Source organism: Bacillus cereus group sp. TH152-1LC (genome assembly GCF_027710505.1).
GTDB classification, from domain to species: Bacteria; Bacillota; Bacilli; order Bacillales; family Bacillaceae_G; genus Bacillus_A; species Bacillus_A mobilis.
This window is the reverse complement of record NZ_JAQFNK010000028.1, coordinates 1-52,965: the sequence shown is the minus strand read 5'-3', so window position 1 is coordinate 52,965 and position 52,965 is coordinate 1. Positions and strand designations below refer to the sequence as shown.

The following is a 52,965-nucleotide window of genomic DNA, read 5'->3' as shown; positions in this document are numbered from 1 at the left end:
TAAAGTTAGTTTGTCTAGCATCTAAAAATAAAAATTGACGTTTCACGTTGTTTGTTTCGTTCAGTTTTCAAAGAACTTGTCTGCCGCTTCAGAAGCGACTTCATCATATTAACATCTTCATTTTTCGATGTCAACTACGTTTTAAAATTTCTTTTTTGTCGTTTTCTGCGTTTCTGCATCAGCGACGTTTATTAATATACCATCATGATTTTTAAATAACAAGTGTTTTTTATAAAAAAACAAAAAAAATTATCCAACCTACTTTCTTCTATATAAGAACACCTCATCCCCTCTACAGAAAACAACCATTTAAAATTGTATACCAATAAACTCTAATTGACCAAACCGCATTTTATAAACCTATTCTCTTCTATATTAAAGCCCCCTACAATTCACCTCTCTATAGGCCAACAATATAACAGAACAAATCAATCCACACTACAAGAATAGATTCATCGCTCCCCTCTCTAATCAGCATGTTCACTTCCTAATAAAGAGAATGTGCTGATTCTTGGTTTTGTTCTTCCTGAAGATTATTAATGGATCAGGTTTCTGCAGGTACCCCTAATCGAATTGTGAAGCGAGTGTCTTATCTCCCAGCCAATAGCTGAATAAATAACGAAATCCCAACAAAAACATTAACTTAAGATTATTGTTAGAATTTTTTTACATTTAATTAATGAAAAATATCCATTTTTTGTTATATAGTAAGAAAGGACGTACTCAACTATAAATAAACCAATGGAGGAATTACTTTATGGATAGGTTAACAAAGTTTTCATTAAAAAACCGCGCTGCTGTTATCATCATGGTTTTTCTCATTTCCATACTCGGCGTTTATTCCAGCTCTAAATTACCTATGGAATTTTTACCAAGCATCGATAATCCCGCAGTCACTGTCACAACCTTATCTCAAGGACTTGATGCTGAAGCAATGACGAAAGAAGTAACTGATCCCCTCGAAAAACAATTTCGCAACTTAGAGCACATCGACAGCATCACCTCTTCTACGCACGAGGGATTATCACGCATCGATATCGCGTATACATCTAAAGCAAATATGAAAGATGCAGCACGCGAAGTCGAAAAGGCCATTAATACAATTAAATTACCTAAAGACGCAACGAAACCCATAGTTAGCCAATTAAACACTTCTATGATTCCACTTGCTCAAATTGCTATCCAGAAGCAAAACGGATTTTCAAAAGCAGATGAAAAACAAATCGAAAAAGAAATCGTACCACAACTCGAAAGCATTGATGGTGTTGCCAACGTTATGTTTTTCGGAAAATCAACCTCTGAATTAGCTATCATACTAGACCCAAACCAATTAAAAGATAAAAACGTAACAACCGAGCAAATATTAAAAGTTTTACAAGGAAAAGAAACGTCCACTCCAGCTGGAGCCGTTACCGTTAATAAAGAAGAATATAACCTTCGCGTCATTGGGGATATAAAAAATGTAGATGCTATTAAAAACATTACCGTTGCACCTCAAGTAAAATTGCAAGATGTTGCTCAAATTGAACTTAAACAACACTACGATACAATCTCACATATAAACGGAGAAGAAGGCACTGGATTAATCATCATGAAAGAGCCAAGCAAAAATGCGGTTGCAATCGGAAAAGAAATCGATAAGAAAATCAAAGATATAAGTAAACAATATAAAGATCAGTTTTCTATCAAACTTTTAGCCTCAACTCATGAGCAAGTTGAAAATGCTGTTACTAGCATGGGAAAAGAAGTAATTCTTGGAGCAATTGCTGCAACTCTAATTATCTTAATCTTTTTGCGTAACTTCCGAACAACACTCATCGCTGTTGTCAGTATTCCATTATCTATTTTATTAACACTCTTTTTACTACACCAATCTAACATCACACTTAACACTCTAACTCTTGGTGGTTTAGCGGTTGCAGTTGGACGTCTCGTTGATGATAGTATCGTTGTCATCGAGAACATTTTCCGTCGTTTACAAAAAGAATCTTTCTCTAAAGATATTATTCTCGATGCAACGAAAGAGGTCTCCGTTGCAATTACTTCTTCTACTTTAACAACGGTCGCTGTTTTCTTACCTATCGGCCTCGTATCAGGAGTAATCGGAAAATTAATGTTACCTATGGTATTAGCAGTTGTATATTCTATACTATCATCCTTAATCGTTGCACTAACAGTTGTTCCACTTATGGCTTTTTTACTACTCAAAAAAACAAAACACAAAAAGCCAAGTTCTTCACCACGATATGTCGCTACATTAAAGTGGGCTCTTTCGCATAAATTCATTATTCTACTTACCGCCTTTTTATTATTCGCAGGATCGATTGCAACCTATATATTACTACCGAAAGCGAACATAAAATCTGAAGACGACACAATGTTATCTATTAATATGACTTTCCCAGCTGATTACGCACCTGAAACACAAAAACAAAAAGCCTTCGATTTCGAAAAGAAATTACTTTCTAACTCGGATGTAACGGATGTTATTTTACGAATGGGATCTAGTGCAGAAGATGCACAATGGGGGCAAACGACAAAAAATAATCTTGCGAGTATATTTGTAGTTTTCAAGAAAGGCTCTGATATTGATCAATATGTTAAAGAGTTAAAGAAAGAACATAAAGCTTTTGAGCCTGCTGAACTAGATTATATAAAAACGAGTTATTCAAGCTCTGGCGGCGGCAACAATTTGCAATTTAACGTAACAGCTACTAACGAAACGAATTTAAAAGAGGCTGCTACTATCGTCGAAACAAAACTAAAAGATATGACTGCTCTCTCTAAAGTAAAAACAAATTTAGAAGACTCTAAGAAAGAATGGCAAATCCACGTTGATCAAACAAAGGCCGAACAACTAGGATTAACACCAGAATTGGCGGCACAACAAGTAGCATTCCTTATGAAAAAATCACCTATTGGTGAAGTTTCAATCAATAATGAAAAAACAACTATTATGATAGAACACAAAAAAGAAAGCATTACTAAACAAGAAGACATTTTAAACACAAACATACTATCACCTATTAATGGACCAATTCCTTTAAAAGACATTGCAACTATTTCAGAAAAGCAACTTCAAACAGAAGTCTTCCATAAAGATGGAAAAGAAACGATTCAAGTTACTGCCGAGGCCTCAAATGAAGATTTAAGTAAAGTAAGCACAGAAGTAAACGAAACGATAGCTAACCTAGACTTACCTAGCGGCGCAAAAGTAACGATTGCAGGTGCAACTGAATCTATGCAAGAGAACTTCACAGATTTATTTAAAATTATGGGAATTGCAATTGGAATTGTATATTTAATTATGGTTATCACCTTCGGACAAGCGCGTGCTCCTTTTGCAATTCTGTTCTCCTTGCCATTAGCTGCTGTTGGCGGTATTTTAGGATTAATCATTTCAGGAACACCTGTTGATGTAAATTCCTTGATTGGCGCATTAATGTTAATTGGGATTGTCGTTACAAACGCTATTGTATTAATAGAAAGAGTACAACAAAATCGGGAACATGGAATGGAAACAAGAGATGCCTTATTAGAAGCAGGATCCACCAGATTACGTCCAATTATTATGACAGCTATAACGACGATCGTCGCGATGCTTCCTCTCCTATTTGGTCAATCGCAAGCAGGAAGCATGGTATCAAAAAGTCTTGCCGTCGTTGTTATCGGTGGTTTAGCAGTCTCAACCGTTCTTACATTAGTAGTCGTTCCAGTTATGTATGAACTATTAGATAAAATCGGGAGAAAAAGACGCTCTCGTAGAAAAATAAACACTTCTACAGAAACACCTGATATTTAAAAGAAAAAGCGTTATCTTCATGAATGAAGATAACGCTTTTTCTTTACCTACTCATATAACCCATCATCTTTTGAGCATATCTCTCTAAAGGTTCACCAGAATCTACAATAAGATATTCGGCATTCGAAGGTCTTTTACTACCATCTAACCACTTTTTAAAAGCTAATTCCGAATCCACTCTACCAATCTGACTGACCATACGCTTACGTGCTTGTAGCCTATTATTAATCTCTTCCATATCATTAAGGTAACATTCGATATATTTATATTTTACACCATGTTTATTAGACAGTTTCATTCCTTTTTCAACCATCCCCTCATATAGACATGGACTATCCAATATCACACTATTGTTCTAAATAAGAATCAATCAATTACAAATTCAACAATCCTTACATCCATTCCTTCTATATTAAAATACAAAAGAACTCTCTACTTATAAGCAGAGAGTTCCTCTTTATCATTTATGCCGCTTTTACTTTCTTCGTCGTTTTACTTTTTCTTTTCGTTCCTGTAAAACGTTTGTGCAATACAGATGCTACCAAGCGCGAAATAACGTTGAATAGTAATACCATAATAATTAATACAGCTGCAGATTTTGTCGCGATCAACTTCGCATCCGGAATAACTCCTTCAGAATTTAACTTCCAAATGTGAACCGCTAACGTTTCAGCTGGTCTAAATGGATTTAAAGGATGCGCAGGACTTGAGAAGTCCGCTGCTGAATTTAAAATTGGAGATGTTAAACCCGCTGTGTAAATCAGTGCGGCCGCTTCCCCAAATATACGACCCGCCGCTAAAATAATACCTGTAATAATTTGCGGTAATGACGACGGAATAATAATACGAGCGATTGTTTGCCACTTCGTTGCACCTAATCCAAGACTTGCCTCTTTTACATTATGAGGCACTTCTGAAATTGCATTTTCACAAACACGTGTTAAACCTGGTAAGTTTAAAATAGTTAGAGCAAGAGCACCACCCATTACTGTGTACCCCCAGCCCGTCATTGTAACAAACACTAGTAAACCGAATAAACCAACAACAATAGAAGGTAAAGATGCCATTGTCTCAATACATAAACGAACAAAATTTAAAAAACGCCCTTGCTTTGCGTACTCCGCTAAATATATTCCAGCACCTAACCCAAGAGGAATAGATATAACAAGCGTTATAACAAGCATGTAGAAGGAATTGAATAACTGTGGACCAATCCCACCACCAGCTCTTGTATTACTTGGTTCTCCAAACAAGAAATTAGGATCCCAAAATCCCCATCCCTTTTGCAAAATTTCAAACACTAAGAATACTAGCAGAGCTACAACTAAAGCTGCAACTGCGTAAAAGATACCTGTCCAAATTTTATTTACCGTTCTTGCATTCATTATTATCGCTCACCTCTTTGCCCAATCGCTCGAATTACTAAAATAAACAGGAATGAAATAACAAGTAAAATCATCGCTAAAGTCCATAGCGCATTGTTCCAAGCAGTACCGTTCAATGTATTTGTCATGTCCATTGTCAAAATACCAGTTAACGTTGCTGTCGGACTATATATTCCTTCTGGTAATTTAATTGTGTTCCCGATTACCATTTGAACCGCTAATGCTTCACCAAAAGCACGCGCTAAACCTAAAACAATACCTGTTAAAATCCCTTTTTTCGCAGCAGGAACAATCACTCGGCTAACCGCTTGCCATTTTGTTGATCCTAGACCGTAAGAAGCTTCTAAATAATCAAATGGAACAGAGCGTATTGCATCAGAAGCGATACTAGCAATAGTAGGTAAAATCATAATACTTAATACAACAATACCTGCAATTAAACTAAAGCCCACTCCCCCGAATGAATCACGTAATAGCGGCACTAAAATCGTAACCCCTAATAATCCGTATACAACCGAAGGAATACCAACTAATAATTCTAAAACAGGCTTCAATACTTTATTTCCAAACTTCGGCGAAATTAAATTCATGAATATAGCAAGAGCTATAGCAATTGGTGCACTAATAATAACCGCACCTAACGAAACCACTGTTGAACCTACAATGAAAATCAAAGCTCCAAAGGTTCCTTCGTCAGCATTTGGATTCCACTTTGTCGATGTTAACATCTCAGTAAATGAGATACCGCTTTGTGTAAAAGATTGAATACCTTTACCGCAAATAAACGCAATAATAGCTAATGTAATTAAAACAATAAAAATCCCACAAAACGTAACAAGCGATCTTCCTATATACTCACTTTTTACGTAATTAATTTGTTTTTTCCCCTTCATCACAGGTCAGACCCCACTTCATAGATTGAAATGAACAGGACTGGCCTTGCAGCCAGCCCCATAAAATTTTATTACTTATTTAATTTAGACATTGGAATGTAACCCATATCTTCTACTTGCTTTTCAAAGTCTTTACCTTTTACATAGTCAATGTAAGCTTTCGTTGCTTCTTTCGCTTCACCTTTTGTTACCATGTACTCGTAAGACCAGAATGGATATTTACCAGAAGAAATGTTTTCAACTTTCGGTTCAGAACCATCAATTTTCACTGTTTGTAGTGCACCTTTTTTCTCGCCAACCATGTAAGACATTGCTAAATAACTTACTGATCCTGGAGTAGAGTTAATCGCTTGCTCTACTGCACCGTTAGAATCTTGTGTTGTACCAGTTCCATCATTAATTTTCGCGTCTTTCATAACTGTCTTTTCAAATGTAGCACGTGTACCAGATGAAGCCGGACGGTTAATTACGTTGATTTTTTCATCTTTCCCGCCTACCTCTTTCCAGTTTGTTACTTTTCCAGTGAAGATATCTTGTACTTGTTGTACTGTTAAGTTATCAACTTTTACATCTTTATTTACGACAAGTGCGAATGCAATACCCGCAACCTTGTTATCTACTAATTCTTTCGCTTTTTCAGCATCTTTTATTTTATCTCCCGATGGAACATCTGAATTACCAATTTGTACCGCACCCGATGCTACTTGGTTAATCCCAGTTCCACTACCGCCACCTTGAACTTGAATAGAAACTTTTGAATTTTTTTCCATGAATTTCTTTCCAGCTTCCTCCGCAAGAGGTAGAAGAGCTGTAGAACCAGCTGCTGCAATCGTACCTGATAATTCTTGTTTTGTATTATCGCTTCCTTTAGCAGTGTCTTTACTAGCTGTATCTTCTGCTTTCCCACATCCAACTAACGCTCCTGCCACCACTAAAGCTGCTAAAGAAAATTTAATACCTTTTTTCATAACCATGTCTTGTACCCCCATTTGGATTATCGCTTTTCGAATTCATTTTCTTTCGAACACAAATTCATTGTAGGACAACAATATTATGTGAGTGTTAAGCAATTTTTAATTTTAAGTAAATGACGATAATACTCTTTAAAAGCTAGGAATCCCAACATTTATAGTTAAAGAACCCAACAAAATCCACATTAATTAAGTAGTAATGTAAATTTAGTCTTAACAATGTAAATTCAATGTAAATGTTTTTCGCTCTTTTCCCCTCTTGGTTAAAAATATATTTACAAATCCATTATATTTTTTAACTTTTACACTCTTACTTCATTTACATTCAACAGAATTTCAGTAATATTTTTTAGTACAACTAAATAAATTGGAACAATTCTAAAAATAAATGAATATTTTTAAAGTACCAATTGACAGCATCATCCAATGTAGTCTACTATATTACTAACAAAAAGTTTACCTAAGGAAACTTTTTAAACTTAAACTAACAATATAGAGATGAGGTAACTTTTATGGTATCGGCTAATACAAAACCACTTTCCGCATTTAAGACAGGAGAGTTTGTACAGATTGAGAAGATACAATTAGAAGGAACTATGAAACGACGTTTATTAGATTTAGGATTTATCCCTGGGGCAACGATTAAAGTATTACAGCGCAGTCCACTTGGAGATCCGGTCGCTTATCAAGTAAGCAATACAACTATTGCATTACGTAAGGAAGAAAGTTCCCTTATTTTCGGGGTATCAATAGGAGATGATTTCAGATGAGCAAACATCGCATTGCTTTAGCTGGTAACCCGAACACCGGGAAAAGTACATTATTTAATACTTTAACAGGCTTAAAACAGCATACTGGAAACTGGACGGGAAAAACTGTTTTAAAAGCTGAAGGGGAATACGAACATAACGGAAGTAAATATACATTAATAGATTTACCTGGAACTTACTCACTATATTCAAATTCTGCGGATGAAGAAGTAGCAAGAGATTATATTATATTTGAAAAACCAGAAGTAACTGTCGTTGTTATAGATGCAACTGCAATGGAAAGAAATTTAAATTTAGCACTCCAAGTGATGGAAATGACGAACAACGTAGTCATTTGTATTAATTTAATTGATGAAGCGGAGAAAAAAGGCATCGTTATTGATGAAAAGAAATTAGCAAAATCGCTCGGTGTACCTGTAGTTAAGATTTCCGCTCGTAACCGAGTAGGTATTGGGCATTTGCTAAGTGTTATCGCTAAAGTAGCAAATAAAAAACTAATTCCAACACCAATTAAGGTTTCTTACAGTGAAAAAATTGAAAGTATGATTCAAGAATTAGAACCACAAATTTATAAAGTGTTCGGTGATACGTATCCAGCACGTTGGATTGCGTTACGTATATTAGATGGAGATAAAAATTTCTTAACTACACTCCAAAAACACCATAATGAACCACTTGTAAGGGAGGTCGTAATGAATGGAATCTCACTCAGCCAGTAAGGCTCTTCCATTAGACTATATTATTCAACATGCACAAGCACTCTCAAAAGAAGATATACGAGATGATATTGTCGGAGATATTTATCGAACATCCGCAAGCATATGTAAAGAGTCTGTTCAATATACAAATACCGATAAATTGTATCGTTCTGAAAAACTAGATAAAATTTTCACATCTCCCATCTGGGGATTCCCAATTATGCTCGGTATTTTATCTATTATTTTTTATCTTACAATTGCAGGCGCTAACGTACCGTCTGATATGATTGCTGAATTCTTCGGATGGGCCGAAGGATATTTAACATCTTGGTTCCAGGCAGCACATGCACCTGAATGGTTACATGGCATTTTAATCCTTGGTTTATTCCGTGGTATCGGTGCTGTTATTAGCGTTATGTTACCACCTATGGCAATCTTTTTCCCTATGTTCGCACTATTAGAAAACTATGGATACTTACCGCGTGTTGCATTTAATATGGACCGCTTATTCAAACGCTCCGGTGCACATGGTAAACAATCTTTAACAATGGCAATGGGCTTTGGTTGTAATGCAGCCGCTATTATGTCAACACGTATTATTGAATCGCCACGTGAACGCATGCTTGCAATCTTAACAAACAACTTCGTTCCTTGTAACGGTCGCTGGCCTATGTTAATTTTAATGGCTTCATTATTTATGGCTGCTGGTTATACAGGTAGTATGCAAACATTAGTTACTGCTGGCGTTGTAGTTGGGATGGTTGTAATTGGTGTTATTATGACATTAACTGTTTCTTGGGTACTATCAAAAACAGCTTTAAAAGGTGTGCCAACTCACTACACTCTTGAGTTACCACCGTACCGTAAGCCAAAAGTTTGGAATACAATTGTACGTGCAACACTCGATAAATCTATTTATGTTTTAAAACGAGCTGTCGTTGTAGCTGCCCCTGCGGCTGCATTAACTTGGTTACTCGCTAACATTTTCATCGGCGACACAAGCTTACTTATGTATTTTGTAAACTTCCTAGATCCATTTGCTAAAATGTTAGGACTTGACGGTTTTATTCTAGCTGCGTTCATTCTTGGATTACCAGCGAATGAAATTGTTATCCCAATTTTATTAATGTCTTATTTATCAACTGGAGCTTTAACTGAAATAGATGATTTTAATCAAATTAAAAATCTATTCTTAGAAAATGGTTGGACTTGGTTAACAGCGTTAAACACAATGTTGTTCTCACTTCTTCATTTCCCATGTGGAACAACACTGGTTAACATATATAAAGAAACAAAAAGTGCCAAATGGACATTCTTATCGTTTGCAATCCCTACCGTTATCGCCATTGTTGTAACATTCCTCTCTACACAATTGGTACATTGGTTAGGGCTTGTATAAGCAAAGCATACATAGAAGGTATCCCCCTTTACATTTGCTTTGCGCGAAAGAAACCTGAATTTATTTAGGTTTCTTTTTTTGTGCATCAGTATTCCAAGGCTGCGCCCCATACGTTGTAAGTTTCTTATGAATAAAGTATATGGTTCCCGGAAGAACCGCCATTAATATCGTGCAACTAATTCCCAATCCAGTAAACAACTTACATCACCTTATTTCACTCTTTTCGGTAAAGCTGAACCAGAATGTTCAATTGTTGGATGAACATGAACAGTAATTTCAGCATTACTAAAGTAATTTTCGCCTTGATCCCAATTATTACTTATCTTTTTCCATTCTTTATAATTATGTCGCTTATATACTTCCCCTAATTCTAATACATCTACCTTATATTTTTTTTGAACAAGCTTAATCGACTTTTGGATGCGTTTCTCCATTTCCTCCGAGATATCCTTCTCTAAACGCTTTTCATTCAAAACCTTTTTATGATCACTAAAGTGTAACTCAGCCAATGTACCTTCCAAAGATAAGTGAATATTAAACTTTGGTTTTGTGACATTCGTTGTAGATACTTTAATTTTCCGACGCAACTTATGAATTTCATATGTAATAAGTTGATTCTTTTTACGGATGGTAAAAAACCCACCAATTTTTTTACCTATTATATAATTCATCCCTAATGTTTCTTCCCCACTCAAACTGCCTACACACTTATTATCCTTTCCACGAAACAACGCTGCCCCGTTCATTTGTACCCCTTGTTTTGTTAGTTCAAGAATAGGTAATACGAAACTTCGATTGGAAATCATCTTTTCCTGGACTTCACCAATTCTTGCGGCCTCAATCATTTGGGCATTTTTCGGAGGATGTTCAGCTAACATATCAATATACTGCGCCGGTAAGTTTTCAGGCTTAGCACTCTGTTTCAATATAGCTTCTGCATCTTTTTCAGAAACGAACAAACGAATATTTCGTCGCATCTCATGATCACGAATATATACATCTAACGTATTTTGTAAAACATATGGATTCGCTAGTAAATCTTTAGAAAAAATGATCACTTGTATATGCGGAAAGAATAATGTGCGACTAATTTTTTTGGCGATAATTCGTATTTGCTCAAAGACACTATCTGCTTTTGCACTAACATTAATATAATTTTCACTATCCCCACTACTTTGTCCACCTTGCTGTGCTAACTTACTGGGAAGCACCATCTGATACGTCCCTTTCATAATGGGATTCGCTTTCTTTTTTTTCACAATATCATAAGCTGCACCTACTACAAATCCTCTTTCTTCTATTTCTTCTAGCTCAGAACACCCACTAATAGATCCAGCTAAAACCATAAGCATCATAATTTTAAGAAGGTGTTTCATTTCTACCATTCCTTCTTTTTATTTTATATACAATTAAAACGAGCAAAGGCGCTAAAACAACAAACCCCATATCTATCCAAGCTAAATAAGTCCCATAACTTGACAAAGCATTCAAACTACTCGGTATCATATTCAGCATAAAAATGATCGGGGCACTTCCAAAAATGAAAATATGTTTCTTCACTTTTGGAAACATAGCGCAAAATAATAGAGATGCGACGTCGTAATACATGGCTGTCGTGTTATAAATCGTAATAATCCAAGTCGTAAAAAAAATCGCATCAAACCTTTCTAAAAACCCTCCACCAATTTCAATTTCTTTCCCTAATTCAATTGTTGGATACGTCAATCCACGAGTTGTCATATACGTAAAAACACTAATACAAGTTACATAAATTAAAATATACGACAGCACATTTACCATTACCGCTTTCGCAACTGCCATTGGTGCTTTTTTTGCCGTCTTATCGTTTAACAACACAGCATAAAACAAAGCTACTTCAAATCCAATAAACGTAAAAATAGAATTCTTAACTCCAACAGCATATTGACTCACTTTCGTTTGAAAAGCTGGTAACAAATTATTTATTTCCATTAAATTTATATTCAATAAAGAAAGAAGCACTATCGCAATTAAAACAATAGGTAAAAATAGAACATTTAACCTTAATAAGGCCGCTCTTGATCCCGCTATTCCATAAATAACAACTAATAAGAAGAAGAAAGACAGTAGTTGTATCGGTGTATCGCTAAACAAATACGTTTGAGAAATAATTGAAATCATTCGCGATTCATATGCTGTCAAAGCAGAAAATGTTAATATTAAAATACTACTAATTGTATACGCAACAGGCTTTGTCAAATGCGCACTCGTATATTGAACAAAGTTTTGTTTCGGGAATAAAATAGCTACCTTCGTTACAAACCAACCTAAAACTGCACAAACTAATCCACCCAAAAGCAAAATAATCCAACCGTCCGAAAATAAAGTTTGGCCAGCAATATCTCTTGGCATAGACAATGCTCCTATACCAATAATTGTTGAAGATACCGCAAACCCAATTTCCCGAGATCCAATCTCTTCATCGCCATACTCAAATGGTTTCAATTACTCTCGCTCCTTTGGACGTAATATAGCATCTTTCGTTTGTAAATATTCCGGTCTCTCTTTCAACATCGATTTTGGCATGCGAATAATTTCTTCTTTCCAATCTTTATAAAATGCAGGAGCAATAGGCGTTGTATATGGGACACCAACACTCGTTAAATTCGTAATATGAACTGCGAGTGCGATAAGCGCTAAAATAATTCCATATAAACCAAAAGCAGTCGCTGCTAATACAAAGACGAAAAGTAAAATACGAAACGTAATCGTAATGCTATATACAGGGAGAGAAAAGGTAGCAATAGCTGTAACCGCAATAATGATAACTAAAAACGGATTTACAATTCCTGCGTTCACCGCTGCTTCTCCAATTACAAGACCACCTACAATCCCAATTGTTTGCCCCATCGGTTTTGGCAACCTAATTCCCGCTTCTCGTATTAACTCCATCGTTAATGCCATCATTAGCGTTTCTATATAGGCAGGAAATGGAACACCTTCCCTTGCCTCAGCAATTGAATACGCCAGTTTAGAAGGAATAAGCCCTTGATGATATGAGACGAGCGCTACATACATCGCCGGCATTAAAACTGCGACTATACCAGAACCCATCCGCAAAATTCTTAATAAAGTCCCAATTACCCAGCGCTCATAGTGATCTTCCACAGATTGAAAAATATCAACAAATACTAGCGGAGCTATAAGAGCAAACGGTGACCCATCCACCAAAATAGCTGCCTTTCCTTTCGCTAATGAGGCCACAATATTATCAGGCCTTTCTGTATTCAAAAACTGCGGAAACGGTGACAAATTATTATCTTGAATTAATTGCTCAATCGTACCCGTCTCAAAAACGACATCTGTCACTATCGATTGAAGACGTCGATCTAGCTCTTTTACAATGTAAGGATTAATAATGTCTTCTATATATACTAGGGTTACCTCTTTCTGCGATCGCTTCCCCATAATATAAGATTGAAATCTCAGCTTTGGATCGCGTAAACTACGGCGAATTAACATTTTATTCACGTTAATATCTTCATTTAATCCAACCCTCGGTCCACGTATTAAATCTTCTGTTACCGGCGGTTCTAAACTTCTTTTTTCCCAAGCTCTACTATTAACCACGATAGCGGTTTGAATATTATCAATTAATATAACCGTATCTCCTGCTAAAATCGCATTTATAATATCCGGAAACGTTGTCTTCTTACCGACTTCCGCAATAGAAATAAAACGATCCAATAATGTTTGAACAACAGCTTCTTCTTTATGTACTTCTTCATATTGAAGTGTACGAACTACATATTTATAAACATTATCCTTATCAGTTAACCCACATAAAAAAATAACAGCACAGCGTGTAAAACTACCAGCAAGAGCAACCTCCCTAATTGTTAAATCATTAGGCGAACCTAACTCATCCCTAATTTCTTTCATAACTTCAAATAAGTTACCTTTTAACTCTAACAATTCCCCCACCTAACTTCCTTTTCAACAAGTTTTTAGTTAGATTCCGCTAATAGAAGAAAATATATACAAAAAAGAGCTATCTCTTTTCAAAGATAGCTCTAACACACGGATTACTTTTCTACTATTATATTGTCTGTCTTTATAGATACATTTTTCGTGAATCCGCTAACGATAAACATCACAATCATATTCATTAACAATGCAACTATACCTACATTTAAATCTTTTATATATTGAGGGAAACCCGGAAACACCGTAGCTATAGTTGAGCCAGATAAAGTAATATATGCGACCACTAACAACCCAATCCCCATGCCTGCAATTGCCCCTTGTTTCGTAATAACTTGCCGCGGAAACAAACTACATACAAGTGCAGGGAAAAGTTGTGTCACTATGCTATATCCCATTAAAAGAAGTGCTCCTATTGTTTCTCCACCTTTAAAAGTGAACAAAACAGCTACAAGAGTTACTACAGGAACAAATAACTTCGCCACTTTAGCAACTTGTCTGTCTGAAGCTGACGGAACCATTGTTCGGTAAATATTTTTTGCTAATAATGTAGACGCGGCCATGACAAGCATAGAACCTGGAACTAATGCGGTTAAAACTCCCGCACTACCAATAATCCCAATAAACCAAGGATCAAAAGTTTGAAGAGCCAGTCGGAATAATGAAAGGTCTACATCCCCTCCCTTTAATCCAGGAACTTGCAAGATAGCTGCAAAACCTGCAAAGAATACGAAAAGTAAAACTAAAGAATACAGTGGCATAATTGCCGCATTTTTACGAAATACTTTTTCATTTTTCGCAGAGAAAGCAGAAGCGAATGTATGGGGCCACATATAGAAACCGAGAGCTGTTAATACAATAGTAGAAACAAACCAAGAAATGCTCATTCCTTCATCAGGTAAAGATAAAAACCCTGGCTTCGCTGCTTCTACAGCTTCAAACATCGGCTGAAACCCTCCGTAATAATGGTACGGTAAATATATACCTAAAAACATAACGATAAACAGGATCATAATATCCTTCAAAGCGGCCGTCCAAGCAGAGCCGTGTATACCTGAAACCATTACATATATCGTTATGACAATTGCACCAATCCACACTGCAACAACTGGTGATACCCTTCCGTAAGACGCTTCAGAAACGATAATACCTAATCCTTTTAACTGTAAAACAAGGTAAGGGATAATCGAAATAACCCCTATAATAGAAACGATTATGCCAAGTGTCTGACTCTTATATTTCTTCACAAAAAAATCTGGCTGTGAAACAAGATTATGCTCTTTCGCATACTTCCAAACCGGCGGCAATAAAAAGTAAGATAAAATATAAGCTAATGCACCATAACCTAAAATATAGAACGTAGGCGCTCCTTTACTATACGCCCATCCACTCCCGCCTAAAAATGTGAAAGTCGTATAAATTTCACCTGCCATTAGAAGAAAAACAAAAATAGTGCCAAATCCTCTTCCACCAACTGACCATTGCTCTAAATTCATGTCTTTTCCATGTTGTGCCCGAATCCCTAAAAATAGTGCGAGAAACAAAAATAATATAATGATAAGTAATGCGGTCATTTCACATCCCCCTTATTAGCAGGATCAAATACGTACACAAGTCCCATACAAAGAGACGTAATGAGCACTGATAATAATACCCAAAATAATAAAAATGGCATCCCTAATACGTAAGGAGTAACTGAATTAGCAAATATGGGTCCAACAACTAAACAAAAAACTGGAATAAGCGCTAATACGTGTATTTTCTTCATCTCATTCTCCTTTACTAATAAAATTCATAATGGATGATACAAAGACTTCCACTCCAACTGGTAATGCATCTTCATCAATCGTAAAACGAGGGTGATGGTGAGGATATATAATTCCTTTCTCTTTATTTCCCGCTCCGATAAAAAAGAATGTCCCTGGCGCCTTTTGTAAAAACGCTGAAAAATCTTCCCCAGCCATCGTCGGCTGTAAACGAGTAACTCGTTCCCTTCCATAAAGCTGTAATGCTGTTTGCTCAATAACCTCTGTAACTTCATAATCATTTACTACAGGTCGATATCCATATTCATAAGAAAACGTATATTTTGCCTCGTAAGCTTCCGTCACATGCTTCACAATCCGTTCAATCCTTTTCTCTGTTACTTCTCGCAACTCATGCCTTAAACTCCGCACTGTCCCTTCAATCTCCGCTTGTTCTGGAATTACATTATGGGTTGTCCCAGCATGAAATTGCGTAACAGATACTACAAGAGAATCTAACGGATCTGTAAGGCGAGATACAATTTGCTGAAGTTGCGCAACAACTTGTGTACCGATTGCAATACTATCCACTGTTTCATGAGGGATTCCAGCATGTCCACCTTTTCCTTCTATCGTAATTTTAAAAACATCTGGGGCAGCCATTGCAGGCCCATAAATTACACCTATTTTACCAACCTCTAACGCTGCCCAAAGATGAGCACCAATAATATAATCCACACCTTCCATTACACCCGCTGCAACCATTTCCTCTGCACCGCCAGGAAAGTTTTCTTCTGCATGTTGGAAGAGAAAACGAACCTCCCCTTTAACCTTCTCTCTTTCCTCTACTAACTTATGTACAACCCCAAGTAATATCGCTATATGTCCATCATGGCCACATGCATGCATCACACCTGGATATGTAGAAATAAAATCAAACTCATTTTCTTCGTGAATAGGAAGAGCGTCCATGTCAGCACGAACCGCGATGGTTTTACCAGGCTGTTTACCAATTAACCTTGCCATTACACTATATTTAGTAGGTCTTGACACTTCTAAATGCGGGATTTCCCGAAGTATATCGAATACAAACTGTGATGTTTTTTCTTCTTGAAAAGATAACTCTGGATACTTATGAAAATGCCTTCTCCACTCAATCAACTGATTCTTTAATAAAACAAGTTCCTTTGCGACATCCATTTCTCTTCATCCCTTCTTCACTAAGTTAAATGTTATTATAACTTGAATCATTAACTTTTAAAAGAATCTTCTGAATTTTCTATCACTATGACTTAAAAATAAAAAGCCATCAAAAAGATGACTTTTTCATTATTATAAAATAGTGATTGCTTGTTTCCCCATTTGCTCCCAAGCACTCTCAAACTCTGCTCGCGGAACAGCCAAACGCGGATTATTTTTCAGAGGATCATTTACATACACAAAGTTTTGATCATATCCAATTACTACTACACTATGCTCAAAATATGTAATTTTCACTTCGCCAGAGCTTGTATTCCATGTTTCAAAACTACTCTCAGCTAGTGGTTTAAACGTTGTATTAATAATGACCCATACTGGCGACCCAGAACTAACTACTTTATACATATCTTGCACGTCTCTACCTGTTAAATTAACTACTTTTCCAGGAATATATTTTTCTGCTAAATTAAAAATAGGTTGATTATATACACCATATCCCGGCTCTGTCTTCGTATAAATATTTCCAACGAATCCCTCATAAGGATTTCCACGCAAACCATTTTGCTCAAATGGAACACGATGAATCTCGCTAGCAAGTTGCATCTTATCTACTTGTATACCTTTGTATTGCAGCAACATAGCCAAACTTGTAACTTCACATCCACGAGGTAATTCTGGTAACTGTTTTATAAACGGAACATTTTCAATCATAGTCGCTTCTTTCATTTCAGATAGAAACTCTAAACGGAACACTTGCGCCTTTTGCATAATTTTATCTTTCCCTATAAAAAACGCGGCAGCAAATATAATTCCAAAAACAAAAAGATATTTTAACTTTTTCATTTTAAACAAAACTCCATTAATTATTATTTTACAGACATACCTCCTATCATTGTACCTTTCTTCTTACTAGTTTGCTAGAAAGATTCTGTGAATTATTGTTCACAGTTCCATTGTTATAAAATTCTAATTATTTTTAATAAAAAGAAAAAACAATATACTTTTCTGAATATTTTTGCTAAAATCTAAATAATTAACATAGTGAAGATATCACCTTGTTAATAAAAACATTCTTAGAGTATTTAGTCATAGTTCGTATTTTTACATACTCCATTCATTTCATAATAAATAAACCGAGTATGTGCCACATCCCCCACTAATGATTAAAAACTCGGAATGAAAATCAATTCCTACATACAAGAAAATAACGAGGTGAGGGGCATATGAATCAACAAGTAGAACAAACAGATTTAAAACGAACAATGAAAAGTAGACACCTATTTATGATTGCACTTGGTGGTGTTATTGGAACTGGCCTATTTATGGGATCTGGTCAAATCGTCCATAACGCCGGTCCTGGTGGTGCTATTCTTGCATTTTTAGTCGGTGGATTTGTTATGTATTTAACGATGTTATGTCTTGGTGAATTATCAGTTGCTATGCCAGAAGCAGGTTCATTCCAAAGCTATGCAAGTAAATTTATTTCACCTGGTTTTGGATTTGTTGTAGGTTGGATGTATTGGTTAAATTGGGCTGTTACAGTTGGGGTAGAGTTAACAACTGTAAGTATTTTAATGAAGCGTTGGTTTCCAGACGTTTCTTCGTGGATTTGGTGTGTTACATTTGCAGCTGCACTCTTTCTTGTAAACGCATTATCAGCAAAGGCATATGCAGAAGCAGAATTTTGGTTCGCAAGTGTAAAAGTCGCAACCATCGTTGTTTTCATCGTACTCGGTGGTGTAGTTATGTTCGGTCTACTAGACTTTAACGGAAAACCAGCGCCAATGCTTCACAATTTCACTGAAAATGGTGGATTATTTCCAAACGGTGCATTAGCTGTTCTTCTTACGATGATTACAGTAAATTACTCCTTCCAAGGAACAGAATTAATCGGAATTGCTTCAGGAGAAAGTGAAAACCCTGAAAAAACAATTCCAAAAGCGATTAAAAATACTATTTGGCGAACTCTCTTCTTCTTCGTCCTAGCAATATCAGTTGTTGTAGGTTTACTCCCATGGCAAGAGGCTAATCTAGTCGAAAGTCCATTTGTACTTGTATTTGATGTAGCTGGTGTTCCATATGCTGCTGATATTATGAACTTTGTCATTATTACAGCAGTATTATCCGTAGCCAACTCTGGGCTATACGCAAATTCTCGTATGCTTTGGGCTATGGCAAAACAAGGAATGGCAAGTCCAGCTTTTACGAAGTTAACGAAAAAAGGTGTGCCATTAAACGCATTAATTTTCAGTCTAATCTTTGCAAGTTTGTCTCTATTAACAAGTATATTTGCGGCAGATACTGTATTTTTAGTTTTAACATCTATTGCAGCTATGGCTGCTGTCGTAGTTTGGATGTCAATCGCAGCTTCACAGTTTTTCTTCCGTAGAAACTTCTTAAAAAACGGCGGAGACATTAACGATTTAAAATATCGCACACCGCTTTATCCAATCGTTCCAATCGTAGCATTCTCACTCAATTTCATTACATTTGTTAGTTTAGCTTTCATCCCAGATCAGAGAATTGCTCTTTATTGCGGCATTCCATTTATGATCATTTGTTACATTTTGTACCAATTAAAATATAAAAAAATTGTCACATTTGAACAACAAATAAATCTAAAAAAAGAAGTAAACTAAATATACAAAATATTCAACTATCTTTCTTATGATAAGATAGTTTTTTTCTATTTCTTGGATATCTTGGTATAACTTTATTTATCTTAAAATTTCCACAATCACGTTTTTTACTGGAAAATGGTTTACAATGTTATCAAGTTACAAATGATATTCACCTTAAAAAGCGTGCATTTGTGTCTATTTTTTAACAATATCACAAAAACTATTGCCATCTATAAATTAATAGGTTTATATTGTTTTATTGGCATAGTTTCAATCCAAGGAGAAAGGAGATTTTCAATCGTGCAACTAAAGAAAACGTTTTGGAAGCTGGCTTCGCTTCTTCCGTTATCATTACTTCTGTTCCTCGGTGGCTGTGATAAGAAACTCGCAGTATTAAATCCGCAAGGACCTGTTGCAAAAGCACAGTATGATTTAATTGTTTGGTCATTCTTGCTTATGTCATTAATTATCGCAATTGTATTCATCTTGTTTACAGTCATCTTGATTCGTTATCGTGAAAAACCAGAGAATATGGACTATGAGCCACCTGATCAACACGGTAACACATTATTAGAAATTATTTGGACACTTGTTCCTGTTATTATCGTTATCGCATTATCGATTCCAACAGTAAAAGCAACTTATGCTTCGGAAGAGGTTCCGGAAGAGTCCAAGCATATTAAACCAGTTGAGATTTATGTTACATCTGCAAACTGGAAATGGTTATTCAGTTATCCAGAGGAAAAAATTGAAACCGTTAACTATTTAAATATCCCTGCTGGTGTACCAATTCAATTTAAACTGACTTCTGTTGGTCCAATGAATGCTTTCTGGGTACCAGAACTTGGTGGTATGAAGTACACAATGGATGGCATGATTATGGATCTTTATTTACAAGCTGATAAGCCAGGTTCTTACCTAGGCCGTAGCGCGAACTTCTCGGGTGAAGGATTCACTCACATGGAATTCGAAGTTGAAGCAAAAACTAAAGAGAAGTATGACAAGTGGGTAAAAGAAGTACAACAAACTGCTCCTAAACTAACAGAAGATAAGTACAACGAAATTGTTAAACCTGGTGTAGTTGGTCGTATGACATTCTCTAGTCATCACTTAAGTTATGTAGATCCAAAATCACTTGAATATTGTGATTACAACTACTACAAAAACAAAAAATAATAGCTATTATTCCAACAGATTGGAGTGAACACAGTGAAGCTTGATGAATTCTTTGTCACAGGTGACCCGATTATTTACGGTGCAGACGCTTCTATCGTTCTTGTGACATTAGCAATCATTTTCGTACTAACAAAGTATAAAAAATGGAAATGGCTTTGGGACGAATGGTTAACAACTGTTGACCATAAAAAGATTGGGGCCATGTATATTATTTCGGCGGTTATCATGTTATTCCGTGGTGGTATGGACGGGTTAATGATCCGTGCACAGTTAACATTCCCAGAAACAACTTATTTAAATGCTGAACACTATAACGGAATCTTCACAACACACGGTACAGTTATGATTCTTTTCATGGCGATGCCATTCGTTATGGGATTAATGAACCTTGTAGTACCATTACAAATTGGTGCTCGTGACGTTGCATATCCGTTCTTAAATGCTTTAAGTTTCTGGTTATTCTTTGTCGGAGCAATGTTATTCAACATCGCTTTCGTAATCGGTGGTTCTCCAGACGCTGGGTGGACTTCTTACTTCCCAATGGCAGGTACAGAGTTTACTTCTGGTGTAGGAAATAACTACTACGCAATTGCATTACAGATTTCAGGTCTCGGTACGCTAATGACCGGTATTAACTTCCTAGTTACTATCTTAAAAATGCGTACACCTGGTATGACTTTAATGAGAATGCCAATGTTTACTTGGTCAATCTTAATTACAACAGTCATCATTATTTTCGCTTTCCCAGTATTAACAGTTGCTCTTGCATTAATGACATTTGACCGTCTATTCGATGCTCACTTCTTTACGATGGCGAGCGGCGGTATGCCAATGTTATGGGCCAACCTATTCTGGGTATGGGGTCACCCTGAAGTATATATCGTTATTTTACCGGCATTCGGTATTTTCTCTGAAATCATTAGTACATTCTCACGTAAGCGTCTATTCGGTTACAGTGCGATGGTATACTCAATGGTTGCAATTTCTTTACTAAGTTTCGTCGTATGGCTTCACCACTTCTTCACGATGGGTGCAGGTCCAGCGGTTAACTCATTCTTCTCGATTTCGACAATGGCGATTTCGATTCCAACCGGGGTTAAGATCTTTAACTGGTTGTTTACACTGTATAAAGGACGTATTCGTTTTACAGTTCCAATGCTTTGGTCATTGGCATTTATTCCAAACTTCGTAGTCGGTGGGGTTACAGGGGTTATGCTTGGAATGGCAGCAGCTGATTATCAGTACCATAACAGCTACTTCCTAATCGCTCACTTCCACTACGTATTAATCGCAGGTACAGTATTCGCTATGCTTGCTGGATTCACATTCTGGTATCCAAAAATGACTGGTCATATGTTAAATGAACGCCTAGGTAAATGGACATTCTGGATCTTTATGAGCGGATTCAACATCTGTTTCTTCCCAATGTACTTCTTAGGTTTAGACGGTATGACTCGTCGTATGTACACTTACTCTGAAAGTCTTGGATGGGGATGGCTAAACCAAATCGCATCTGTTGGTGCGGTAATGATGGGTATCGGCTTCCTAATTCTTTGCTACAACGTAATTTGGAGTGCACGTCACGGTGAACGTGACACAACTGGAGATCCATGGGATGGCCGTACACTTGAATGGGCTACTCAATCTCCTGTACAACATTACAACTTCGCGAAACTTCCTGAAATTAAAGAAGCTGATGCTTTCTGGTTCATGAAAAAACGCGGAGAAACAGTTACACCAGCAGCAGAAGATATCAAACCAATTCACATGCCAAGTAACTCTGGTGTGCCTATTATTGCGTCTGGATTCTTCGGTCTTGCAGGTTTCGCATTAGTATTTAGCTGGTTCTGGCTTGCAGCAATCGGTGGTATTGGTATTTTAGCTTGCTTAATCTATCGTTCATTCGATTATGATGATGGCTACTACGTAAGCGTTGATGAAATTAAAGAAACAGAACATATAGCATGAGAGGTGAAATGATATGGCGGCTTTAGATAAAAGCTTACCTTTGGAATATCAATCCGAGCAAAGCAGATTGAACATCCTAGGATTCTGGATTTTTCTTGGGGCTGAAATTATGCTGTTCGCAACACTTTTCGCCTCTTATCTAGTACTTGCTGGTCGTACGGCAGATGGCCCAACTCCAGCGCAACTGTTTGAACTTAAAACGCTTTTAATTCAAACATTACTACTTTTAACAAGTAGTTTTACATGCGGTATCGTAATTCACGAAATGCGTAAGAACAACCAAAAAGCAATGCTTGGATGGTTCATCCTTACATTACTTTTAGGTGCAGGTTTCCTATTCTTTGAAATTGAAGAATTCATTTTGTACATTGGTGAAGGCGCAACAATTCAAACAAGTGCTTTCCTATCTGCATTCTTCGTTCTTCTTGGAACACATGGTGCCCACGTAACAGGTGGTATCATTTGGGCAATTTGTGTTATTATCCAAATTTTAAAACGAGGTTTAACACCAGTTACAGCTCGTAAAGTATTTATTATCAGCTTATACTGGCATTTCCTTGATCTTGTTTGGGTATTTATTTACACACTAGTTTACTTGAACGGGATGGTGGCGTAAATGAGTCAAAATAACAACCAAGCAAACGGGCATGCGCATAGCGGATTCCCATGGTCACACGTTTTCGGATTTATTTTATCGCTTGCATTAACGTTCCTAGCTTTATACGTGGCACTTTACACAAACTTGCCACTTTCAACGATCTTAACATCCATTATCGCAATGGCTGTTGCGCAAGCGTTGTTACAATTAATTATGTTCATGCATTTAAAAGAAGGCGAAGGAAGAGTTCAAGTCCTTACAATGATATACAGTTTCTTCGTTGCAACTGCAACAGTTGGTTTAACTGTATGGATCTTCTTCTCAATGTAATGTACATGAAAAAGACTGCTGAGGTTTCTCAGCAGTCTTTTTTTATCCCCTCCCCCTATTACATCCACATTACGGAATTAACAACAGAATCATGAAAAATATACTTATTATGACAAATGTTAAGAAAACTCTTTCTTTATGAAATCGAATTCATATGCGTTGCTTTTCTACCTATTATATGGCTAAATAGGTACTATATTTATTTGAAGGGAGAGAACGCAATGGAACATCATACTTCTGTTCTATCACTTATGGTTGTCGTTGCAATCGCGTTTTTGGTTCCCCTTTTGTTACAACGCTTTAAATTAAAAGCACTTCCTGTCGTTGTTGCAGAAATCATCGCAGGAATCTTTGTAGGTAAAAGTGGGTTTAATATTATTGAGCCAGATATGTGGCTTCAAGTCTTATCGACACTAGGATTTATCTTCTTAATGTTCTTAAGCGGTTTAGAAATTGATTTTTCTATCTTTAAACAAAAAGGGAAAAAGAATACGACAAACGAACCAAACACATTCCAAGCAGCAAGCATTATCTTCTTATTTATTTTCATCTTATCTTATGCCCTATCATTACTATTCGTATGGCTAGGATTCGTGGATAATGCAATGTTTATGACTTTAATTATTTCAACTATTTCTTTAGGTGTTGTTGTACCAACATTAAAAGAAAACAACTTAGGAAAAACGGCAATCGGACAAATCATTTTATTAGTCGCTGGTATTGCAGATTTAGTTACAATGATTTTGCTCGCTGTATTCGTCGGATTAAATTCCGAAAGCGGCCAAAGCATGTGGCTCCTTCTTCTTCTATTCGGCGCTGGTATTGTTATTTACTTCGTTGCAAAACGCTTTAAAAACATTCCATACTTAGATAGCTTAAAAGCTGGTAGTGTACAAATTGATACACGAGCTGTTTTTGCACTCATCTTAATATTAGTTGGGTTATCTGAATCTGTTGGAGCTGAAAATATTTTAGGTGCCTTCTTAGCAGGGGTACTCGTATCGTTATTATCACCAAATGAAGATATGGTAGAAAAACTGGATTCCATCGGATATGGTTTCTTCATTCCTATTTTCTTCGTGATGGTTGGCGTAAACTTAGAGGTTTGGTCTATTTTTAAAGAACCTTCTAGTATGCTAATGATCCCAATTTTAATTGTAGGACTCTTTATTTCAAAACTGTTACCATCACTCGTTTTACGAAAATGGTATCCACGTAATATCGTACTAGGAAGTGCCATCTTATTAACATCGACACTTTCTTTAGTTATTGCAGCTGCACAAATTGGTGAAAAACTAGGGATCATTAGTCCAAGTTTATCTGCTTCCCTTATTTTAAGCGCAGTTATTACTTGTATTTTTGCACCTATATTATTTAAAAAAATGTTCCCAAAAGTAGAAACACCAAAACCAAAAGTTTCTATTATTGGCGCAAGCAGAATTACCCTTCCGTTATCACTTGATTTAAAACGAGAAGATTATGACGTAACACTATATATGATGCGTCAAAATAAAATAAATGATGAGGAAGCGAAATCACATGACTTCCCTATCGTAAAATTAGATGACATCACAATCGCTTCATTAACTGAACAAACGGCATTTCATGCAGACCGGGTTGTTGTTGCAACAAGCGATGATGAACAAAACTTATTATTAGCAGAACATGCAAAAGAACTAGGTGTTGAACATGTTATTGCAAGTGTAGAAGATCCACTTCTACAAGAAAAAGCAACGCAAGAACATATCGCCGTATTCTCAACAATTAACTCTACACGCATTCTGTTACGTGCACTAATTGATAAACCGAGTCTCGTGCGCTTAATTACAACTGCAAATGAAACTGTTCGTGAGGTTGAACTACGCAGCAATACATATAACGGTGTTGCACTACGTCGCCTTCCGTTTTTAGGCGATGTACTCGTTATTCAAATTTACCGCGGTAATAAAGCATTAATCCCGCATGGTGATACGAGACTACAACATGGTGATACATTGCTTGTCACAGGTTCAAAAGAACATATTGATACGTTGAAAAACATATTAGAATAAAAAATGCCCCTCACATAATTGAGGGGCATTTTTTTCCATTTCATATGGTAAAATGTTACTATCACATATTATGAGGATGGATCACATTATGTCTATTGTAACTTTAGCTCTTTTATTATTGGCGGAAATACTCGTTGCCATTATTCTCATCGGTGTTAGCATTGAAATTTGTAGTTATGGATGGAAAAAATCGAATGGAATAAAATACTCTTGCCTCTTACTTTCACTCCTTCTCGGAACTGCTAGCATCCTCGGACTTTTCGCCGCACCTGCCTATTTCTTTATACAACTAACAGAAAACGCCTTATAAGAAAGGATGTTCATATGATTACCGTGAAAAATATTGAGGGATCTGAAACTTACGTATTACGTCAAAAAATTTTACGCCCGAATCAAACATTAGCAGATTGTAAATACTCTTCCGACTATGAAACAGACACCTTTCACTTAGGCGCATTTATAAACGATGAACTGATTAGTATCGCTTCCTTCTCAAAAGAAATATATCCTGACTTGCTAGCAGGTGCTCATTACCGTCTACGAGGAATGGCCACATTACCTGAATTTCGAAACAAACGTGCTGGAAGCTCCTTAATTCAGAAGGCGGAGCAAGTCTTGCAAGAACGCCAAGCAAATATATTATGGTGTAATGGCCGAATTACTGTAGCTGACTATTACAAGCGCTTAGGCTTCCAAGAACATGGTGAAATCTTTGAAATTGAACCGATTGGCCTTCATAAAGTACTATATAAAAGAATATAAGAAAAGCTTTCCCCACTATGGGAAAGCTTTTCTTATATTTCAATCTTCACTTTTTATTCTCTTCATATATATGTATATAAACAAACTAGGAACTAAAAAACAAGCAAACATAATAAGTCCTGTCATACTAATTTCCTTTATCGAAATATCTGGTGTTACAACGATACAAATAGCTAAAATACCAATAACAATACCTACCGGAATGAATAGTAGCTTCATAAAATAACTACGCGATACTCCGCCCGTATGCTCATACACTTCCACCGAATTTTTTAAGTTTAAAAAATTAATAACTATTATCCCGCACATAAATACCATTAATAAATCTGAAACACTTTCATACCCTGCACCTTGCAAAACGTAGCGATAAAAAACAATACCTAGTATGACGATATTTTGTAAGATGAAAACGAGTCTAATATGTTTTAGCCCCTCAATCATTAAACGTTCATCCTTCACGATTCTCATCCCCTCACTCCTCTTCCTCCCAAAATAAATCATTTAATGTTTTGTCTACCGCATAACAAATTTTCAAACATAAATCTAAAGACGGGTTGTATTTCCCCTTCTCAATTAAACTAATCGTTTGCCTTGTAACGCCTACTTTTTCTGCTAATTGTTGCTGTGTTAAATCTAACTGAACACGCGCGACTTTTATTTTACTTACAGCCATTCATGTTCCTCCTCTACCTTTATTGTAACATATATATTCCATTAAGTAATTTATATTTTACGTATTTAATTTGATTTCCACCCTATTATACACAAAAAAAAGGCCTCTCATAAGAAGCCCCCTTTTCTATATTATAAGAATAAATGACATCCAAATAAAATTGTAAATAAGTATAGTAACGGATGTACTTCCATCCCTTTCCCCTTAACAATTTTTAAGACTGGATACACTAGAAATCCAATTGCAATTCCATTCGCAATACTAGACGTTAACGGAATACCAACGAAAATTAAAAATGCTGGTAATGCATCATCAAATTCATTCCAATTAATATCACGAAGACTTTGTGCCATTAAACTACCTACAATAATTAATGAAGGAGCTGTAATAGCGGCTACACTTGATAAAGAAGCAATGACAGGGCTGAAGAATGCCGTTATAATCGTTAGGCCGACAACGACAATACCTGTTAATCCTGTTTTACCACCTGCAGCAATACCCGCTGACGATTCAATCGTCGCTGCTGTTGGGCTTGTTCCAAAAATAGAGCCTGTAGTCCCACCAATTGCATCTGCAATAAACGCTTTACCAAAACGTTTCTCAGTATTATCTGTAATTAAGCCTGCTTGTTTAATTAAACCAAGTAATGCACCTGTTGTATCAAATAACAGTACAAGTAAAAATGAAAATACAACGCCATATAATCCGTATTCCATTACATCTGAAAAGGCGTTGATTGGGTTTGAAACGATAATACCCTCTGGTAAATGAGGCATCGCGACAATTTTATCCTCAAACTTCAGTTGCCCTGTAAAGAAAGCGATAACTCCCGTCACAATCATACTAATAAATAATGCACCGCTCACACGCAATGCCATTAATACCGCCGCTAATATTAAACCAATTAAAGTTAAAATAACGGCTGGAGAATGAAAATCACCAATCGTAACTAAATTAGATGGATGATCAACGATAATTCCAGAAAGGCGTAATCCAATAAAAGCAATAAATAGTCCAATTCCACCTGCAATTGCATGTTTTAAACTATCTGGAATTGCGACAATTAGCTTTTGCCTAAATGAAGTGAAAGATAATAAAAGAAAAATGATACCCGTTACAAATACTGCTGAAAACGCAATGACATATGTAATCCCCTCTGCCTGTTGAACAACAGAATAAGCAAAATACGCATTCATTCCCATAGCTGGAGCAATAACAATTGGATAGTTAGCTAAAAACGCCATACATAGCGTCCCTACAACCGTCGCAATAATAGTTGCTGTAAAAGCTTGATCAAATGGTACACCTGCATCAGATAATATTTTCGGATTGATGACAAGAATATACGCAAATGTAAAAAAAGTTGTGATGCCAGCTAAAAGCTCTTGCTTCACAGAAGTGTTATATTTTTGTAATTGAAACATGGTTATGTACCCTTCCTACATCTGAATTATTATCACACATTCTTTTTCTTACTAGTATGTGAGAAAATATAATACTTAATCTTAACAATCAATAAAAAGAAGAGTCAATATATTCACTAATAGTTCGAATTTTAAGTTTAAGTCTGACAAGTACAGATGTAGTACAGTTAATCATGTTTATTTTTGTAGCATAACAGATGGAAATGTTTTATAATTTGAAATAGTTAAATATTTAGTAAACGCATTCAAATATCGTTCACTCTACAAGGAGGATTCTTCTCATGCAGCACACAAACAAATCTGAAACTTTAAATCGAGGTTTAAAAGAACGACATATTACTTTAATGTCACTCGGTTCAGCTATTGGCGTTGGACTATTTTTAGGATCTGCCTCTGCTATTAAACTAGCTGGCCCTTCTATTCTACTAGGTTATATGATCGCTGGACTCGTTATTTTTTTCATTATGCGAGCACTTGGAGAAATGGCAATTGAACAACCTGTTGCCGGTTCTTTTAGTAAATATGCTTCTGATTACCTTGGACCATTAGCTGGCTACATTACCGGTTGGAACTACTGGTTCTTATGGGTTGTTACTTGTATGGCTGAAATTACAGCAGCTGGCATTTACATGCAGTACTGGTTCCCAGATATCCCGCGCTGGACTTGGGCGTTACTCGCTCTATTATTAATGAGTGCTTTCAACTTCTTGTCCGTAAAAGTATTTGGAGAACTTGAATTTTGGTTTGCTCTCATCAAAATTGTCACAATTATCTGTATGATAATTATTGGAGCTGGGATTATTTTATTCGGATTCGGAAACGGCGGTATCGCTACTGGTATTTCAAACCTTTGGTCACATGGTGGCTGGTTCCCAAATGGTTTTTCTGGGTTACTACTCTCCATGCAAATGGTGTTATTCGCTTATTTAGGCGTTGAATTAATCGGTGTTACAGCTGGTGAAGCTCAAAATCCGAAAAAAACACTCGCAAAAGCTATCGATAACGTATTTTGGAGAATATTACTGTTCTACGTTGGGGCTCTATTCGTTATGATGGCAATTTATCCATGGAACGAACTTGGTGAGAAAGGAAGTCCATTCGTTTTAACATTCCAGCAAATCGGTATCGCAAAAGCAGCAGGGATTATTAACTTTGTCGTATTAACAGCAGCTCTTTCTTCTTGTAATGGTGGTTTATTTAGTACAGGCCGTATGCTATTTACATTAGCTCAGCAGAAAAAAGCTCCTGAAAGATTCGGTCGTTTAAATAAAAACGGCATTCCAAGTCAAGGTATTGTAGCAACAGCTATCGTTTTACTCATTGGTGTTATATTAAACTATCTTGTGCCCGCAAAAGTATTTACATGGCTCACTAGTATTTCAACTTTCGGAGCAATTTGGACTTGGGGCATCATATTAGTCGCTCAAATTAAGTTCCGTAAAGGATTGCAAACTGATAAAAAGGACAAGCTAACATATAAAATGCCTTTACATCCATTCAGTTCATATTTCTCACTCGCTTTCCTTGCACTCGTATTAGGTATAATGGCGTATTCAGAAGATACAAGAATTGCATTAATTGTTGGTCCTATTTGGCTTATTGGTTTAGCTATCGTGTATTATATGAAAGGGTTTCATAAAATTGATGAAACACCTAATTCAAAAATTAGTTAAACAAAACATCCCTTCCTTATTAATTGGAAGGGATGTTTTTATATCTATATAAATATTTCTCAACAAAATTCACGGTATTTTTACAATTTTTTAATATTTTTTACGTTTTCTGTCTTTATTTTTTCAGAAAAATAAATTACATTATTAAAGCACATATATTTATTATTAGGGGGATTCTTCTATGAAGAATAAAAAATGGATTACATTTTCTTTAGCAACAGCAATTACACTAAGTATAGGAGCTTCGTTCATTCCGTCTACTTATGCCGAAAGCTCAGTGGACCCAGCTCCTGAAATTGCTGCAAAAGTTGTAAATCAAAATAACGGGAAGAAAGTATTATTCGATAATACACACGGTCAAACTGCCGGGACAGCTGACTGGGTTATTGATGGTGGCTTTTCTGATTTTGGAAACGGCATTGCCCAAAACGGATATCATGTAAAAGAACTACGTAAATCAACACCGATTACATACGAAGATTTAAAAAACTACAATGTGTTTATCGTTCCAGAAGCAAATATTCCTTACAAAAAATCTGAACAAGATGCTATGTTACAATACGTGAAAAATGGCGGTAGTATCTTCTTTATTGCAGATCATTATAATGCAGATCGTAACAAAAATCGCTGGGACTCTTCTGAAGTATTTAATGGATATAGACGCGGTGCATGGGATAATCCTGCAAAAGGAATGTCTAGTGAAGAAGGAAATTCACAAGCTATGCAAGGAGTAGAAAGCTCTGATTGGCTATCTGACAACTTCGGTATTCGCTTCCGCTACAATGCAATCGGTGATGTTTCTGCTAAAAATATTGTGTCACCTGAACAATCATTTGGCATTACAAAAGGTGTTTCATCTGTAGCAATGCATGCTGGTTCTACCCTAGCCATTACAAATCCAAAACTAGCAAAAGGACTTGTTTATCTTCCAGAAAACCCATCAAAATGGAATAATGCTGTTGATATCGGTGTTTATAACGGCGGTGGTGTTGCAGAGGGGCCTTATGCCGCTATCGCTAAAGTAGGACTTGGGAAAGCTGCCTTTATCGGTGACTCCTCTCCAGTTGAAGATGCATCACCAAAATACGTTCGTGAAGATTCTGGCCAAACGAAGAAAACTTACGATGGTTATAAAGAAGAAAACGATGCTATCTTACTAGAAAATATCGTAAATTGGCTATCGAATAAAGAAACATTTACAAGTTTGGATCAAGTAGATGGTTTACAACTTGATTTACCTACCACTTTACAAACATTTGAGCAACCAAACTTATCAACTGAGCCACAACCTGAACCTTGGAGTGCGCCAAATGCAGGTTATCAATGGTTTAATACAAACACTTTCAAACCAGGTTCATACGGTTATAACGGTGCTGTAACAGCAAACGACTACGTAGTTACACACCCTAGCACTCTACCAAACAATGAAGTGTTCCAAATGAAAATTCAAGTAAATAACTTATTACCAAACACAACATACAATAATTACTCTTTAGGTATATTCACTACTGGCGGTACACAAGTAGCAAAAGTTCAAAATACAAATGGTACTTGGCCATCTGCTTTCGGATATAGTAGTGCATTCTCTTTCACAACAAACAGCTTAGGTTCTGCTGAGAAAATTGTGAACGTACAAATCGATTCAAATACAGCTGGACAAGCAACGCTTCGTCTACGCCAAAATACAACAGCGAAATATAGTGAAACTGTAACGATTAATAAGAAATAATGAAAAAGGCAATTCGGATATGGATTGCCTTCTTTCTATTTCTCTTCTTTTGAGAAAAACATCCTTGAAATAACGATACCTATACTACCTACTATTAAGAATAACACTGCCCTAATCATCATCGATACTTCTGGTAAGTCCAAAAGGAATAGTTTCCCTATCGTTACGACTAACACGACTAAGCCGGCATACAATATTTCATTCATATTTTTATTCCGTCCAAGCCAAACTGCAAATAATGCATATACCATCCATAATAACGATACCGATACACTTATTATACTTCCATCTGTAGAAAGCACTTCACCGACTCTAGTAATTGCAATAAATACGATAACCATAAACCAATAGAGTGCTATAGAATAAACATATTTTCCAAAGCTCCTTAACACATCTTTCGCTTGTTTCATGCAGTAATAAAATGTACCTATTAAAATAAGATGAGCAACAAATCCAGATGAAAGGAAATGATCAAACGGGCTAAAAATAGTCTGTATCATTCCAATCGCGTAAATCGTCGCACTAACATACAATTTCACCTGTTGTTTTACTTTAATAGCAGTCACCATACCGAGGAAACCTTGTAATAATAATACAATCGCTGCATTCACTAAACTATACTCATATAAAATCGCTAAACTAAATGCACCCATTGCGAAACCAAATAAAAGATTTGTAAATGTAGAATGTTGATTCTTCCTATATTCAAATACGAACATAATAGCGTGCACGAGTGCGCTAATCATTAATCCCCATGTTGTAAATTCAGGTATTTTTGAAATGGCTAATATAAAGAAAACTGCATTCGCACTAAATATCGCCAAACGGGGTTCTACTATAAAACTTCTCTCCGTAAACATATGCCAAAATAATAGTAAGTGAATCAAACCATAAACAACTGTTAACTGTATTTGCAAATCCTCTACTAACATTGACATAATAGCAAAGAAGACAAAAAGGACAATAGCAGCAACAACATAAGAAATCATATATAAATACTGATAACGATTTTTCAGCGCATACCATAACAAGCTAAGTGTTAGTATCGTCTCATATCCAAAGAAAATATAAGGATTAGGAGTCGTACTATTTAATAAGAATGGTACGAAGAAAGCTCCTACCGCTACGAAGATAGTAAGATATTCCGATTGATACCTCTTCGCTACATAAATACCTAAAATGACCCATGCAATATTACATACAAACGCAACACTTGCTGGAATAAATCCATATAAATAATGTGCCGCAAATGTCGTTAAAACTATACCCGTAATACTTCCTCCTGCTAATACTAAACCCAACGCTTGCCGCTCTCGTTTAATTTGAATATCCCCTATATAATAAAAAACGATTGATAGGACAATACCAAACACAATTCGTATTGCTGGTGTTAATAATCCAGCATCTACCCCTGCTTTAAATAACCATATTACTCCAAGTAACATAATGCCAACAAATATGCGTGGTAACCAAGTTTGGCAAAGCTTAATAATATTAAATGGTTCTGGTTTAAAAGCAGATATATCCACTTGTTTTATCTCACGTTCTTGCACAGGCTCTTTTATTGTAACTACTTCTTCTTTTTGCTTTTCCTCCATCACCGTTTCAATATATTCTTTCTTTTCCTTCCTAACATGTTGCTGAGCATTTTCTACTTCTATTTCTCTTTGTTTTGCTTTCAATTCAAAAAGTGCTTCTTGCATCGTTTCAATTGTCGTTTCGAGTGCTTCTATTTTCTTATTTAAATCTTTCTTCATACACTCCCCCCTCATCACCCATTCAAAATCTATATATTACCAATTATCTTTATCATACTCTTAGTCTATTCATTTTCAATACCATTTTTCCAAAAAAAGGTGTTTTCCGAAGTAGGAAAACACCTTTTTACTCATTTGTTCTTATTTAAAACGCTACTCACGATAACGCCAATACAAACACCTATAATAGCTGGAACAATCCACCCAACACCTTCTGTATAAAACGGGATGTATTTCAATACTGGTGTCCACTGATTCATCATCACATTTTTATTGAAAATATCGATTGCACTAAATACCGCTACAATCCCAACTGTTACTGCATATACGTATGCATACTTTCCAATATACTTATGGAATAACCCTAAAATAATAAGCGTTAATGCAACTGGATAAATAAACCCAAGAATCGGTACTGATACTTTTAAAATTTGTGTTAATCCTAAATTAGCTAAAATCATACTAACAAAACTTAATATAAATGCCCAAACTTTATAAGTTACTTTCGGAAATGCACTTGCGAAAAATTGACTACAAGATGTAACAAGTCCAATTGAAACACATAAACACGCGATCGTAAAAATAAGACCTAATAATACGACCCCACCTTGTCCAAATAACGTCGTCATCACTTGTGCTAATACGTTCGCCCCATTATCAAACGTACCTAACGAACCGCTAATTGAACCAACATATCCAAGTATGACATAAATAATAGATAATAATAGTCCTGCACCAATTCCAGCAATACTCATATATTTCGCTAAACTTTTATCATCTTCAATACCTTTTGCGCGTAAAGCATTTGCAATAACAATCCCAAAAATTAAAGCTGCTAATGCATCCATCGTTAAATACCCATCTAAAAACCCTTGGAACATAGGAGCTTGTCCATAGTTTCCAGCAGCCTCTTTCACACTACCTACTTGTGTAAACATGCTCTTTATAAAGATAAGGGCAATCATACCTAATAATAACGGTGTTAAAACCTTTCCGAACAACCCCATTAATTTAGACGGTGATAAACTTAACCAGTACACAATACTAAAGAAAATAACCGTGTAACATAATAAAACTACGCTTCCCGCTTCTGTGAAGAACTGCCCTGGTCCCATTTCAAAAGCTAAACTTCCTGCACGTGGTATACCAAGACCTGGTCCAATAAATAAATACACGATACATGGAAAAATAATAGCGAATGAAGAATGAACTCTACCCGCTAACGTTTGAAAGCTTCCCGCTTTCGCAATCGCGATAACACCCAATATAGGAAGACCTGTTGCTGATATAATAAATCCTATTAACGAAATCCACACATGTTCTCCTGCTTCATACCCAAGGAAAGGTGGGAATATAAGATTCCCCGCTCCAAAGAACATCGAGAATAACATAAGACTAATCAGTAAAATTTCTTTTTTCTGTAACAATTTCATTTATTTCTCCTTCTTTAATCTCATCTTTTATGAAATCAATTTCACACAAAAAAAGTGCAATAACCCGCTTCCTTACAAAGAAAACATAGTCCATAGTCTACCACAAAAGAAACACCCATTCTATAGCTATATCTCTTTTCCAATTTCTTCTGAAAAATCAACCTTTCCCCGCATTAACGGGCAGTAAGACTCCCTTCTAATAATTAAGCTGATAACCAGATATCCAGAGGGAGTCAAACTGCCCTTAAAAGCCCGATTCGTGCAACTAATACTCATGTTAGAATGAAATCTTCAAACACGAGTAAAGCTTCACTTCATTGACTTATAATAGTTAATAAGGTAAAATATTAAATATACAAAATTATTAACTTTGTTTTTGTTTGTGTCAGGAGGAAAATAACATGGAATCAGCGATACAACTAGAAAAAGAACAACAAAGAAAAAAGAAACATCCTCCAGGTTTATACTTACTCTTCTTTACAGAAATGTGGGAAAGATTTAGTTACTATGGATTACGAGGATTATTAACATTATATTTAACGACAGCTTTAGTAAGCGGTGGTCTTGGGTTTAGTCCTGCATGGGCACTCTCTATTTACGGATTTTATACTGGAGCCTGTTATTTCACACCAATGATTGGTGGATACTTAACAGACCGTTTTCTAGGTAGACGAAAAGCGATCACAATTGGTGGTATAACAATGGCAATCGGTAACCTTACACTATTTTCCATGCAAAACCAAGTCGGCCTATACCTCGGATTAGCGCTTATTATTATCGGTAATGGATTCTTCAAACCGAATATCTCTACACTGGTTGGAGAATTATACGAAGAGAATGATCCAAAACGTGATAGTGCATTTACCATTTTCTATATGGGTATTAACGTCGGGTCATTTTTAGCTCCACTCGTTTGCGGATTTTTATCAGAAAATTTATTCAAAACAACAGTTGATGGCGTTGTACATTACGGATTCCGTTACGGTTTCTTAGCCGCTTCAATTGGAATGATCATTGGACAAATTTTATTTACAACATTATCAAATCGCTTCCTTGGTGATATTGGTAAAAAACCAACTCGCGATTTGCAAACAACAGATGGACAACCATCAGTAGGAGATACACCGTTAACAAAAAAAGAAAAACAACGTACCGCAGTTATCGTCATTTTAACATGCTTCGTTGTCTTCTTCTGGGCTGGCTTTGAACAAGCTGGTAGCTCATTAACATTATATACAAACAAATTTGTAGACCGCTCTGTGTTCGGATGGGAAGTTCCAACATCTTGGTTCCAATCGGTCAATCCATTATTTATTATTTTACTTGCTCCAGTCATTTCAGCATTATGGGCAAAACTTGCAACTCGCAAGCGCGGGGATTTAAAAATCCCAACTAAAATGGGACTTGGTATGATCTTGCTTGGTATCGGTTATATCATTCTCGTTATCGCTACATTAAAAACAGGTAGTGATGAACATAACATTACAGAAAAAGCAAACTTACTATTTATCGTCTTTACGTATCTTTTCCATACGTTAGGTGAGCTATTCTTATCACCTGTTGGACTATCAATGGTTAGTGCACTTGCCCCAGTAAAACTTGCTTCTTTATTAATGGGAGTATGGTTAGCAAGCTCAGGAATTGCTAACATTTTAGGCGGACAACTTGCAAGCTTCACAACTTCACTTGGATATGCTGAAGTATTTACAGTAATCGGAGCTGTAGCAATTGTATTAGGTTGTGTTTTATTACTAATTTCTAAGAAACTAGTGAAATGGATGGATTAAAAAAAGATGAAGGGATTTCCCTCATCTTTTTTTATTTCTTCGCCTTCGTTCCTACTAAATCACCAGCAACAACGTAACGCTTAGAATTATCTTTCACAGATACACATGTAATAAGCGTTATTTCATCTTTCCCATGATCCTCAACAACTTCCCACTTATCAGGAGTTACTTCAGATACACCAGTAACCGCATATTCATATTCGTTTTCATTATCATACAAATAAATTTTGTCACCTTTTTTTAAAGAGGCTACATCACTAAATAAAACACCTTTTTTAGACATGTTATGTCCTGCTAATGCATAATTGCCTTTTCCCATTACTTGATTTTCTTTTACTGTTGCTGCACCTGATAATAGGTTTTTCTCAGTAGAAGATTTTAAAACAGGAAGTTCTAATGAAACACTCGGAATCGAAATACGACCAATTACTTGTTTCTTATCTAATGATGCATTCGCTACTTCTGCCAAGTCTGGTTGATCAATTTTCGAAGCATCTACAAATTCCGTCTCATGTTTTTCATAATCCATCTTTTGAACAGCCTGCACATTTTCAGTCTGTTTCTTTTCAGCCTGATATCCATCATAAAATGGCTTTCCGATTAACACACCACCTACAACAAATAGAAGGATTGCTACTATACTATAAATTCTTTGCTTATTCATATACAATTCCTTTCCCTTACAAAATCTTACTCTATATAAAATGATAAGATAATATTGCTATATGTACAAGTGTAAGCTAAAAAGAAACCTTCTTGCCGATGCAAGAAGGTTTCTTTTTAAGCGATTTTATTTCGATATAAGGATACGTGAAAAATTGTCATTTGAATAAAGAACATACTAAATACAATATATATTGGATATGCAGGAACATATAGATTAACAATTGGAGAAAGAGTTAAAAAACCAACCGCACAAGGCAACACGTACCATAGTGACATAAATGTAGTACGACAAGCCTTTTCTGTAATTGCCTTTTCCCGCTCATCCTCTTGAGGAAATAATAGCGGAAACATCCAATACGAGAGCTCTTTATATTTTTTCTTTTGAATTTTATAAAGAACAGTCGATACAATACCAAATATTAAAAGTAATCCTAGCGGCATTAAACTCAGTGAAATTTCAGATGGTACTCTCTCCGTTTGAATAAAATTAGCGACTTCAATAGTAAAATAATACAACTCAATAAACGCCCAACCTGCTAATACCATTAAAAGTACATTTAGCATATAAGAAAATACGAGTCTATTCATCCTCTTTCCCCTCCTTATTTAACACAAACACATCTTCCATCTTTAACTCGAATACATCGCAAATCGTAAGTGCTAATAACAATGAAGGAACATAATCACCTTTTTCAATTGCAGCGATCGTTTGTCTCGTTACTCCAACCTTTTCTGCTAATACACTTTGGGAAAAATTAAAGCGAGCTCTTAACTCCTTCACTCTATTTAAAATGGACAATTTTACCACCTCTCGATTACATTGTATGCTTCCCTTAACAAAATGTAAACTTAACTTAACATTATTTTTGTAAAAAAATCCAACTTTACGTATTGTAAAGTTGGATTACGTGTTAGTTTAAAATTGTAACCTTAACATTTTTTCTGCCCCAATTACTAGACGAAGCTTTATCTGGCATTAAAACATCGATCTTGTGGCCTTTAATTGCGCCACCAGTATCTGCTGCAATTGCAATTCCATAGCCTTCAACCTTTACAGTAGATCCTAATGGAATAACAGATGGATCCACCGCGATTAATTTCATTCCTGGGTTTGCAGTTAGATTATAGCCTTTACCACCTGGTCCCCATGCAGAATATACTTGTTGGCCTGGGCCATAGCCATTTTCAGCTGGGTCTGCTGTATAAGCTGTTGCATGTACATAAAATTCTTTTCCACCAGCAGTTGGCTTAGAAGGTTCTACAGGTTCTACCTTCGAATTATTATTAGCAACAGGTTCAGCTGGTTTATTAGCTTTTTCTTGCTTTTGTTTTTCAGCAATTTCTGCCTGTGCCTTAGCTAAAGCTTCTTGCTCAGCCTTTGCAGCTGCTTCTTCTTTTGCACGCTCTTCTGCCGCAATTCTTGCCGCTTCTTGCTCACGAGCAATTGTTTCTTGAACTGCCTTCATATTTGACTCAATTTTAGCCTTTTCTTCTGCTGCTAAATTAAGTTGGCTTGCAATTGCATTATATTTAGCTTGAACTGTTTGTAAGTTAGCTTGACGCTTTTTCAAGTTAGCTTGCAACTCAGCTTGTGCTTTTGCTAATTTTTGTTTGTCTACTACTAAAGATGCTTCTTTCTCGTCAATTGTTTTCTTATCTTCTTCAATTTGACGAAGATCTTGTTCTTGTAGACGTAAAATTTCTTTATCTGCCTCTAGAATAGTAGAAACTGCATTCATACGTTGTAAGAAATCTGCAAAGTTTTTTGACTCTACTACAACTTCTACTACTAAACTTGTATTTGAACTGTTTTGAACAGAAACCATACGTTTTCTCATAATATCTTTACGAGCAAGGACTTTATCCTCTAAAACGACAATTTCATTCTTTTTTTGCTCAATCTGCTTATGTGTTTCATCGATTTTACGTTGAATAGCAGTTTGAGCCTCTTTATTTTTTGCAATTGTATTATTTAAATTATGTAGTTCGTTTTCAATACCTTGAATTTCTTTATTAACAGCTTGCTTCTCTTGCTCTTTCTTTTGCATGTCTGCATCATTTTGCTGCAATTGCTGTTGCATGTTGTTAAGTTTCTCGTCGTTTGACTCTGCTTTTACAGCGACTGTACTAGAAAGACCGATAATTCCTGCTAATACTAGACTACTGATTCGCTTAAAATAGTTCATAATCCGACTCCCTTCTTATACAGTTATACATGATTTATTTTACAGTTTGTTTACAATACCATTAAATACAGTTTATTTTTCATGACGAAAAAAAGAGAATTATGAATAAAATGTAATAGATTCTTAAATATTTAACAATTCCTATATTTAAAAATTATAAAAGATGCTAAAATCCAAATATAGAGAAAATATAACTTCTAAAGGCGGTTGAAATAAATATATGTTTACGCAAAAAAAATCACTTCAACATAAAATTGATCAATTAGAAAGTCGTATACAAGAACTAGAAGCAGAATTAAAACAAAAAGATATCGAACAACAAGAAACTATTTCTTCTATCCACGATCGTGTACAAAGCGTTGTTCAAGAACATAAACTTGTAAATAACCAGCACAATACACTCCAAAATTTAGTTCAACAATTAAGCTCATGTTTCGAAAATGTTTCAACGCGTACAACACATTCCAATGAATTGAATAATGAAATGTTACAAAAAGAACAAAGCTTAATTCAGTCAATTGAAGAAATTATTGACTGTTCTAATGAAGGGAAAGAATCTGTTCATCGTTTACTTATTGTAATTAATAAATTAGGTGAACAATCTCAGCGCACGTCTAATAGTATGAATCATTTAAGTGAGCGCTCAAAAGAAATCGAGCAAATTGTAGAAGTCATTCAAAACATTGCAGCACAAACAAATTTACTTGCTTTAAACGCGAGTATTGAAGCTGCGCGTGCTGGAGAGCACGGTAAAGGATTCGCTGTCGTTGCCAATGAAGTAAGAAAACTAGCGGAAAGTACAGCCGAAAGTACAAAAAACATCGGCAACTTAACGAAAAAAATTCAAGAAGAAATTGAAAAAGCATACGATAACACAAAAGATAATTTACACTTAGTCGATGAAGGTGTAGAAATGAGTGCGGATACAAACGCTAGAATTGAAAATATTTTAATTATGATTCAAACGTTACAAAATGGTGCTACAAATGTTATTAAAGCTATCGAAAACCAAAAATCTTGTAATGATGATATATTACGTGAATTCGCTAATACACAACAAATGTTCCAGAAGTTAAATACTACTATTATGAATCATATTCATGATGCAGAGAAAGTCGATGTTCAATTAACGAAAAGTCTTGAAGAAACAGTAGTTTCTCATTAATAATAAAAATCCCTTATACCGTTGTAAGGGATTTTTATTATATTTCGAATATTTATTTCTTCTCAATATTCATCCGTATCTTTGTTATAATGGACAAGTTGTTTCTTTCGACTAATAAACAAGGAGGTTATTATGGAACAATTTTACTACATTTTAAAATATTTAATTCTTGGTCTGTTCCAAGGACTAACAGAACCAATTCCGATTTCTTCAAGTGGTCACCTCGTTTTAGCACAGCATTTGCTAGGACTAAAAATAGAAGGGTTCAGTTTCGAACTACTTGTTAATTCAGCTTCATTATTAGCTGTATTACTTATTTATAGAAAGGACTTAATTCGTCTAACTAAGAATGGCCTATCGTATATATTTACAAGAGCAGAAGACGCAAAATCAGATTTCTTCTTTATTATTTACCTTGTTATTGCAACCATTCCAGCAGGTGTTATTGGTGTTTTATTTAAAGATTACATCGATCAGTACTTAAAAGGCGTAAAAATGGTTGGGATTTCCCTTCTTATTACTGCTGTCGGCCTTTGGATTATTAGAAACTTGCGTGGACGTAAAAATGATGGCGATCTTTCTATGAAAGATGCAATCATCATCGGATTGGCACAAGCTTGTGCACTAATTCCTGGAATAAGCCGATCAGGTGCAACAATCGTAGCAGCGATGTTACTTGGTATGAAGCAAGAAACAGCTCTTCGTTTCTCATTCTTACTATATATCCCTGTTAGCTTAGGTGGTTTATTACTAAGTATTACAGACATTGCAAAAGACCCAAATCTAGACACATTATTCGTACCATATGTCGTTGCATTTATCGCAACATTTATCATGACGTATATTTCGTTAAAGTGGTTTATGAACATTATGGCAAAAGGAAATTTAAAATATTTCTCTTTCTATTGCATTATCGTAGGTGTACTTACTCTTATTTTCTTATAAAGTGAAACTTACAAATCGAAAAGTGAGTCATTCTATTAAACTAGGATGACTCACTTTTTTATATCTTTATAATGCTAAAGGCCCTCTTACTTTTTTATACGGTAAGAGGGCCTTTCTTATACGTATACTTTCTTTTCTTGACAATACAAACGAATAACATGTTTATTTTGTTGAAATACATCATGCGTTAGGCGGATAATAATAAAATTTCGTTTTGTTTGATCATCATGAACAAAAATCTGTTCTCCCTCCTGAAAATGCCATGCACTTTCAAAAGTTGTAATATGATCCCCACTTACAGAAAAAAGCTCATATCGCATATCTTGTACCCTCTCTCAACTAATAATAATCATAATATCCTTATATTAAATTTAGTATAACTTAATTCCATTGAAAGTTGTAATTTTTTCTATTTCGAAATATTTTAATTTTGTTTTAATGTTCTTTTAACGTTATAATGAGAAACGAATTTTCATTGAAAGGAGCTCTATTTTGACTGCATATTTATTTCCAATAAAAACAGCATTTATTTTATTTCCTATTTTAGCGATGTTTCTATTAATCCCTTTTTTAATATTTAATTATCGCAAGTATGGTTATTTGAATAAGTGGCGTTCATTTATTTTATATTCACTATTACTCTATGTATTAAATGCCTATTTTCTTGTTATCTTACCTTTGCCACAAACATATGATACATGTAGCCTACAACCGGCTAATACACAACATATGCAACTCTCGCCATTTTATTTCATACAAGAGATTAGTAATCATACCTCGGCAATTTTAACGAAGCCAGCTACCTACTTCTATTTATTAAAGGAATCTGCGTTTTTACAAGTCGCTTTTAACGTTCTGCTAACCGTTCCATTTGGTATGTACTTACGTTATTATTTCCGACGTAGCTTCTTACAAACAGTGTGTATTTCTTTTTTCCTTTCACTGTTCTTTGAATTAACACAAGTAACTGGATTATATGGTATTTATAATTGTGCCTATCGCTTATTTGATATTGATGATTTGTTTTTAAACACACTAGGCGGCGTAATTGGTTTTATCATTGCACCAATATTTACGTACTTCCTTCCAAAAACGAGTGAGCTAGATATTCATATTGATTTAGAAACGAAACCAGTCGGATTCATTCGTCGTCTCATCGCTATGCAAATTGATTGGATTTTCTTATCTATCGTTGTACCTTTCATTAAAAACAAAGGAAATTCACTATTTATTGCTAACATCCAATCTTATACAAATGTATACGAACTCCTTTTCATTACATGTTCAATCTTAATTTACTTTATTATCATTCCATACTTTACAAATGGAAGAACAATAGGAAAAGCGTTGCTTCGGATTTACATTAAAGGACAAGCAGAGCGTATTACACTAAAAGAATTATTCATTCGTTACGGTATATTCTATTTCATTCTAGGCGGAATCAATTATATTCTTTCGAGTAGCTCTATCTTAAATCATACAGAGCCTTTAGTATTACTGGTTATACTATTATTCCAATTTGTAATTAACGGTCTATTTATCATCCATGTTTTATTACATGTATTTAGCCGTGATAAATTACTATTTTACGAAAGCATTAGTCGAACAAGAAATGCAATCATACTAAAAAAAGCTGACAAGTAATACTTTGTCAGCTTTTTTTCATAATCGTAAATAATTTTTCTGTGTAGGGATTTGAAAACATTTCTGCTTCATCTAATAACTTCCTCACCTTTAGAAACGAATGCAATTCTGGATATATATTTTGTAATTTTTCGTACGTTAACGTATGCATTTTCCCCCAATGCGGGCGCCCTTCATACTTTAGAAAAATTTTCTCCACCTCACCAAAATAAGCAGCATACTTCATACCTTTATACATATGAACAGCAATATACGCTGAATCCCTTCCGTACGCTGGACTGAGCCATATATCATCACTTTTCACATAACGGCATTCAATTGGAAAGTGCACTTTATACTTTTTCTTTTCAATAAGGTTTGAAATTTCCTCTACAACAGCCCGCATATACTTTGAAGGAACACTATACTCCATTTCATAAAATGGAACCGCACGCGATGTAGCAAATACTTCATAACTCGGACCAATTATTTTTGTATTCGGTACAGCTTTAGCCGATAATCGACTTACGCCTTTACTTATAGAAGGAAACCATTTACATCCTTTAGATAACAAAGAAAACATCTTATTTTCAAGCAACTCTACCTTTAGTTTATGCCATTTCAAATCACTGTTTTTACCCGTTGTTTCATTTGTAAATTTCACTTGCACTTCATCTGAATACGGAAAAACGAAAAATTCAAAGTGGCGATTCTTCTTATATTCTTCTAGCTTGTTCATTACAGTAGATAATGACTGTTTTTCACTTTTATAAACGAGTGAATACGCCCTGATAACTTTCAATTTTATTTTTAAAATAATACCTAACATTCCAAGCGACAACTGAAAGGCTCTCCAATATTCCACATTCTCAGTTTCCGAACAAACTATGCTCTCACCTGTGGATAAAACTGCGGTAATCTCTATAACTTGTGTTGATAAACTTCCAAAGGTAATACCCGTCCCATGAGTCCCTGTACTAATCGCTCCTGCAATAGATTGTGAATCAATATCCCCTAAATTTTCTTGTGCATAACCTTTTTCTTCAAGTAATCTCCCTAAATCATGTAACTTTGTTCCTGCCCATACTTCAGCAACCATCTTCTCTTCATCGATATTCATAATACCTTTCAATTCATCTAAAGAAACTAAAATTTCTTCCGTTTGTACAAGAGGTGTAAACGAGTGCCCTGAACCAACAACACGAATTTTCTTCCCTTTTCTTCGTGCAAGTCCTACCACTTCTACTACATCTTGTATACTTTCTGGATACATCGTATAACGCGGTGTTCCTTCTACATTCCCTGTCCAATTTCTCCATTTTTGTCCCTTTATAGAAAGCATTGGCCATCCCCCCGATATGTTGAATACTCCCCAACAATCTCTCCTTCTTTCACACGATATAAAAACGGAAACCGCTCACATAACTCTCCAGCTTTACTATGGCGAAACAAGATAGAATCTCCTATCTCTACCCGTTCCTCACCGTTATAAAAAATCGGTGTTTGTACCTCGCCAGCACCTTCTAAAGCTAATAGTTTGGCGCCATTTGGCCTCCAAATCTCAGGTTCTTTATCTTTACCAATTGCGCCTGAGGCAATATATCCTCCACCTAGACAAGTGTAAATATACGGGGCTGGTTTACGTACAACTGGTAAAGCAAATCCGACAGCTGGATGAAATTGCACCTCTTTATAATAATCAAACAGCTTCGGGGCATAAAAAGCAGAACCTATTGTAATCTCTGAAACTGCATTATCTTGCTCGGTTGTTTTTATACTTCCTGTGCCTCCCCCATTTACAAACCTTAGTTCAATACCTAGGTTTTGTATTTCTTTTACGATATGTCCTCTTCTTTCTTTAATTTCTAAAACCGATTTCTTCTTTAAATACGAAATTACTTTACTCTTCACTCGCTGATTTGGTATGTGATCTCCTACCCCAGCAATTTGGGCTTCATATCCCATGACACCATCTAGTATTAAAAATGATGATTCTTTCACCCTTTTTACTATTTTCAAAGCACCTTGCACATCTTTTACTGGTGATCTGTTTACCCCAAAATGAAATTGAAAAAAACGACTACTCATATCAATATCCAAACAAACACGAAAACACCCTTTAGACTTCTCAGCAATTTTTTCTAAATAAACAATATGTTCTTCACAATCCACCATACAAGTTATAATGAGCCCTTGCTTTGTTAGCAAACTTATTTCATATAAAGCTCTTTCATCATAGGCAGGATATCCGAGTAATAAATCATTGAATCCTTGTTCAATTAAAAACAAAGCCTCCCTAGGTGAGAAACACATAATACCTTGAAATCGATCATTTGCAGCTAAAATCTTTTTCATAACCGGAACAGAACGTAACGATTTACTCGCTATACGAATCTTCTTATTTCCACTTAATTCTATAATCGATTGAACATTTCTATCTAAAGCCACTTCATCCAAAAATGCACACGGTAATGGAACCTCTTTAAAAATTCCTCGATCCACATTTTTCTCTCCTCTTCTCTATATGTCTTATACATATTGGAAAGAAAGTTTAAATTTCCTCTACAAAACAAAAAAGTTTCTTCTTATTTAAGAAGAAACTTTTTAAGACTATTTCATAGAAATAGTTGCCTCTACTGGATAATGATCAGAATAATCATTAATATATAAAACTGTAATTTCCAAAAAGCGCACAAAACATCTATATTAAGCAGTTTTACACTATATCGAAAAATATAAATGGCAACACTTTTCTGGTTGTTTGTGACCATATTCGTTACCGGAAAAATCGAAATAAAACTAATAAAAAAAATAAAAGAGCACAGCGTGTTAATAAAGTGGTGGAACACTTTATTAACCGTCGCCTAATCACACTAGGCAAACACTTGCTGTAACTCTTTATGTACCTCATTTTATCGTACATAAGGGTCTCCTAGCAACAGTTTGCTTACATTTTGTGGCATTCTGTTGCTTTTTTATTTTCGGAGGAGACGAGCCCTTATGAAAAAATTGACTGCCTATAATGCAGATATTCAAAAATATATGCAACAAAACCAATTAAGTACTCAAAAGAAAAATGAGATTATTGATGATATTAGAAACCGTATCAACGATACGAATCAAAGTTTTGAAAGTTTATTTCCTTCTCGATCCAAACGAAAAGATGTAATGGATTAATTTATATGCTTTCAGGAAATGGTATATGTAAAATTGCTGCGGAAATATTAGCTGGTAAAGCTAATTGTTCTGTAAGAACTGTAACCGCTACTGTTCGTGCATTAAAACAAACAGGTAAAATTCTGATCGCTGGATTAGCTGATGGTAAAAATAAATATGTATTTGTATTAAAAACACACCCTAATTTCACAACAATCATGAAAGAGGTATTTTACATAGATGCCGAACTAAATGCCAATCAGGTTGCCGAACAGAAAAATCTTGAAACCCTTGAGACTGTAAGGATAGAGGCCGAAAAAACGAATTCTAACTATAATAACTCTATTAATTCTTTTAGTTCTTTAAAACAAGAAAAAAATAATGAAAGAGTATCTCTAATAGAATCTATTGAAAATGAATTAAAAGAAGCACAAAACGATGTCAAAAAAGAGTTCGAAAGAATCCATATTTACTATGTGAATGAATACCAAGAAAGGATGTACCATACAATCAAAGCTGGAACGTATCACCCTATTTTAAAAACCAACGCATCTATCATTGGGTTACGTGTGGGTAGCAATTGCGATAAAGGTTTATTTCTTCTTGCATTCAATGCATTAGTTAAAATTAATAGGTTCTTAAAAAATGGTGGTACTCTCACAGACAGTGTACAAGCTTTATTTACAAAGGTTTACAAAAATAATATTAGATTATCTCAAGCGCCTAAAAAAGTGAATACAGGCTCTTCTGATGTACATAACAAAAAAACTTCATTCACTTTTTACAATTGGTTAGAAGAGTCTAGTACAAAAGAGTCATCCACATATACAATAGACAACTCTTTTGCCCCAGGTGTATATTATAAAATCTCTAAAGAAGAAGCTGATGAAATGGGGCTATATTAAAGGTGTAGGGTTACTACTACGCCTTAGCAACCATTTGATTCATGAAATCATGTATCGATTTCGCTTGAAATATGCGGAAATTTGGAGAGTAGATGTCATACTGGCAATCTGTAATTACCAGGAGAGAAGGGAAGTATTTGGATTTCTTCGGTTGCCATGGTTCTTGCTGCCATTCCAAACTATGAAAGTAGAATTCGTATCGGTTTAATTTCTCTTGCATCACTTTCTTGCTGTATACCGAATTCTGTACTTCTATGAAAAACGGAGATTGTCGCCATATTGTGAAGATATCAGGTTCCATATACGTTTTACCATATTTCAGCTCGACTTTAAACAATTTAGGTTTTTCGTACTGGAGAAGTTGCTTATATACATTCACAATAGCAAGAAAATGAGGTATCTTTTGACTTGTTTTTCGAATCGGACTCGGTTGCGGGAAATAGATGTATGGTTGCTGTGACACATTTACATCCACACTTCCATCTCGCCTTAATCGTTTCATAACCGTATTACAACTGGTGACAGCTTTCTTAAGTCCTTGGAAATGCAAATCGATAATATCATCTCGTGATAGGCATCTAAAACGGTGCAAGTCTTTTAGTATCGCTTTGTCTCTACTCTTCATGTTCCAACACTCCAAACAAAGGAAGTTCTTGTTGTGGCGGATTCTGAAGCACCATATCTTCTTTGGGTAAACGGTAAGGTTCAACTATTTGTTTTGCTTTATTTAGTTCTAAATAAGGAGCCTGCACTTTCTTTAATCCATTTAACTTTAGAATCATTTGTCCAGATTGCTCTAAACATTCTGATCCAGGTGTACCCATGATATTACTATTAATTGTGTTATCGCATTTAAAGCCCATTCTGACCGTCATATTCAGTTTTAACTTACCATCTAACACCTTTGCATCAGGACGTTGCATACTGAGCATAAGAAAGACACCAAGTGATCTACCGACTGCCGATATTTTTTCGATTGTGGACATGCATTCTTTTTCATCTTGCAACATAGCTACTTCATCTATAGCGAGTAAGATATACGGCTTTTGATTACCAGGATTCAATTTGTTGTATTCATCAATGTGATCCACTTCATACTCTTCCATCAGCTTTCTACGTTCGCGTATTTCCTTCCACACTTTTTGAAGCATGATTTTCATTTCGATTTCTTCCATGCACACCTCTTTCACATGTTTTACTCTACGCAAGAAATGAAATTCAGAGTTTTTCAAGTCGCCCAAGTACAAATGTAATTTTTCTGGAGACATGCATCGAATGAGTGTGGACAGAACGACACGCACCATGCTACTTTTCCCGCTTCCTGTTTCCCCAGCTATTAGTAAATGCGGTGTATTTGAATCAATCATGTCATACACAATCATATTTCCGAATTGGTCACGTCCTACCACAACAGGAAGTCGATATTTTTGTAATAATGGCTGCCATTTCTTATAACTGTAGTTATATTGTTTTAAACCAGCATCAGAATAAAATACATTGAGCACAAACTTTTTAATATCTCCCTCAATCGCTACATTACGTCCAAACATTTGCTGAAAGCAAAACCATTTCTTTTCAATTGTCTTTGGATCTAATCCGTTTGGAATCGTAAATACATATTTCACGCTTTTGTTTGAAGAAGAAACAGCATGAATTTTAGGGTAAATCGGCAATTTCCCTCCACGTGTTTGATGTTCCATATATAATCCTGCCTTATTAAATACTTCAATTAGTTGATGTTTTAAAGCCTTCCTATGAAGCCATTCTTTTATGATTTCCATATCATCTCTCCTTAGAACATGGTCACAATACGAATGAAAACATACGCAACAAAGCCAATTCCACCAATTCGTATTCCATGATGTAGTCCTTCAGATACAAATTTTGCTGCGGAAATATAATCATTTTGAATTAAATACCTTTCTAGCAATACTGCACCAATTGTAAGCCCTCCTAGCACCCCTAAAGCTACATAAGTGTGTACAAAAGGCTGGGACATATGAAAGAAAGCCATGGGACTAAGTGGCTCCAAACTAAACGCTCTCACTTGCTTTTGCTTCTTATAAGATTGATTCATGAAATCCCGAAAGGGAATGATTTCTTTTCTCTTAAACATGTTGCCTCCTTCTTATAAAAAGAATCCAAAAGCAAAATAGATACATTCTAAAACCATGTGAGAAGTACGTTTTAGTAATTCAAAGGCGTCAAAGGGAACATTGGTTATAAAGGTTATCAGTTCACCTGGTAGCTTTCTAATTTCTAAAGCGGTGCTGTCCAATGGTTCTTTTACATACCAACTCATCCATCTATACAGAAAATCGGTAGTATCAGACACACTCATTGCATTTTGATTTAGGGCATCCCAATGACAAACCATTTCGTTTACCGAACTTTCACACCATCTCCCAATCTCTTCTGTACTTCGAAATTGTGGATGTGGAATTTGATTCCATCCTTTTGCCCGATCTTCGGTCAAATAAAACTTAATTTGATTCCCAATCATCTCATATGCATTTTCCGTTATCTTTCCGTTCATTGCCCTCTCCCCTTTATAAACAGAATGTAAATTCCTGATGTATCAGAGGTTCATACCCACATTACCATGGTAGCAATACCTTGATAGGAACCATGGCAGCTACCTTGGTAGAAATCTAAAACTTACCATGGTAACCATCTCGGTAAAATCACCTATCCCTACCTTGATAGCTACTTTGGTAACTGGAACTTTTCTTACCGTGGTAGCTACCTTGGTACATCATATTGTGGAGAGCTTTTCCCATATGTCATTTATTTTATTGAGTTTAAAAAAATGACGGGGTGGACATCCTGTTATCGAGGTGATAATAAGATGTTTGACTGGCTTAAATTAGGTAAAACAAATAGAAGTAAATTCGGGAAATGGTTGGATCGTCAAGAAATCACGCAAGGAGAATTAGAAAAAGCTGCGGAGTTAAGTCGAGGGACAATATCGAAATTATGCAATGACCATACATATAACCCTAAATATTCCACAATATCTCAGATTGTTAAGGGATTAAAAAAGTTAGGTAAGAATATAGATGAAAATGATTTTTGGATGTAAACGCAAAAATTCCGTCTCCACGAAAGGAAACGGAATTTTAGGTTAACTATTTCAGTTAAGAATGGTTGAACATAAAATATAATATAACAAGAATTATTAGTCAATACATGATTCTATTTTCTGTAAATTCACCATACACTAACACTGTCATCGGATAATCCACATAGGAAAAGACATCTTAGGGGTAAGATGTCTTTTTTCTATTTTTCAGGAATGCTATATAGAGTGATCTCATACACTAAAAATGCCGATACTTCTATAAAAAAAAGCATTCCGGTCTCACCACCCTGGAGTGTTTTTTCTCATATTTCAGCATGTTACTACATAAAGTAAAATTACACGCGTCCCTTTTGTATAGTAATCATCCTATGTAACCAGAGTACTCCTTGGTCAAGAGTGCTCTGGTTTTTATTATTATTTTTAATAAAACTATTCTTTTGTAAAAAAATATTTAACATATACATTTATCGGTCAATAATAAGTTCTATCCTTCACAAATATTGGATATACTATTTATACATCTAGAGAATCATCACATGAGACACTTTCAACTGGGGAAGGTGTCTTTATTATTTTTTAAGTCATATTATATATAGTGAATTCATATAATCAAAATGCCGATACTGTTTTACAGAAAAAGAGTATTCCTCCCATCAAACCGGAATACTCTTTTTATTTTATTGAATGTCACCTATTTTAATAGCATATAATAAACTGCTCCTGACATGATGCCGTTTTATATACAGAAAAAAGCATTCCTTACTCGCTAGAGGAATGCTTTTTTTAGTTTACTTCACATACACATAGGCTTCATTTGCTGTTACATAATATGTTTTACCTTTGCTATTGTGAACTTTATATTGTGGTGAACCATTAACAGTTACCTTCGCATCAATTGTAAATCCTAATCCTACATCTACAGAACCAGTTCCATCTTTATCCTGCCAAGATGGAGCATCATAGAAACGTAGATTGTTAACTTTAGATACAACGCGTTTCCCTACAATAGATGAATCCACTGTACTCTTTTTATTGAATTTCACATAAGATGGATCATTCTTAATCCACTGCTCTCCACCAAGATTTAACCAACCATCCTTTTCAGCCCATACAACATAAGATTCTGGTTTGTTTAGTTGACGAATCTTAGAATAACTTGTGCCAGGTCCTTTACGTAAATTCACATTGTATCCTTCAATATAAGCGATATCATCTGTTATAGCTGTTGGAACTTCTGCTGGTTTAGATGGCTTATCAGGTACGGAAACTTCCACGCTAGAGTTATTGTGTGCGCGTTGTACATCAGCTCGGAATTGAGCTTCTGAAACACCATGAGACTTTAAGTAGTTAATTGGATCTTCATGATCTGTTCCACCAAGATATTTAGTTACATCATAGTGAGTCCATAATCCTTTTTCTACTGATAAACCACGGTCACGAAGAATTTTAGCTAATAACTTAACGTATTTATCATAACTGCGTTTGAATTTCTCATACTCTCTTGTTTCGCATAATTCTACGTGAACATATCGTTTATTTGCTCCTGGTCCTGCACCATACGCAATATATTTCGTATCAGCAATTTGGATTGTTTCGTTCCAATCAACTGCATAATGTACGAATGCTGAACGCCATGTACGAGACTCATATTTTTGAATATTAATAGCTGGTGCTTCTGGTGTTGCTGTAGAATGTGCTACAACGCCCTCATAAGCACCTACACCGTTACGGTATGGTTGTTTCGGTAAATCAGGAATCATAAGTGTTCTATCCGCAAAAGCACTTGTTGCAACAGATAAAGCTAAAATAACAGCAAAGACTACAGAAGAAATATGTTTTAGTGTTTTTTTCATTTTACATCAGCATCCTTTTTCATAATTTTCGTGTGGTCAAATAATCCACTTGCTGATAGACCAATGATGATTCCTTGAAATACATTTGTTTTGATATCTCCGTCCAAAAATAAAACGCCTAGCAAAATGCCAAGCGTTAAATTTAATAACGGAATATATTTTGTTTGTAATCCAATTATTTTTACGATTTGTGAAAGACCAACAACAATTCCAATCATTACAGCTAAACTAACCATTACATGCCACCTCCTTTCATTAAGAAAGTGAGAATCCCACCAACAATTCCACCAACTATAAGTCGTAAAATCCAGGTAGTATTGGCGCTGATTTTATCTAACTGTTTGTTAATATTAATAATGTCTTTTTCGTTACCCGTTGTTCGTATTTCTAAGCTTTTCACTTCTAATCTTATTTCTTTAATTTCTTGCTTGATTTCTTGAACATCACTTCGCACATCTTGTAACCCTTCCACGTTAACCACCCCTTTTAAAGCAATAAAAAAAACCTACTAATTATTTTCAAGATAAAAATTAATAAAAAATATATTTTTTTCACATGGATATCACCCCAACGCAA

48 protein-coding genes and 2 pseudogenes are annotated in these 52,965 nt (G+C 35.4%); 20 read left to right on the top strand and 30 right to left on the bottom strand.

Annotated features, from left to right (window positions below):
• Positions 1-757: 757 nt before the first annotated feature.
• A complete protein-coding gene (locus PDL00_RS31105; protein ID WP_270733394.1) occupies positions 758-3,802 on the top strand; it encodes an efflux RND transporter permease subunit in 3,045 nt (1,014 codons plus the stop codon).
• Positions 3,803-3,845: 43 nt separating this feature from the next.
• Here the strand turns inward: PDL00_RS31105 and PDL00_RS31100 are convergent.
• From PDL00_RS31100 to PDL00_RS31085, 4 genes and pseudogenes are all read right to left on the bottom strand, one after another.
• Positions 3,846-4,176: pseudogene (locus PDL00_RS31100) on the bottom strand (AAA family ATPase); the annotation flags it as partial.
• A 90-nt stretch (positions 4,177-4,266) separates the two neighbouring features.
• The gene (pstA, locus tag PDL00_RS31095) at positions 4,267-5,187 is read right to left on the bottom strand and encodes a phosphate ABC transporter permease PstA (RefSeq protein WP_097917667.1); all 921 of its coding nucleotides are present in this window, start codon (positions 5,185-5,187) and stop codon (positions 4,267-4,269) included.
• A 2-nt stretch (positions 5,188-5,189) separates the two neighbouring features.
• Positions 5,190-6,080 (bottom strand): phosphate ABC transporter permease subunit PstC, encoded by an 891-nt coding sequence (gene pstC, locus PDL00_RS31090; RefSeq protein ID WP_000676674.1) that lies wholly within the window; start codon positions 6,078-6,080, stop codon positions 5,190-5,192.
• A 71-nt stretch (positions 6,081-6,151) separates the two neighbouring features.
• A complete protein-coding gene (locus PDL00_RS31085) occupies positions 6,152-7,054 on the bottom strand; it encodes a phosphate ABC transporter substrate-binding protein PstS family protein (RefSeq protein WP_242256353.1) in 903 nt (300 codons plus the stop codon).
• Positions 7,055-7,563: 509 nt separating this feature from the next.
• Here PDL00_RS31085 and PDL00_RS31080 point away from each other — a divergent pair.
• From PDL00_RS31080 to PDL00_RS31070, 3 genes are read left to right on the top strand one after another with little or no spacing between them, the layout of a single operon-like run.
• Positions 7,564-7,821: a FeoA family protein gene (locus PDL00_RS31080; protein WP_242256351.1), complete on the top strand. Its 258-nt coding sequence runs from the start codon at positions 7,564-7,566 to the stop codon at positions 7,819-7,821.
• Positions 7,818-8,540: a FeoB small GTPase domain-containing protein gene (locus PDL00_RS31075; protein WP_000033846.1), complete on the top strand. Its 723-nt coding sequence runs from the start codon at positions 7,818-7,820 to the stop codon at positions 8,538-8,540. The genes PDL00_RS31080 and PDL00_RS31075 overlap by 4 nt, the downstream gene beginning before the upstream one ends.
• Positions 8,518-9,918 carry a nucleoside recognition domain-containing protein gene (locus tag PDL00_RS31070; RefSeq protein WP_061676309.1) on the top strand — a complete coding sequence of 467 codons (1,401 nt, stop codon included), beginning with the start codon at positions 8,518-8,520 and terminating at the stop codon, positions 9,916-9,918. Before PDL00_RS31075 ends, PDL00_RS31070 begins: the two co-directional genes overlap by 23 nt.
• Positions 9,919-10,127: 209 nt before the next feature.
• Here the strand turns inward: PDL00_RS31070 and gerLC are convergent, their stop codons facing one another.
• From gerLC to PDL00_RS31035, 7 genes are all read right to left on the bottom strand, one after another.
• The gene (gene gerLC, locus PDL00_RS31065; RefSeq protein ID WP_242256349.1) at positions 10,128-11,294 is read right to left on the bottom strand and encodes a spore germination protein GerLC; all 1,167 of its coding nucleotides are present in this window, start codon (positions 11,292-11,294) and stop codon (positions 10,128-10,130) included.
• Complete coding sequence (gene gerLB, locus PDL00_RS31060; protein WP_242256347.1) at positions 11,278-12,402, bottom strand: spore germination protein GerLB; 1,125 nt, start codon at positions 12,400-12,402, stop codon at positions 11,278-11,280. Before gerLB ends, gerLC begins: the two co-directional genes overlap by 17 nt.
• Positions 12,403-13,881 carry a spore germination protein GerLA gene (gene gerLA / locus PDL00_RS31055; RefSeq protein ID WP_270733391.1) on the bottom strand — a complete coding sequence of 493 codons (1,479 nt, stop codon included), beginning with the start codon at positions 13,879-13,881 and terminating at the stop codon, positions 12,403-12,405. It abuts the gene before it with no gap.
• 101 nt (positions 13,882-13,982) lie between these two features.
• Positions 13,983-15,455, bottom strand: coding sequence for a sodium:solute symporter family protein (locus PDL00_RS31050; RefSeq protein WP_242256343.1), 1,473 nt, complete (start codon positions 15,453-15,455; stop codon positions 13,983-13,985).
• Positions 15,452-15,649 (bottom strand): DUF3311 domain-containing protein, encoded by a 198-nt coding sequence (locus PDL00_RS31045; RefSeq protein WP_061676314.1) that lies wholly within the window; start codon positions 15,647-15,649, stop codon positions 15,452-15,454. Before PDL00_RS31045 ends, PDL00_RS31050 begins: the two co-directional genes overlap by 4 nt.
• Before the next feature lies 1 nt (position 15,650).
• Positions 15,651-16,826 carry an amidohydrolase gene (locus PDL00_RS31040; RefSeq protein ID WP_242256341.1) on the bottom strand — a complete coding sequence of 392 codons (1,176 nt, stop codon included), beginning with the start codon at positions 16,824-16,826 and terminating at the stop codon, positions 15,651-15,653.
• Between the two features lie 132 nt (positions 16,827-16,958).
• Entirely contained in the window at positions 16,959-17,669 is a 711-nt protein-coding gene (locus tag PDL00_RS31035; protein WP_242256339.1) for a C39 family peptidase, read from the bottom strand.
• A gap of 380 nt (positions 17,670-18,049) precedes the next feature.
• On the opposite strand from PDL00_RS31035, the gene PDL00_RS31030 reads away from it, so the two are divergent.
• The 8 genes from PDL00_RS31030 to PDL00_RS30995 all read left to right on the top strand — a co-directional run bounded on the left by PDL00_RS31030 (position 18,050) and on the right by PDL00_RS30995 (position 26,332).
• Positions 18,050-19,465 carry an amino acid permease gene (locus PDL00_RS31030; RefSeq protein ID WP_270733389.1) on the top strand — a complete coding sequence of 472 codons (1,416 nt, stop codon included), beginning with the start codon at positions 18,050-18,052 and terminating at the stop codon, positions 19,463-19,465.
• 282 nt (positions 19,466-19,747) lie between these two features.
• Positions 19,748-20,623, top strand: coding sequence for a cytochrome aa3 quinol oxidase subunit II (locus tag PDL00_RS31025; RefSeq protein ID WP_001176180.1), 876 nt, complete (start codon positions 19,748-19,750; stop codon positions 20,621-20,623).
• A 33-nt stretch (positions 20,624-20,656) separates the two neighbouring features.
• On the top strand, positions 20,657-22,591 hold the full coding sequence (qoxB, locus tag PDL00_RS31020) for a cytochrome aa3 quinol oxidase subunit I (protein ID WP_063263754.1): 1,935 nt from the start codon (positions 20,657-20,659) through the stop codon (positions 22,589-22,591).
• 13 nt (positions 22,592-22,604) lie between these two features.
• Positions 22,605-23,207: a cytochrome aa3 quinol oxidase subunit III gene (gene qoxC / locus PDL00_RS31015; RefSeq protein ID WP_063263755.1), complete on the top strand. Its 603-nt coding sequence runs from the start codon at positions 22,605-22,607 to the stop codon at positions 23,205-23,207.
• Complete coding sequence (gene qoxD, locus PDL00_RS31010) at positions 23,208-23,519, top strand: cytochrome aa3 quinol oxidase subunit IV (RefSeq protein WP_063263756.1); 312 nt, start codon at positions 23,208-23,210, stop codon at positions 23,517-23,519.
• Positions 23,520-23,740: 221 nt separating this feature from the next.
• The gene (locus PDL00_RS31005; RefSeq protein WP_270733382.1) at positions 23,741-25,570 is read left to right on the top strand and encodes a monovalent cation:proton antiporter family protein; all 1,830 of its coding nucleotides are present in this window, start codon (positions 23,741-23,743) and stop codon (positions 25,568-25,570) included.
• A 52-nt stretch (positions 25,571-25,622) separates the two neighbouring features.
• Positions 25,623-25,880: a DUF4022 family protein gene (locus PDL00_RS31000; RefSeq protein ID WP_000926994.1), complete on the top strand. Its 258-nt coding sequence runs from the start codon at positions 25,623-25,625 to the stop codon at positions 25,878-25,880.
• A 14-nt stretch (positions 25,881-25,894) separates the two neighbouring features.
• Complete coding sequence (locus tag PDL00_RS30995; RefSeq protein WP_242256333.1) at positions 25,895-26,332, top strand: GNAT family N-acetyltransferase; 438 nt, start codon at positions 25,895-25,897, stop codon at positions 26,330-26,332.
• Positions 26,333-26,371: 39 nt separating this feature from the next.
• Here the strand turns inward: PDL00_RS30995 and PDL00_RS30990 are convergent, their stop codons facing one another.
• From PDL00_RS30990 to PDL00_RS30980, 3 genes are all read right to left on the bottom strand, one after another.
• Positions 26,372-26,800, bottom strand: a complete 429-nt coding sequence (locus PDL00_RS30990; RefSeq protein WP_048541796.1) for a hypothetical protein — start codon at positions 26,798-26,800, stop codon at positions 26,372-26,374.
• A 4-nt stretch (positions 26,801-26,804) separates the two neighbouring features.
• Entirely contained in the window at positions 26,805-27,005 is a 201-nt protein-coding gene (locus PDL00_RS30985) for a helix-turn-helix transcriptional regulator (RefSeq protein WP_000301181.1), read from the bottom strand.
• A gap of 131 nt (positions 27,006-27,136) precedes the next feature.
• Positions 27,137-28,429, bottom strand: a complete 1,293-nt coding sequence (locus PDL00_RS30980) for an NCS2 family permease (protein ID WP_048541793.1) — start codon at positions 28,427-28,429, stop codon at positions 27,137-27,139.
• A 281-nt stretch (positions 28,430-28,710) separates the two neighbouring features.
• Between PDL00_RS30980 and PDL00_RS30975 the strand changes: the two genes are divergently transcribed.
• Entirely contained in the window at positions 28,711-30,102 is a 1,392-nt protein-coding gene (locus tag PDL00_RS30975; protein ID WP_242256331.1) for an amino acid permease, read from the top strand.
• Between the two features lie 181 nt (positions 30,103-30,283).
• Positions 30,284-31,831: a DNA-binding protein gene (locus PDL00_RS30970; protein WP_270733380.1), complete on the top strand. Its 1,548-nt coding sequence runs from the start codon at positions 30,284-30,286 to the stop codon at positions 31,829-31,831.
• 35 nt (positions 31,832-31,866) lie between these two features.
• On the opposite strand, the gene PDL00_RS30965 is transcribed toward PDL00_RS30970, so the two are convergent.
• Positions 31,867-33,588 (bottom strand): DUF2339 domain-containing protein, encoded by a 1,722-nt coding sequence (locus PDL00_RS30965; RefSeq protein ID WP_242256327.1) that lies wholly within the window; start codon positions 33,586-33,588, stop codon positions 31,867-31,869.
• A 131-nt stretch (positions 33,589-33,719) separates the two neighbouring features.
• Entirely contained in the window at positions 33,720-35,021 is a 1,302-nt protein-coding gene (gene brnQ1, locus PDL00_RS30960) for a branched-chain amino acid transport system II carrier protein BrnQ1 (protein ID WP_242256325.1), read from the bottom strand.
• A gap of 401 nt (positions 35,022-35,422) precedes the next feature.
• Between brnQ1 and PDL00_RS30955 the strand changes: the two genes are divergently transcribed.
• Positions 35,423-36,808: a peptide MFS transporter gene (locus PDL00_RS30955; RefSeq protein WP_270733378.1), complete on the top strand. Its 1,386-nt coding sequence runs from the start codon at positions 35,423-35,425 to the stop codon at positions 36,806-36,808.
• A gap of 31 nt (positions 36,809-36,839) precedes the next feature.
• Here PDL00_RS30955 and PDL00_RS30950 read toward each other — a convergent pair whose 3' ends face one another.
• The 4 genes from PDL00_RS30950 to PDL00_RS30935 all read right to left on the bottom strand — a co-directional run bounded on the left by PDL00_RS30950 (position 36,840) and on the right by PDL00_RS30935 (position 39,660).
• Positions 36,840-37,472: a class A sortase gene (locus PDL00_RS30950; RefSeq protein WP_071721043.1), complete on the bottom strand. Its 633-nt coding sequence runs from the start codon at positions 37,470-37,472 to the stop codon at positions 36,840-36,842.
• Positions 37,473-37,588: 116 nt separating this feature from the next.
• Positions 37,589-38,062, bottom strand: coding sequence for a DUF2178 domain-containing protein (locus PDL00_RS30945; protein ID WP_242256323.1), 474 nt, complete (start codon positions 38,060-38,062; stop codon positions 37,589-37,591).
• Positions 38,055-38,273, bottom strand: coding sequence for a helix-turn-helix transcriptional regulator (locus PDL00_RS30940; protein WP_048527833.1), 219 nt, complete (start codon positions 38,271-38,273; stop codon positions 38,055-38,057). The genes PDL00_RS30945 and PDL00_RS30940 overlap by 8 nt, the downstream gene beginning before the upstream one ends.
• A gap of 112 nt (positions 38,274-38,385) precedes the next feature.
• Positions 38,386-39,660, bottom strand: a complete 1,275-nt coding sequence (locus PDL00_RS30935) for a 3D domain-containing protein (RefSeq protein WP_270733377.1) — start codon at positions 39,658-39,660, stop codon at positions 38,386-38,388.
• A 220-nt stretch (positions 39,661-39,880) separates the two neighbouring features.
• Between PDL00_RS30935 and PDL00_RS30930 the strand changes: the two genes are divergently transcribed.
• Together PDL00_RS30930 and PDL00_RS30925 are read left to right on the top strand one after the other, a co-directional pair.
• Entirely contained in the window at positions 39,881-40,825 is a 945-nt protein-coding gene (locus tag PDL00_RS30930) for a methyl-accepting chemotaxis protein (protein ID WP_242257243.1), read from the top strand.
• Between the two features lie 132 nt (positions 40,826-40,957).
• Positions 40,958-41,770 (top strand): undecaprenyl-diphosphate phosphatase, encoded by an 813-nt coding sequence (locus PDL00_RS30925; protein ID WP_242257242.1) that lies wholly within the window; start codon positions 40,958-40,960, stop codon positions 41,768-41,770.
• A 116-nt stretch (positions 41,771-41,886) separates the two neighbouring features.
• Here PDL00_RS30925 and PDL00_RS30920 read toward each other — a convergent pair whose 3' ends face one another.
• Positions 41,887-42,090 (bottom strand): hypothetical protein, encoded by a 204-nt coding sequence (locus PDL00_RS30920; protein WP_242257241.1) that lies wholly within the window; start codon positions 42,088-42,090, stop codon positions 41,887-41,889.
• A 172-nt stretch (positions 42,091-42,262) separates the two neighbouring features.
• Between PDL00_RS30920 and PDL00_RS30915 the strand changes: the two genes are divergently transcribed.
• Positions 42,263-43,414: a VanZ family protein gene (locus PDL00_RS30915; protein ID WP_270733375.1), complete on the top strand. Its 1,152-nt coding sequence runs from the start codon at positions 42,263-42,265 to the stop codon at positions 43,412-43,414.
• A gap of 7 nt (positions 43,415-43,421) precedes the next feature.
• Here PDL00_RS30915 and PDL00_RS30910 read toward each other — a convergent pair whose 3' ends face one another.
• Positions 43,422-44,735 carry a D-arabinono-1,4-lactone oxidase gene (locus PDL00_RS30910; RefSeq protein WP_270733373.1) on the bottom strand — a complete coding sequence of 438 codons (1,314 nt, stop codon included), beginning with the start codon at positions 44,733-44,735 and terminating at the stop codon, positions 43,422-43,424.
• A complete protein-coding gene (locus PDL00_RS30905) occupies positions 44,723-45,895 on the bottom strand; it encodes an amino acid deaminase/aldolase (protein WP_270733372.1) in 1,173 nt (390 codons plus the stop codon). The genes PDL00_RS30910 and PDL00_RS30905 overlap by 13 nt, the downstream gene beginning before the upstream one ends.
• Before the next feature lie 498 nt (positions 45,896-46,393).
• Here PDL00_RS30905 and PDL00_RS30900 point away from each other — a divergent pair.
• A pseudogene (locus tag PDL00_RS30900) lies at positions 46,394-47,454 on the top strand (cytosolic protein).
• Between the two features lie 16 nt (positions 47,455-47,470).
• Here PDL00_RS30900 and PDL00_RS30895 read toward each other — a convergent pair.
• From PDL00_RS30895 to PDL00_RS30880, 4 genes are read right to left on the bottom strand one after another with little or no spacing between them, the layout of a single operon-like run.
• Complete coding sequence (locus tag PDL00_RS30895; protein WP_270733371.1) at positions 47,471-48,079, bottom strand: replication-relaxation family protein; 609 nt, start codon at positions 48,077-48,079, stop codon at positions 47,471-47,473.
• Complete coding sequence (locus tag PDL00_RS30890; protein WP_270733370.1) at positions 48,069-49,235, bottom strand: FtsK/SpoIIIE domain-containing protein; 1,167 nt, start codon at positions 49,233-49,235, stop codon at positions 48,069-48,071. The genes PDL00_RS30895 and PDL00_RS30890 overlap by 11 nt, the downstream gene beginning before the upstream one ends.
• 11 nt (positions 49,236-49,246) lie before the next feature.
• On the bottom strand, positions 49,247-49,570 hold the full coding sequence (locus PDL00_RS30885) for a hypothetical protein (protein WP_270733369.1): 324 nt from the start codon (positions 49,568-49,570) through the stop codon (positions 49,247-49,249).
• Positions 49,571-49,582: 12 nt separating this feature from the next.
• On the bottom strand, positions 49,583-49,990 hold the full coding sequence (locus PDL00_RS30880) for a hypothetical protein (RefSeq protein WP_270733368.1): 408 nt from the start codon (positions 49,988-49,990) through the stop codon (positions 49,583-49,585).
• Positions 49,991-50,302: 312 nt separating this feature from the next.
• Between PDL00_RS30880 and PDL00_RS30875 the strand changes: the two genes are divergently transcribed.
• The gene (locus PDL00_RS30875) at positions 50,303-50,536 is read left to right on the top strand and encodes a helix-turn-helix domain-containing protein (protein ID WP_256428039.1); all 234 of its coding nucleotides are present in this window, start codon (positions 50,303-50,305) and stop codon (positions 50,534-50,536) included.
• 788 nt (positions 50,537-51,324) lie between these two features.
• Here PDL00_RS30875 and PDL00_RS30870 read toward each other — a convergent pair.
• The 3 genes from PDL00_RS30870 to PDL00_RS30860 are packed head-to-tail and all read right to left on the bottom strand — an operon-like array spanning position 51,325 to position 52,861.
• Positions 51,325-52,389 (bottom strand): N-acetylmuramoyl-L-alanine amidase, encoded by a 1,065-nt coding sequence (locus tag PDL00_RS30870; RefSeq protein WP_270733366.1) that lies wholly within the window; start codon positions 52,387-52,389, stop codon positions 51,325-51,327.
• Positions 52,386-52,625, bottom strand: coding sequence for a holin (locus PDL00_RS30865; RefSeq protein ID WP_270733365.1), 240 nt, complete (start codon positions 52,623-52,625; stop codon positions 52,386-52,388). Before PDL00_RS30865 ends, PDL00_RS30870 begins: the two co-directional genes overlap by 4 nt.
• Complete coding sequence (locus tag PDL00_RS30860) at positions 52,625-52,861, bottom strand: hemolysin XhlA family protein (protein ID WP_270733364.1); 237 nt, start codon at positions 52,859-52,861, stop codon at positions 52,625-52,627. Before PDL00_RS30860 ends, PDL00_RS30865 begins: the two co-directional genes overlap by 1 nt.
• Between the last annotated feature and the right edge of the window lie 104 nt (positions 52,862-52,965).

Bases quoted from the DNA above. Each gene is read 5' to 3' on its own strand.
- PDL00_RS30995 (WP_242256333.1), top strand. From the start codon at position 25,895: ATGATTACCGTGAAAAATATTGAGGGATCTGAAACTTACGTATTACGT.
- PDL00_RS30880 (WP_270733368.1), bottom strand. From the start codon at position 49,990: ATGAACGGAAAGATAACGGAAAATGCATATGAGATGATTGGGAATCAA.
- PDL00_RS30875 (WP_256428039.1), top strand. From the start codon at position 50,303: ATGTTTGACTGGCTTAAATTAGGTAAAACAAATAGAAGTAAATTCGGG.
- PDL00_RS31035 (WP_242256339.1), bottom strand. From the start codon at position 17,669: ATGAAAAAGTTAAAATATCTTTTTGTTTTTGGAATTATATTTGCTGCC.
- PDL00_RS30925 (WP_242257242.1), top strand. From the start codon at position 40,958: ATGGAACAATTTTACTACATTTTAAAATATTTAATTCTTGGTCTGTTC.
- PDL00_RS31050 (WP_242256343.1), bottom strand. From the start codon at position 15,455: ATGACCGCATTACTTATCATTATATTATTTTTGTTTCTCGCACTATTT.
- PDL00_RS31085 (WP_242256353.1), bottom strand. From the start codon at position 7,054: ATGGTTATGAAAAAAGGTATTAAATTTTCTTTAGCAGCTTTAGTGGTG.
- PDL00_RS30990 (WP_048541796.1), bottom strand. From the start codon at position 26,800: ATGAGAATCGTGAAGGATGAACGTTTAATGATTGAGGGGCTAAAACAT.
- PDL00_RS30920 (WP_242257241.1), bottom strand. From the start codon at position 42,090: ATGCGATATGAGCTTTTTTCTGTAAGTGGGGATCATATTACAACTTTT.
- PDL00_RS30935 (WP_270733377.1), bottom strand. From the start codon at position 39,660: ATGAACTATTTTAAGCGAATCAGTAGTCTAGTATTAGCAGGAATTATC.
- PDL00_RS31105 (WP_270733394.1), top strand. From the start codon at position 758: ATGGATAGGTTAACAAAGTTTTCATTAAAAAACCGCGCTGCTGTTATC.
- PDL00_RS31070 (WP_061676309.1), top strand. From the start codon at position 8,518: ATGGAATCTCACTCAGCCAGTAAGGCTCTTCCATTAGACTATATTATT.
- PDL00_RS30985 (WP_000301181.1), bottom strand. From the start codon at position 27,005: ATGGCTGTAAGTAAAATAAAAGTCGCGCGTGTTCAGTTAGATTTAACA.
- PDL00_RS30965 (WP_242256327.1), bottom strand. From the start codon at position 33,588: ATGAAGAAAGATTTAAATAAGAAAATAGAAGCACTCGAAACGACAATT.
- PDL00_RS31005 (WP_270733382.1), top strand. From the start codon at position 23,741: ATGGAACATCATACTTCTGTTCTATCACTTATGGTTGTCGTTGCAATC.
- PDL00_RS30955 (WP_270733378.1), top strand. From the start codon at position 35,423: ATGGAATCAGCGATACAACTAGAAAAAGAACAACAAAGAAAAAAGAAA.
- PDL00_RS30930 (WP_242257243.1), top strand. From the start codon at position 39,881: ATGTTTACGCAAAAAAAATCACTTCAACATAAAATTGATCAATTAGAA.
- PDL00_RS31045 (WP_061676314.1), bottom strand. From the start codon at position 15,649: ATGAAGAAAATACACGTATTAGCGCTTATTCCAGTTTTTTGTTTAGTT.
- pstA (WP_097917667.1), bottom strand. From the start codon at position 5,187: ATGAATGCAAGAACGGTAAATAAAATTTGGACAGGTATCTTTTACGCA.
- PDL00_RS30895 (WP_270733371.1), bottom strand. From the start codon at position 48,079: ATGAAGAGTAGAGACAAAGCGATACTAAAAGACTTGCACCGTTTTAGA.
- PDL00_RS30890 (WP_270733370.1), bottom strand. From the start codon at position 49,235: ATGGAAATCATAAAAGAATGGCTTCATAGGAAGGCTTTAAAACATCAA.
- qoxC (WP_063263755.1), top strand. From the start codon at position 22,605: ATGGCGGCTTTAGATAAAAGCTTACCTTTGGAATATCAATCCGAGCAA.
- PDL00_RS30865 (WP_270733365.1), bottom strand. From the start codon at position 52,625: ATGGTTAGTTTAGCTGTAATGATTGGAATTGTTGTTGGTCTTTCACAA.
- brnQ1 (WP_242256325.1), bottom strand. From the start codon at position 35,021: ATGAAATTGTTACAGAAAAAAGAAATTTTACTGATTAGTCTTATGTTA.
- PDL00_RS30975 (WP_242256331.1), top strand. From the start codon at position 28,711: ATGCAGCACACAAACAAATCTGAAACTTTAAATCGAGGTTTAAAAGAA.
- pstC (WP_000676674.1), bottom strand. From the start codon at position 6,080: ATGAAGGGGAAAAAACAAATTAATTACGTAAAAAGTGAGTATATAGGA.
- PDL00_RS30945 (WP_242256323.1), bottom strand. From the start codon at position 38,062: ATGAATAGACTCGTATTTTCTTATATGCTAAATGTACTTTTAATGGTA.
- PDL00_RS30970 (WP_270733380.1), top strand. From the start codon at position 30,284: ATGAAGAATAAAAAATGGATTACATTTTCTTTAGCAACAGCAATTACA.
- PDL00_RS30870 (WP_270733366.1), bottom strand. From the start codon at position 52,389: ATGAAAAAAACACTAAAACATATTTCTTCTGTAGTCTTTGCTGTTATT.
- PDL00_RS31075 (WP_000033846.1), top strand. From the start codon at position 7,818: ATGAGCAAACATCGCATTGCTTTAGCTGGTAACCCGAACACCGGGAAA.
- PDL00_RS30910 (WP_270733373.1), bottom strand. From the start codon at position 44,735: ATGCTTTCTATAAAGGGACAAAAATGGAGAAATTGGACAGGGAATGTA.
- PDL00_RS31000 (WP_000926994.1), top strand. From the start codon at position 25,623: ATGTTACTATCACATATTATGAGGATGGATCACATTATGTCTATTGTA.
- PDL00_RS30950 (WP_071721043.1), bottom strand. From the start codon at position 37,472: ATGAATAAGCAAAGAATTTATAGTATAGTAGCAATCCTTCTATTTGTT.
- PDL00_RS31030 (WP_270733389.1), top strand. From the start codon at position 18,050: ATGAATCAACAAGTAGAACAAACAGATTTAAAACGAACAATGAAAAGT.
- PDL00_RS31080 (WP_242256351.1), top strand. From the start codon at position 7,564: ATGGTATCGGCTAATACAAAACCACTTTCCGCATTTAAGACAGGAGAG.
- PDL00_RS30885 (WP_270733369.1), bottom strand. From the start codon at position 49,570: ATGTTTAAGAGAAAAGAAATCATTCCCTTTCGGGATTTCATGAATCAA.
- PDL00_RS30980 (WP_048541793.1), bottom strand. From the start codon at position 28,429: ATGTTTCAATTACAAAAATATAACACTTCTGTGAAGCAAGAGCTTTTA.
- qoxD (WP_063263756.1), top strand. From the start codon at position 23,208: ATGAGTCAAAATAACAACCAAGCAAACGGGCATGCGCATAGCGGATTC.
- gerLC (WP_242256349.1), bottom strand. From the start codon at position 11,294: ATGAAACACCTTCTTAAAATTATGATGCTTATGGTTTTAGCTGGATCT.
- PDL00_RS31040 (WP_242256341.1), bottom strand. From the start codon at position 16,826: ATGGATGTCGCAAAGGAACTTGTTTTATTAAAGAATCAGTTGATTGAG.